Raw genomic sequence first — 57,671 nt, 5'->3', positions numbered from 1 at the left:
GCCCCGGCGGGCACACCGCCCGGCCTGCTTGAGGAGTTCTGGCGCTACGACCGGGCGCTGCTCGCCGCCGACCGGGCCACGCTCGACGCGTTGTTCCCGCCCGGCCCGCACACCCTGAGCGCGGACGGCAGCGGGCCGCTCTCCGGGCACGCGGCGCTCGGCCCGCTGCGTGCGGCCCACGGCCGGGTGCCCACGCGGCGGGTCGTCGAGGTGCAGGTACGTCCGCTCGGCGCGGACGCCGCCCTGGTGACGGCGCGGACCCGGGACGGGGAGGCCGACGGGTCGCAGACGCAGGTGTGGCAGCGCGGCACGGCGGGCCGGTGGCTGGTCGCCTGGCAGGTCACCCTGCCGGCGGCACCGTCCTGCGCCACGGCACCACACTCCCCCACCACGGCACCGCACTCCCCCACCGCGACGCCACACTCCCCCGCCGAGACGCCACCCTCCTCCACCGAGACGCCACCCTCCGCCGGCAAGGCTTCGGCCTCGCCCAGCACGACACCGCACTCCTCCGGCGAGGCGGCGGCCGACTCCGCTCCCTTCGACCGGACGGTCTGGCGGGCCGTCGGCGATCCGCTGGTGGCCGCCCGGGCCCCGGGCCCCCTCGACGGCGTCGGCATCGCGGTCAAGGACCTGTTCGCGGTCGCCGGACAGCCGATCGGGGCCGGGGTCGCGGCCTGGCTCGCCGAGCAGCGGCCGCAGACGGAGACGGCACCCGCGCTGGCGGAACTGCTCGACGCGGGCGCGCACATCGTCGGCATCGCCCGAACGGACGAGTTCGCCTACAGCCTGACGGGGGCCAACGCGCACTACGGGACGCCGCCGAACCCGGCCGCTCCCGATCGTGTCAGCGGCGGTTCGACCGGCGGTCCCGCCGCCGCGGTGGCGCTGGGCCAGGCCGCCGTGGGGCTCGGCACCGACACCGCAGGATCGATCCGGATCCCCGCCTCCTACCAGGGCCTTGTGGGGCTGCGCAGCACACACGGTTCGATCGACAGGGACGGCGTGCTGCCGCTCGCCCGGTCCTTCGACGCCATCGGCTGGCTGACCGAGGACGTGGCCGCCTCCACCGCGATCGCCCGTGTGCTGCTGGGCGGCCCCGACGGGACCGGTCGGCCGGCCGACCGCACCCTGCGGCTGCCGACCGTGGAGGCCATGGCGGCGCCCGAGGTGGTGGAGGCGTTCTCCGCCGTCGTCGAGCGGGCGGCCGCCGCGGGCCTGCTTCCTCCGGTGCACGGCGTCGACCTGCCGCACGCCCAGCTCGAACGCTGGGTCGAGGCGTTCCGCACGGTCCAGGCGTGGGAGGCGTGGCAGGCCCACGGCTGCTGGCTGACCGCACACCCGGACGCGCTGGGACCCGACGTGGCCGGCCGGTTCGCCCAGGCGTCCCGGGTGAGCGAGGACGAGGCGGCGCGCGCCCTGGCCGTGACGGCCGAGGCGGCCGGACGGCTCACCGAGTTGCTGTCCGGCGCCGTGCTCGCCCTCCCCACCGCCCCCGGCCCGGCGCCGTCACGGGCCGCGACCGGGCAGCAGTTCGAGACCGCACGGGCGGCGACCCTCCGGATGACCTGTCTCGCCGGGCTGGCGGGTGCGCCCGCGGTGTCGCTGCCCCTGCTGCGGTCCGCCGACGGCCTGCCGGTCGGGCTGTGTCTGGTCGGCGCTCCGGGCTCCGACCTCGACCTGCTCACCCTCGCCGCCGGCCTGGAGACCTCCCCACGACCGGCCTGACCGCCACCGGCGCTCTCGCTCGGAGCACCCCGGGCCCCGCTCAGCGCCCCGCGTCGTCCAAGGGCATGCCCACGCCGCCGTCATGACGGGCGTTGGCGCGCGCCGAGGAGGGGATCAGGCGTCGGCGAGCAGGGGGTCGTACGGTGTCGAGCGCCGGCGGCCCGACATGAACGACAGGAAGTCCTTGACGAACGCGACCCGGCCGTACGTTCCCTCGCCGCCGTCCGTGTCACGGCGGAACGCGGTACGGAACAGGGCGCGGTACTCGTCGGCGTCGATGCGCCCGTCGCCGTCCTTGTCGGTGACGTCGAAGAGGACCTCGGCGACCCTGATCAGCGCGGGTCCGGCCAGGGAGGGGACGGCCACGGCGTACTCCCGCGCGCTGACGCGTCCGTCGTCGTCCGCGTCGAGGGCCGACTGGAGTTCCCGCCACCACTCGGCGTAGGCGTTGTAGAGCCTGGTCTCCTCGGGCTCGTCCAGGTCGAGACGGCCGGCCAGTTCCCGGGCCATGGCGGCGAGGTCGGGCCAGTCCAGACAGCCGTCGCCGGTCTGGTCCAGCACGGTCCGGAAGAACTCCTCGGCACCACGCTGGACGTCTTCCTCCCCCGCGGGGTCCGGCGGCGGCGTGGTCAGCGGGCTGACGAGCCGGATCAGGGCCCCGGCCCGCCTGACCCGGTCGTGCAGCGCGGTGATCGTCCTCGCCCGTGGGTCGTCGCTGCCGGGCGACAGCGACAGCAGGTCGGCGATGCCCTCGGCCCTGATCCAGCCGCCGGGCAGGAAGCGGGCCAGGCCGGCGGCCAGGTAGGCGCCCTGCATCAGGGTCCGGGCACCGGGGATCTCGGGCAGCCCGGCGCGCCGGCGGAAGGGTTCCGGGAGGGAGGCCACGGTGATCGCTCCGACGACGGGCCCCGCGAGGGTGCGGCCCGCCGCCCACAGCGTGGGCAGACCGTTCAGCAGGGGCGGCGCCGGCAGATGGTCGAAGAGCTTGTAGAGGATGATGCGCATCGCCTCCGTGTTCTCCAGTTCCTCCTCGACCACGCGGTCGAAGTACGGCCAGAACTCGTGGAGGGTGGGCGGCAGATGACCGGCCTTGTCGCCCAAGGTGGCGAGGAACGCCTGGAATTCGGCGTACAGCCGCTCCATGGCCCTCTGTTCGAGGGGCTGTCCGCTCAGCCGGCACATGGTGACGGCGCTGTCGAACAGGGTCGCCACCACCCAGGCGCGCACCCCGGGGTCCAGCGCGTCGTACGGCCGGTGCTGTGCGTCGGTGCCGCTCAGCCGTGCGTGCAATCGATTGAGCCGCGCGGCCTCCCGGTGCCGGGTGTGATCGTCGGCGCCGAACATGCGGTTCAGGCTCACCAGGGTGTTGCGCAGCCGTCGCCAAGGGTGGGCCACGAACGTCGAATTGTCGATCAGGGCCGCGCCGATCTGCGGGTGGGCGGCCTCCAGTACGGTCGCCCGGATCATGGCCAGTGCCCAGCGCGGGTCGTCGCGCATGTCGTGGAACTGCGAGCCGGGGCCGAACCGAGGCCCGGTGACCGGCTCGTCGGCGGGCCGTCGTGGATCGCCGTCGGAGCCCGTGCCGGTGTCGGTGTCGGCGCGCTCGGGGTGGCCGGAATCGGTGTCGGTCACGATCGGGGCTCTCCGTTCGAAGTCGGCATCACACCGCCGAAGCGGCGGTCGCGTTGCTGATAGGTGTGCAGGCACTCCAGGAAGTGCGGGGCGCGGAAGTCGGGCCAGAGCACCGGCGGGAAGATCCACTCGGCGTAGGCGACCTGCCAGAGCATGAAGTTGGAGATGCGCTGTTCCCCGGAGGTCCGGATGACGAGGTCCACGTCGGGTGTGTCGGGGAAGGGCAGATGGGCGGCGAAGTGCTGCTCGGTCACGGCGTCGGCCGGCACTCCGCTGCGGATCAGCGACCGTGCCGCTTCCACGATGTCCCTGCGCCCGCCGTGGTCGAACGCGACGGTCAGCGTCATACGCCGGTTGTTGCCGGTGAGTGTCGTCAGATCGGCGAAGTCCCGGGCCAGGGCGGTGGGGATGCGTGGGTCCGCGACGCCGAGGAACCGGCAGCGGATCCCGCGCGCGTGCAGCAGCGCGGCGTGTTTGCGCACCACGCGACGCACCGTCCGCATGAGGAAGTCGACTTCCGTGCTCGGCCGGCGCCAGTTCTCGGTGGAGAACGCGTACAGGCTGAGCCATTCGACGCCTGCCGACCGCGCCGCCTCGATGACGTCGATCACCGTGGTCTCGGCGGCGCGGTGGCCCGCCGTACGGGGCAGGGAACGCTGCGCCGCCCAGCGGCCGTTCCCGTCCATCACACAGGCGACATGCCGTGGCGTGCGCCGCCGGCCGTCGCCGTCCGCGCGCTGCGGAGCGGGGTCGGATGAGGGGGCGGAACCGCCCATGGTCTGCCGAACCGTCATGCCGACCCCCCAGCCCCCCGTGCCGCCGTTCTCCCCCGCGCGGTGCGCGGCACCCTGCCCCGCGAGCCGCCCGGCTCCCGCAGCAGAGTGTCAGCACCGGACTCCCCGACAGGCCGCGCGCGGCACGGATTCACCCGGGGAACTCCCGTCCGATCCGGCGGTTGCCGCGCCGGATGCCACGGGTGCCGCGGCGGCCCGCCGGCCCGGTCGGCGGATGCTGGACGCCCCGTCTGCCGACCGCGGCCGGGGCCGCCGGGGGCACGGCCGACGGCACGGCGCACCGCTGGAGCGACGGCCGGGCCGAGACGGACGCACCCGGCTCACCCGTGCCTGCTCAGCGCCGTCCCGCCTCACGGAAGAACTCGGTGATGTCCTCGGCGAGGAGCGCGGGTTCCTCGTGGGCGGCGAAGTGGCCGCCGCGTGGCATCCGGGTGTAGCGGACCAGGTGGTAGCCGCGCTCCACCCAGGAGCGCGGCGGCCGGCTGAGATCGTGCGGGAACACGGCGATCGCGGTCGGCACCTCGACGCGCTGCCACGCATACCGGTACTCGAAGTACGGGCGCAGCGACGTGGCGATGGTGCCGGTGTGCCAGTACAGGCTCACCTGGGTGAGCACCTCGTCGTCGGTGAAGCGGGTGGAGAGGTCGCCGCCGCTGTCGCTCCACGCGCGGTACTTCTCCGCGATCCACGCCAGCAGCCCGACCGGTGAGTCGGCCAGCCCGTAGGCGAGTGTCATCGGCCGTGTGGACTGCTGGTGCTGGTAGCCGCCCTCGTCCCGCTCCCAGCGTGCGACCTCGGCGAGATAGCGCCGCTCCTCGGGCGTCTGGTCCTCCTCGGGCACGTCGGGCGGTCCGGCCGCGGCGAGCACGTGGATTCCGGTGAGCGATCGCGGGTAGGCCCGGGCCAGCCGGGTCGTCACACCGGCGCCGAGGTCACCGCCGTGCGCGCCGAACCGCCGGTATCCGAGCACGTCCCGCATCAACGTGTGCCACAGGTCGTGTGTCTGCGCGCCGTCCGTCCGCTGTGCGGAGAAGGCGAAGCCCGGCAGTGAGGGCACCACGACGTCGAACGAGTCGGCGGGGTCGCCGCCGTAGCGGCTCGGATGCGCCAGCCGGTCGGCCAGTTGCGTCAGTTCGAGGAACGTGCTGGGCCAGCCGTGGGTCAGCACGATCGGGAACGGGTCGTCGCCCTCACCGCGGACATGCAGGAAGTGGACCTGGGTGCCGCCGATCGGCACGGTGAAGTGGGGCAGGCGGTTGATCGCCGCCTCCTGCGCGCGCCAGTCGAACCCGTCCGCCCAGTGCGCGGCGAGCCGTCCGATGGTCGTCGGCTCGGCGCCGGCCGACCAGCCCGGCGCCGGGATCGGCGTGGGCCAACGGGTCGTCGCCAGCCGGCGCCTCAGGTCCGCCAGCGACTCCTCTTCCACCCGCACGGTGAACGGGTGGGGTTTCATCGTCTCCATCGCAGCGCCGCCCTCACCTTTCGCCCGGCAACATCGGTCCACCCCAGCAGTGAAACACCAGTGAACGCTAACAACGGTGTCGCTCGCTCGCAACACCGGCTTTGGATTACAGTGGTGTCGTGAACGGGCCGACAGCAGACCTTCCCGACCTCGGCGTCGTGGTCGGGTTCCTGAACACGCGCGACGAGCGGTCGTTCAGCCGGCACGGCGTGGCGCACGGCGGCGGTGAGGCGCTGGACTCGCCGGGCGCGCTCTCCGCCTGGCTGGCGGAGCATGCGCTCGCCGGCCCACGGACCCGGCTGGCCGAGCGCGATCTGGCCGCGGCCCTCGCACTGCGCGCCGCCCTCCGTGCGGCCCTGACGCCCCACGAGGGTCCGGCCGGCTCCGGCGGCTCGGACATCGACGCGGTTCTCGCCGGTTTCCCGCTGCGGCTCACCCTCGCCGCGGACGGCACGCTCGGCCTCGGCCCGGCCACCGACGGCCCTCATCCGGCCCTCGGCCGGCTCGCGGCGACGGTCGCCCTCGCGGTGGCCGACGGCCGGTGGCACCGCGTCCGGCTGTGTGCCGCCCCCGACTGCCGCTGGGCCTTCCACGACACCTCCCGTGGGGGCGCCGGCCGATGGTGTTCCATGGCCGCCTGCGGCAACCGGGTCAAGACCCGCGCCTACCGCGAACGACGACACCACACCGCCCCGGCCGAGTGACCCCGCCCGCCCGGGCGCCCTCCGGGTCATTGGTTACCGTGTCCCTGTATCTGTACCTGTCCTGTCCGTGTTCCGGTCGCCTGCCTGCCAGGGGAAGGATTGCCACGCACGTTGAGATGCGCTGAGCCAGCACCGCTGCGGGCCGCGCGCCGCGGGCCGGGCGCGCCCGCCGGCCTGGCCGCCCGGGGTGACCGCCGTGTTCGGTAGTTCGCCCCTGCGGGTGCCGGTGGGGCACGACGCCTCCCGGTGGAGCACCTTCCACAGCGAGCGGACCCTGGTGGTCGCCGCGCGCACCGTCACGTCGACGGTACGGGTCCTGGAGGCGCTGCCCGCCGTACTGAACGGCGACGAGCGGGTGGCCGTGGTGTTCGCCTACGACCCCACCTCCGCCTTCAACGCCGGGGTCCTCACGCTGCTCCACGAGGCCGGGTGCCGGGTCATGCCCTGGGAGCAGCTGACGGAGATCTCACCGGACCTCATCATCACGGCGAGCGAGAACATCGCCGTGCCGGAGGGCGATTGCCCGGTGCTGGTGCTGCCGCACGGCGTGGGCTTCCAGAAACACGTGCCGGACTCCCGCAGCACCGGGGAGCGGCTGTCCGGCGTCGTGCCCGACGCCCTGCTGGAGGCGGGTCGCGCCTGGCTGGCCGTCTCGCATCCGGACCAGGAGCAGCAGTTGCTCGCGGCGCATCCCAAGACGGCCGGGCGAACGGTGCTCGTGGGTGATCCGTGCCTGGACGAGTTGGTGGTCAGCCGGTCGCGGCGCGCGGTGTACCGGGCGGCCATGGGGCTCACGGCACAGCACCGCCTGGTGCTGGTCACGTCGACATGGGGGCCCACCTCGCTGCTGGGCGGGCAGCCCCGGCTGCCCGCCCAGCTTCTCGCCCAGTTGCCCTGGGACGAGTACCGCGTCGCGGCGGTGGTGCACCCCAATGTGTGGGCCGCGCACGGCGCCTGGCAACTGCGCACCGTACTCGGCGACGCCCTGCCCGCCGGGCTGATGCTGGTGCCCCCGGTGCATGCGTGGCGGTCCGCCCTGGTCGCGGCCGACCTGGTGATCGGCGACCACGGTTCTGTCACCCTGTACGGGGCCGCGGCGGGCCTGCCGGTGCTGCTCGGCGCCTTCGGCCGGGACTCGGTGGCGGGGACCGCCGCCGCGGATCTCGCGGCCCGCGCGCCCCGCCTCGATACGGCGGGCGATCTGCGCGGCCAGATCGAGGACGCGCTGCGCTCCCACTCGTCGCTCAGCTACGCCGAGGTGACACAGCGGGCCTTCGCCGCGCGCGGGCAGGCCCTTGCCCGGTTGCGCAGGGTCCTCTATCAGCTGCTGCGGCTCACCGAACCCGACGCGGACGCTCCGTCGGTGCGGTCCGTGCCGGTGGCCGATCGTCCGGGCGCCGAGGTCACCTCCTGGCTGGTGACCACCGCGCTGACGGCCGACGACGGGGAGCCGGTGGTCGGGGTACGCCGCTTTCCGGCGGCGGTGGACACCCGGCCGGAGCCCGCCGAGACGCCGACCCGCTTCACGCATCTGGCGTGTGCGGACGACGAGCGTGACGGGCGGCTCGCGGAAAGCGCCTCGGTGGTGGTGCGGCGGCGCCCCGCCGACCGCGCCGTCCAGGCGGTGCGCTGGATCGGGGAGACCCTGGCGCGGCTGCCGGGAAGCCTGCTGGCCGCGGTGCCCGTGCGCGGGGGCGGTGCCCTGGTCGGGCTGCGGGACGGCCGGATGGTGGAGGCCGTGGTGACGGGCCCGCCTCTGGACGCCGGGCTGCCCGCCGCGGTCGTCTACACCTGTCTGCGCGCCGGCGTGGACGTGGACGGCACGGTGGTGACGATGCGCGTCGGCGACCGGGGGCGGGAGGAGGACGTCGCACTGCGGCTGCGCCCCGTCCGCCCCGGGTGAACCACGGACCGCTGCCACCCCGGTGCCTCCCGCACCACCCGCGCCGACCCGGTATCGGTCCCCACGCCCCGGTGCCTCCCGCACCGCCCACACCGACCCGGCACCAGTCCCCGCGCCCTCGGTGCGTCCCGCACCGCCCACACCGACCCGGTATGGGTCCCCGCGCCCTTGGTGCCTCGCCTATCACCCGTGTCGGCCCGGTACCGATGCCCGCGCCTTGATGCCTCCCGCACCGCCCGCGCCGTCGCGGTTCCGGTCCCCTCGGCCCGCCGTCCTCGGTCGGCTCAGCTCTCGGCGTCGAGGGCGTTCAGCCTGCGCCGCAGTTCGTCCGCCTCGGGGCTGCCGTTCGCGGTGTGAATGGCGAGGGCGCGGGTGAGCCACCGGCGTACTTCGGTGGTGCGTCCCAGCGGCTGGACGAGGTCGGCGAGCCGGCCGAGGGCCTGGGCCTCGTAGTGGCCTGCCCGCTGTCGGCGCAGTTCGTCGGCCGCCTCGCTCAGGGCGGCGACGGCCGCTTCGGTGTCACCCAGGTGGGCGCGGACCGTACCGATGGCGGCCGTCACCCGGGCGGCCATCCGGGGATCGGGTTCGCTGCCCGACAGCAGGTCCTCGCGCGCCTTGAGCAGGGTCGCCAGGGCCTGGACATGGTCGCCTCGGGTGTCCTGCGCGCAGCCCAGGAAGTAGGCCGCGATGGCGGCGCCGCGGGGTTCCGCGGCGCGGATGTTGAGGTCCAGGGAGCGCCGGTACGCCTCGACCGCCCGGTCCGGTTCGGCCACGTCCAGATACCGGCCGAGGAACTCCTGGACCGAGGCCCGGAGCACGAGGTTGCCGGTCACCTCGGCACGGGCGACGGCGGCTTCCAGTTCGGTGTGCGCAGCGGCGTACTCGCCGAGGTCCATCAGCGGCCGGGACAGCAGGCTGCGCAGCCGTGCCTCGGCGGCCGCGGCCTGCTCCACCTGCGCCGCCGTGGTGGCACAGGCCCCGGCCGCGGTGGCCGCGGCGACGCCGAGTTCCAGTGATTCCTTCCAGGCGCCCAGGTAGCGGCGGTGCAGGAACAGCACGGTGAACGCCTCGGCCAGCGGCCACACGAGATCGTGCAGCCGGTGCCGGGCGGCCTCCCGCAGCACCGCGAGGATCATGGTGCGCTCGGCGTCCAGCCACTCCAGGGGATCGGGTCCGCCGGGCGCGGTGAACGGGTCGACGGCCTGCTCCAGCAGCGGCGACAGCGATGCGATGCGCAGCCGGTCGCGTTTCACGGCCCGGTCGGCGAACGCGGTCACGGCCAGGTAGTGGGTGGCCACCCGTCGCATCACCGCGGTGTGCTCGGCGGGGGTCTCCTGCTGTGCGGCCTGCTCCCGGGCGTGCAGGCGGACCAGGTCAGGCATCCGGTGGCGGCCGTCGGGCGTGGTCTCCACCAGGTGGGCGGCGGCGAGCACGCGCACCAGCCGCTGGGCGCCCGCCAGATCGGTGCCGGCGGCGGCCGCGGCGACGGCGGCGTCGACGGGACCGGCGGGCAGCAGGCCAAGCAGCCGGTACAGCCGCGCCGCGTCGGGTGCCAGCAAGCGGTACGACGGCCCGAGTGCCGCGGACATGGAAAGCTCCTCCCCCTCCAGGGACAGCCCGGCGAGCCGGCCGGTCTCGTCGTCCAGTTCCGCAGCCAGCGAGCCGATGGTCGTGCCGTCGTCGCCCAACAGGCGGGCGGCGACGATCCGCAGGGCCACCGGCAGGCCGGAACACAGCTGGACCAGGCGCGCGGCGGCCTCCGGGTCGTCGTCGACGGCGGGCCGGCCGCACAGGTCCGCCAGGAGCGCCAGCCCGCCGTGAGTGTCGAGCGGCCGCACGTCGATCATCCGGGCGCCGTCCAGGGCGAGTTCGCCCAGGCGACGGTGGCTGGTAACCAGCACCGCGCTGCCGGGCCCCTTGGGGATGAACGGACGGACCTGCGCCGGCTGGTCGACTCCGTCAAGGACCACGAGCAGGCGTTGTCCCGCGGAGCGGGAGCGCAGCAGGTTGGTACGTTCCGCCAGCGACGCGGGCATGAACTCGTCGGTGACGTGCAGTCCGCGCAGCACCATGGCCATGGCCTCGGAGACATCCCCGCCCGGCGTGCCGGAAGCCGTCGCCTCGCCCTTCAGCGGTGCGAAGTCCACGTAGAGCTGGCCGTCGGGGAAGCGTGCGTGTTCCTTGTGCGCCCACCAGCGGGCCAGCGCGGACTTCCCGATGCCGGACAGGCCGTGCACCACGCCGAGCGCCACGGGCTGCCGCGGTCCGTCCCCCAGGACGCCCAACGCCTCGTCGAGACGGGCGAGTTCGGCCGTACGGTTGATGAACCGGGCGGTCACCGCGGGCACTTGATCGGGTTTGACCCGTCCGCCGTTTCCGGCGGGCTCCTGGACGTGGAAGGTGACGCCGCCGTAGATGGCGGAGCCCTGGAAGGCGGGGCCGTGATGGGTGCCGGCGAAGAGCGGGCCGATCACGGTGCCGGGCGGCGCCAGCTCCGCCAGCAGCCGCAGCAGTTCCTCGCCGCGGTCGGGATCGGTGGTCAGGATGTCGAGGATGCGGGCCTGCCAGTCGCCGCGCAGCCGGTCCTCGGCCTCGTCGTCGTGGGCGGAGCGCGCCGTCGCCAGCGCCTGCTCGGTCCGCCGCAGTTCCGCTTCGGCGGAGTCGGTCGCGCCGCGTCGGCCCAGGAGCCGGGCCAGCCGCGTCTTCGCCTGCTCCCACGACTCCGACACCATCAGCCCTACCAGGGTCGTCGCCCCCGATGCCGCGAGCGCCGCCAACTCGGCTTCCACCACTCCCCCTTCATCGTGCGGCGCCGCAACGGGCCCGTCGGGCATCCACCGTAAGGAGATCTTGCACCGTTGGACAGCCCGGCACGCACAAAGCGCCACGCCCGCCATGCGGGCCCGCGGGGCGGAAGCGGACAGGTTGTGGCCGGTTCTTTGGGCACAATGGGTGGCATGCAGAAGACCTCGGCGCGGTTGCTGTCGCTGCTCTCGCTGCTCCAGGCCCGCCGGGACTGGCCTGGGCAGCTGCTGGCCGAGCGGCTGGAGGTCAGTCCGCGCACCGTGCGCCGGGACATCGACCGGCTGCGGGAGCTGGGCTACCCGATCGTGGCCGCCAAGGGGCCGGACGGTGGCTACCGGCTCGGGGCGGGCAGCCGGCTGCCGCCGCTGCTGTTCGACGACGACCAGGCCGTCGCCCTTGCGGTCGCGCTGCGGACCGCCGCCGCGACCGGCGCCGGGATCGAGGAGGCCGCGGCGCGGGCGCTCAACACCGTCCGGCAGGTCATGCCGGCCCGGTTGCGCCACCGCGTCGACGCCCTGGAGGTCACCGCCGTGGAGCGTGCGGGCGCCCGGCCGCATCCGCAGGTCGATCCGCAGGTGCTGGTGGCGCTCAGCGCCGCCGTCCGGGACCGCGAAGTGCTGCGCTTCGACTACTCCCCGGTCTTCGCGCCGGGAGCCGACGGCACAGGGCGGGCGGTGGCGCCGCCGCGTCGGGCGGAGCCGCACCACCTGGTGACCTGGGGTGCCCGCTGGTATCTGGTCGCCTGGGACCTGGACCGGGACGACTGGCGCACGTTCCGTGTCGACCGGATGGCACCGCGCACGCCCACCGGGCCCCGCTTCACCCCGCGGGAGGTTCCCGGCGGGGATGTGGCCGCGTTCGTCGCCGGCCGGTTCCAGGGCTTTGACGGTTCCGGCGGCTGGCCGTGCCGCGGCGAGGTGATCCTGGACCTGCCCGCGTCCGTGGTGTCCGCCTACAGCCGCGACGGCATCGTCGAGGAACTGGGCCCCCACCGCTGCCGGCTCCTGCTGGGCGCCTGGTCATGGGTGGGACTGGCCACCGCCATCGGCAGATTCGACGCGGACATTCAGGTCATCGGACCACCCGAACTACGCGACGCCTTCACCCTCCTGGCCCACCGCTACACCAACGCCACGACGCACTGACAAACCCCGCCCACAACAACAGCCCCGGAAGGGGCGCGGGGAACTGCGCGCTCAGCCACAAACAACCCGCACCCACCCACCCACAACACCCCCCACCCCCAAATCCCACCCCACCACACCAGCCCCCGAAGGGGCGCGGGGAACTGCGCGCCCAGCCACAAACCACCCGCACCCACATCACACCCCCGCCGACCAAACCCCGCAGACCGTCTACCCCAGCCCGATACGAACCGGCCCCCCAGCAGCAGACACACCGCTGAGCACCCCGTAGGGCACGCGGAAGACCCGGCCGGGCGCGGCCGGCCAGGTGAGGGTGCGGCGGGCGAGGACCCGCCCGTCCTGGCGGACGGTCACCCGCGGGAAGCGGACGAGTTCGTCGGTCCACAGCAGCAGCCGGCCCCGCGCGGGCGCCGGATCGCCGGGCCTGAGGATCTGGGGCGCGACCCAGCGGAACGGGGCGTCGGCGACCAGCCGGACCCCGTCGGCCGGACGGGGGCGGCCGTTCAGATGGCCTATGACCTGCTCGGCGACGTGCCGGCCGTCGAGGGCTGCGACATCGGCGGTGTCGACGGGATGCAGCACGTTGCCGGCGGCGAACACGCCGGGGCGGCTGGTGCGCAGCGCGGTGTCGGTGAGCGGGCCGAGGGTGCCCTCGTCGAGGGCGATGCCGGCGGTGCGGGCGAGTTCGTGGTCGGGGATCCAGTCACCGGTGAAGACGACGGTGTCGCAGGCGACGGTGCGCCGCCTGCCGGTGTCGAGGTGTTCCAGTTCGACGGCCTCGCAGCGGCCCTTGCCGATGATGCGGGTGACGCGGCTGCGGGTGGCGACGGGGACCCGCAGCAGGCTGCGGCCGGCCGCGTTGAAGGCGGCGTAGGACTCGGCCTTCGGGTACTGGCTGATCATCAGGGCGGGGGTGCAGCCCGCTTCGCGCAGGGTGACGGCCGCGGACCAGCTGACGAGTTCGCCGCCGACGATGACGGCCCGTTCGCCGACGGGCTGGTGGTGGAGGTGGACGAGGTTCTGCAGCTGGCCGGTGGTGTAGACGCCGTGCGGGCGGTCGCCGGGGACCCGCCGGGCGGTGCGCGGGCGCTCGCGGGCGCCGGTGGCCAGCACGACGGACCGCGGGCGGATCCGGTAGCGGCCGTCGGGGCTGGTGACGTCCACGGTGTGGTCGTCGGCCCAGCCGGTGACCATGGTGCGGGTGCGGATCTCCGCGCCGGCCCGGGTCGCCTGCCGGACGAGGTGGCGGGCGTAGGCGGGACCGGTCATCACGCGGCGCAGGTCGCGCAGCCCGTAGCCGGTGTGGTCGCTGTGCCGGGGGATGCCGCCGGCGGCCGGTTCCCGGTCGACGACGAGGACGTGGCCGGCGGCCAGGTCGGCGAGCGCGGTGGCGGCGGTCAGTCCGGCGGGTCCGCCGCCGATGACGAGGACGTCGGGTGTGATCAGGTGCGGCTCGGTCATCGGGGGTCCTTGTGCTGGCCGGCGCGGCCGTCGTGGGTGTGGTGCTGTGCGTGCAGCGCGGCGACGGCCGCGCCGCAGAAGAAGCCCTGGCAGCGGCCGTTCATGGCGCGGGTGCGCCGGCGCAGTCCCTCCAGGCTGCGGGCGGGCAGGGTGGCGTGGCAGGCGTCGCGGATCTCGCCTTCGGTGACCCGTTCGCAGAAGCAGACGATGGTGCCGTAGGCGGGGTCGCGGGCGATGAGGTCGGCGTCCTGGTAGGGGCGTGGGGATGCCTCGCCGATGTTCGGCATCCGCGGCGGGTCGGGCAGGTCGCCGCGGGTGCGCAGGGTCAGCCCGGCCGTTTCGAGGAGGGTGCGGGCGTGTTCGGCGATGGCGATGCCGGCGGTCAGGCCGGTGGAGCGGATGCCGCCGACGAGGAGGTAGCGCTGTTCGGGTGTGGCCTCGATGAGGTAGTCGGGGTGGTCGATCGCGGCGCGCAGGCCGGCGTAGCTCGCGGTGACCTCCTCGGCCAGCAGCCGTGGCATGAGGCGTTCGCCCTTGCTGAGCAGGAAGTCGAAGCCGTCTTCGGAGGTGGCGGTGTCGGTGCGGTCGGTGCGGTCTTCGGCGGTGGGGCCGAGCATGACGTTGCCGTAGATGGTCGGGGAGATCAGGACGCCCTTGCCGCGGGAGGTGGGCACCGGCAGGACGATCTTGTCGACCATGGGCCGGGTGAGCTTGTCGAAGACGAACAGTTCGCCGCGGCGGGGTGTGACGGTGAAGCGGTCGTGGCCGAAGAGCCGGTCGATGTGGTCGGCGCCGAGTCCGGCGGCGTTGACGACCCAGCGGGCCTGCACGTCGCCGGCCGCGGTGTGCAGGACGGTCGTCCGGTCGTCCTGGTCGACACCGGTCACGGCGTGGTCGAGCAGGATGGTGGTGCCGCGCTGCCGGGCGTCGGTGGCCAGGGCGAGGTTGGTGGTCCAGGTGCAGATGATGGATTCGTCGGGGACGGTCAGTCCGCCGAGCACGCCCTCGCCGAGGTCGGGAAGGGCGCGGTAGACCTCGTCGGCGTCGACGATGCGGCAGTGCTCGTAGCCGTTGGCCTCGGCCTTCTCCTTCAGCGCGGGCAGCGCGGCCAGTTCCTCGTCGTTCCAGGCCACCAGGACGGCGCCGGTGTGTTCGACGGGGATGCCGGTGGCCTTGGCGTAGGCGCTGAGCAGGTGGTAGCCGCGGGCCACCAGCCGGGATTCGAGTGTGCCGGGTTTCGCGTCGAAACCGGTGTGCAGGATCGCGGTGTTGGCCTTGCTGGTTCCGTCGCCCACGTCGTCGCGGGCTTCGAGCAGTGCGACGGAGACGTCGCAGCCGGACAGTTCGCGTGCGATCGCCGCGCCGACGATTCCTCCGCCGATCACCGCGACGTCGAAGACGCCGTCGTGGGGACGGTGGGGGGTGGCGGTCATGAGTGGTCTCCCTTGGCGGCGCCGGCCGTCGCGGCCTGCGCCCATGTGGTACGGAACTCCTCGGCCCGGTCGGCGGACCAGCGGGGTTCGTAGACGGTGGTCGGCCGCCAGTCGCCGACGGCCTCCTTGAGGGTGAGCGCGGGGTCGAGGGCGCAGCGGGCGAGGGCCGCGGCGCCCAGTGGGGTGGCGTGCGCGTGGGGGTAGATGTCGACGGGCATCTGGGCGATGTCGGCCTGGGCCTGCATCAGGGCGGCCGAGTTGGTCAGTCCGCCGTCCGCGCGCAGCCGGGTCAGGGGCCGGCCCAGGTCGTCCGCGACCAGCGCGCCCAGCGCGGCGACCTGGGCGGCGATCCCCTGGAGCACGGCGAGGACGAGGTGTTCGCGGCGGGTGGCCAGGGTCATGCCGGTGAAGGACGCGGTGGCCTGCGGCGCCCACCAGGGGGCGGCGAGACCGGCGAAGGCGGGCACGCACAGGACGCCGTCGGTGTCGGCCGCGACCAGCGAGTCCAGGTCGGTGGCCGCGTCGACCAGGCCGAGGTCCTGCAGCCAGCGCACCGCGGAGGCGACGGTGTAGACCTGTCCGTCCACGCAGTACGGGGTCTGTCCGGCCGCCTGCCAGGCCACCGACGTGGTCAGGCCCGCGCTGGAACGCACCGGGTTCAGGCCGGTGTTGGCGAGCAGGAACGCGCCGGTGCCGTAGGTGCACTTGGCGGTGCCCGGCTCCAGGCAGCCCTCCGCGACCAGGGCGGCCTGCTGGTCGACGATCAGTCCGGCGACCGGCACCTCGGGGCCGAAGGCACCGGTGGTGCCGACGATCTCGTCGCAGGCGGCGATGCGTGGCAGCCGCTCCGCGCCGAGCCCGAACAGGTCGGCGAGCCGTGGGTCCCAGGCGGCGGTGTCCAGGTCGAGCAGGAGCGAGCGGCTGGCGGTGGTGGCGTCGGTGACGAACTCCCCGGTGAGCCGGTGCACCAGCCAGGTGTCGGTGGTGGTCACCACGCCCTCGCGGGTGAGGTTGCGGCGCAGCCAGGCCATCTTGGGTGCGGAGAAGTACGGGTCGAGGACGAGGCCGGTGCGCCGGGCGATGTCCGTGGCGTGGTCGGCGAGTTCGGCGCAGATGCCTTCGGCGCGCCGGTCCTGCCACACGATCGCCTGGGTCAGGGGCGCTCCGGTGGCCGGGTCCCAGGCGAGGACCGTCTCGCCCTGGTTGGCGAGGGCGACCCCGTCGATGGGCCGGCCGGCCTCCCGCACCGCGCGGCGGCCGGCGTCGAGGACGGAGTCGAGGAGTTCCCCGGGGTCCTGTTCGACGCCGCCGCCCGGCAGGTAGCGGGGGCGGATGGTCTCCTCGGCGATGGCGACGGTGCCGTCCGCGTCGTCGACGACGATGGCCTTCGTACCCGAGGTGCCCTGGTCGATGGCGAGGATCGCGGTCATCGTGCGTCGCCTCCGGCCGTGGTGTGCGCGGGCTTCGGTCCGGTGTCGGCGGTGTCGAGCGCCCGGTCGACGTCGGCCATGTCGGGCATGGTCAGGCCGTCGCGTCCGCGCCGGACGAGCAGACCGGCGAAGTAGAGGGCGCCGATCGCGAAGAGGACCAGTACATAGGTCCAGGGGGCGCGGAAGGAGGCGTCGCGGAAGATCAGCAGCTCGTACACCAGCCAGACGGCGGCGACGACCAGGACCGGGATCTCCCAGCGGCCCAGGGAGAAGCCCTGGGAGGCGGGCAGCGAGCGCCGCTTGGCCGCGTACATGGCGACGGTGCCGGCGTAGATCAGGGCGGGCAGCAGGGTGCCGGCGGAGAACAGCTGGAACAGCGCGTCGGTGGAGTGGGAGAAGACCGCGAGGATGATCTGTGCGATCAGCATCATGAACACGGAGGCGTTCAGCGGGGTCGCCGTGCGCCGGTCGACCCGCTTCAGCAGCTGCCAGCCGGGGAAGCGCTCGTCGCGTGACATGGCGTACACCAGGCGGGTCCCGCTCAGGGTGATCACCAGGCCGCAGGAGAAGATCGAGACGACGACGAGGACCAGCAGGATCTTGCCGACGACCGAGCCGAGTACGGCGGTGATCACGGTGGCCACCGGGGTCGCCGACGATCCGACCCCGTCGATCCGGCCGGCCGCCGCGGTGACCGCGACGAGGAACAGGAAGCCCAGTACGCCCAGGGAGAGCACGGCCTGGACCATGGCCTTGGGGATGACGCGGGCCGGGTCCTTGGTCTCCTCGGCGAGGTTGGCGGCCGACTCGAATCCGACGATGGTGAAGGCGCCCAGCAGGAAGGCGAGGGCGAAGGGTCCGGCGTGGGTGCCGCCGCCCAGCGCGTAGTAGCCGCTCTCCGGGACGGTTCCGGTGTCGAAGAGGTGGGCGAAGTCCAGCTTGCCGGTGAAGGCGCCCACGGCGAACAGCAGCACCGTCAGGGCGATCATGCCGATGAGTTGCACGGTCACGGCGGTGTTGTTGACCCGGTGGGTGGTGCGCGTGGAGGCGGCGACCAGGACGGCCTGGAGCAGGACCACACCGGCCGTGATGACCCAGGCGTTCTGTGTGGTGCCGACGTAGCGGAACAGCTCCGGCAGGATGGTGGAGGCGATCGTGTAGTCCACGGCGACCAGGACCACGCCCAGGAAGGCGAACGAGATCCAGCCCATGATCCAGCCCCACACCGGGCCCACGATGCGGGACACCCACTGGTAGGAGTAGCCGCTGATCGGGATGCGGGCCGCGAGGGCGCCGAAGACGAGGGCGATGGACAGCTGGCCGATCACGGAGATCGGCCAGGCCCAGATGCCCCGCGGGCCGGAGGTGGCGAGCACCGAGCCGTAGGTGGTGAAGATGCCGGTGGCGATGGACACGAAGCCGAAGGCCACCGAGAAGGAGGCGTACCAGCCGAGCTCTCGTGCCATGTGCTGCTGGGGCGGACCGCCGCCGGGGCCGTCTGTTCCCGGTCCCGTGGGACCTGTGTCTGTGTGTGCCATGACTCGTTTCCCTGCTCAAGAGTGCCCCGCGGTGGATGCGAGAGCCAGTGGACGTGGCGAACCGAACAGCGTCGGTCTGCGGGCGGGCCCCTTGTGCGGGGTCTGCTGGGGCCTGTCTGCTGTGGGTGCGGCGGGCCGCGACGGTGCGCGCGGCCGTGGCCGTGGCGGTCGCCTCCCCCGGCCGGCGCGACATCGACCGATGATGACCGTTCCTGTGGGTTATTGACCGCGAGGTACTGGAAGTGTGGACCTTTGCCCGTCCGACGTCAAGGGTTGGAACCCCGCGTAACCGCAATGACGTGGAAGTGTCCACGGAGATGCGGACGCGGGGGCTGGCGGCCGGGCCCGTAGAATGCAGTCACAGGTCCACAGAAACGGTCATAGCTCCAGGGAGGTGGGTCGTGCTCGCCGCCGAGCGCCACCGCAGAATCGTCGCCGAGATCGCCCGGCTCAAGTTCGTCACCACCGACGACCTGACCACGCTGCTGGGTGTCTCACACGAAACGGTCCGCAGGGACCTCGCGCTGCTGGAGCGGCGCGGGGAACTCGCCCGGGTGCACGGCGGCGCGACCAGCCCCCAGGCGCCCGTCGGCGAGGAGGCGTCCTTCACCGAGCGCAGCGGGACCCTGGCCGCGGAGAAGGAGGCCATCGGCCGGGCGGCGGCGGCGCTCATCGAGCCGAACCAGATCGTCGTGATCGACGTCGGCACCACCGCGCTGGAAGTGGCCCGCGCCCTGCCCGCCGACCACACCGGGGTCATCGCCACCCCCTCCCTGCTGGTGGCCGCGGAGGTCAGCACCCGCCCCCGGGTCGAGGTCCTGGTCAGCGGGGGCCGGCTGCGCCCCGGCGACCTCGCCTGCTCCAACGCCCAGGCCGTGGAGTTCTTCGGCAACCTGCGGGTGGACGCCGCCTTCCTGGGATCCGGTGGCCTCGCACCCTACGGGCTCACCGACTTCCACCTGGACGAGGTCGCCACCAAGCGGGCCATGCTCGCGGGCGCCTCGCACCGCTATGTGCTGGCCGACGCGAGCAAGTTCGGCCGCACCGCCGCGCACCGCGTGTGCGGACTCGGCGACTTCGACACCCTCATCACGGACGAGCCGTGCCCACCCGAACTACGCACCGCCCTGACCCACGCAGAAACCACGGTCATAGTGGTCCCAAAGCCCGCGTGACCACCCCGCCCACATCACCGCCCCAAAGCCTGCGCGACCACCCCCCGCCCACATCACCGCCCCGAAGACCGCGTGGCCCCCTGCCACAACAGCGCCCCGAAGGCTGTCTGGCCCCCTGCCGCAACAGCGCCCCGAAGGGGCGCGGGGAACCGCGCGCCCAGCCCCCACCCACCCGCACAACCCCCACAACCGCACGCACCCCTGCCGCACACCCCACCACCGCACACTTCACAACGCACCCAGCGGCAACGCACCCACACCCGCCAAAGCCAGCGCAGCGCTCACGTGTTGAGCCAGACCACGACCCCCGTAACCCCGCTCAACACGGCCGCCGCGCCCGCCCTGATCGCGGCGGCACAGCGCGCGGCCGTGAAGGAGTCCGCGTCGTACGTCGATGACATGCCCAGGCCCTCGCCCCTGAAGGACGCGCCGGACCAGTCGACCGCGGTGACGTTGTGGGTGGGTTCGGCCAGTTCGGCGCCCACGACGAGGAACTGCTGCGAGAGGTGGTGGGGGGTCACGGTGGCAAGCGGGTCGATCAGCTCGTTCCCGGCGCTGACGATGAGGTCCGCGCCCATCTCCAGTGACTCGGTGATGCTCGGCAACAGGTCGGCCGGGTGCTCGACGGCCACCGTGCGCAGGTCGACGTGTTCGTCCTCGGCCCAGCCTCTGACCGCCGCCACCAGGGTCCTGGTCGGGCGGTCGTCCCCGGCGGTCAGCAGGACCACGCGATAGCCCTTCGGCGGATGGACGCCGTTCCAGGAACCGGGCCGCGGGGTGATGGTCGCCTCGGGAGTGGGCGGTGCGGACGGATCGGTGAACCCCGCGCCGAGCGTGCCGACGGCGGTCGGGCTCGGGTGCGGACGCGACCAGTCGTCGCCGGAGCTGCATCCGGTGGCCAGGGCGACGGCCGCGGCCAGGGCGGCGGCGGCTCCGAACGGCGTGCGCAAGGCGATCGTCCTCCAGGTGGTGACTGCTGGTGCCTGCACATCCTCATATGCCGACGCTCGCCCGTCCTGTCCGAAAAGGGCTTGCCGAAGGGTTGTTCTTCCATGATTCGCCGCGGGGGCAGCACATGTTCACCCACGACGTGGAGCGTGCACGGGCAACCTGAAGGAGACACATGTCACGACACGTCCGCCGCGCCGTCATCGGGGTCATCGCGGCGGTGACGGCCCTGCTGGGCACCGTATCGCCCGCGCAGGCCCACGGGTTCACCTCCACCGTGTACGTCCAGGTCACCGCCGCGGACCAGGGCCGCATCCGGACGACACTGGACCTGGAGTACGACCTCCTCGTCGTCTCCGCCGCCGACGCGGAGGGGGACGACCCCCTCTTCCGGTCGGGGACCGCCGCGTTCGAGGCCGGCGACGCCAAGGGGCAGGCCGCGGCGCTCGACGCACACGCCCGGTCGGCGGTCGGCTATGTCACCCGGCGTTTCTCGGTCGGCGCGGACGGCCGGACCTGCGCACCCTCGCGGCAGGGCGCGTTCACGATGGGCCGGCAGGAAGGGGTGCCCTACGCGCGTATGACGCTCGACTGGGCCTGCCCCGCCGGGGCCGGCGATCCCGTGGTGCGCAGCGAGCTGTTCCCCGACGGCGAGGGCTATGTCCGCGACACCAAGACGATCATCACCTACGACCTCGGGGGCCGTTCGGGCAGCGCCGCGCTCGACGCCGCGCATCCGTCCTTCTCACTGGGCCAGTCCTGGTACGAACGGTTCTGGGAGTTCTTCCGCCTCGGCGCGGAACACCTGCTCGGCGGCATCGACCACATCCTGTTCCTGCTGGCGCTGATCGCCGGATCGCGGCGGCTGCGCGAGATCGTGCTGGCGGCCACGAGCTTCACCCTGGCGCACTCGGTGACGTTCCTGCTCGCCGCGCTCGGCGCGGTCGATGTGCCGGGACGGATCGTGGAACCCGTCATCGCGCTGTCCATCGCGGTGGTGGCCGGCTGGTACCTGTGGCGGATGTGGCGGCACGGGGGCCGCGCCGCCGAGGTCGAGTCCCTTGAGGGCGGGCGTCTGGGCCTGGACCGCGCGGGCTGGGTCCGGCTCGGCCTCGTGTTCTGCTTCGGTCTCGTGCACGGTCTCGGTTTCGCGGGCGCGCTCGGCATCCACGAGGCGTGGTCGTGGACCCTGCTGTGGTCCCTGCTGGTGTTCAACGTCGGTATCGAAGCGGTTCAGTTGGGGATCATCGCCGTGGTGTTCCCGCTGCTGGCGCTGGTGCGCGGCCGGGCTCCGGTGGCCGGGCTCCGGCTGACCGGAGCGCTCTCGGCGGGTGTGGCCGCGACGGGCCTGGTGTGGTTCGTACAGCGGGTGGCGGGCGTCTGAGACAGCGGGTGCCGGGCGGGTGGCGACGGGCCGGGCGAAGAGCCGCCCGTCTTTGGGAAGTTCAGCAGTTCCCAAGATCGCATTTATGACCGGTTTACCAAACGGAGAGACGTTCTTCGCGTCCATTCATGCACTCCGTGCACCAAAGGAACGAAATTGAAGAGATTGAGACCCTCCACGCAGGCTTCCGGGCCTGCGCGGCGCCGCGTGGCCACCGGGACCGCGGCGGCATTCCTGGGTGTGGCCGTCGCCCTCGGCAACGGTCTGGCGTCCCCCGCCAGTGCCGCCGACGGCACCACGCTCAGCGGGATCATCCTCGGTGTGGGCGCCAACGAGTCGCAGCGCACCGTGACGTGGTACTCCTCTGACGACACCGCTCAGAAGGTGCAGCTCGTCCCGACCGCGCAGCTCGCGAACGGTGAGTTCCCGGCCGGCGCCGCCGTCTTCGACGCCATCGGCGGCGCGAACATCGCCACCAGCGGCGGCTACAACCGGCACGCCACGATCACCGGTCTCAAGGAGCACACGGCGTACTCCTACCGGGTCGGCAGCGAGGGCAACTGGTCCACGACGTACTCGTTCAAGACGCAGGACTTCGAGGGCGACTACGACTTCCTGTTCTACGGCGACCCGCAGATCGGCTCGTCCGGCAACACCGCGAAGGACCAGGCCGGCTGGCAGGACACCCTGGACGTCTCGCTCGGCGCCAACCCCGACGCCGAACTGCTCGTCTCGGGCGGCGACCAGGTGGAGACCGCCAACACCGAGTCCCAGTGGAACGCCTTCCTCGCGCCCGACAAGCTGCGCCAGTACCCGTGGGCGGCCACCATCGGCAACCACGACGTCGGCGGCAAGGCCTACGAGCAGCACCTGTACACGCCGAACACCGACCGCACGGCCCCGTACTACTCCAACGGGAACCCGGCGTCCAACACGTCCGGCGGCGACTACTGGTTCATCTACAAGGACACGCTGTTCATCGACCTGAACAGCAACAGCTACGCCACCTCGCAGGGCGGCGGCGGTGACGCGGCACACATCAACTACGTCACCGACGTCATCAACAAGCACGGCTCCGAGGCCAAGTGGAAGGTGCTCGTCTACCACCACGCGATCTACTCGCCGGCCTCGCACGCCAAGGACAACGACAACAAGGTGCGCCGGACGGACTTCCCGACTGCGTTCTCCAAGCTCGGCGTCGACCTGGTGCTGCAGGGCCACGACCACAGCTACTCCCGTAGCTACCTGATCAAGAACGGTCAGAAGGCGAACCCGGACGAGCAGCCCGGTGCGGCCGATGTGTACGCCGGTCCCGGCGGTGTCCTGTACGTGACGTCGAACTCGGCGTCCGGCTCGAAGTACTACGACATCACCAAGCCGGACAGCAGCGGCACCAGCGGTGCCGGCAACGGCGCCGACCCGCTCAACCCGGACAGCTACTGGTACAACTCGGTGCAGAACCAGGAGCACGTCCGCAGCTACGTCAAGGTCGGCGTGCGCAAGGACAAGCTCGTCGTCGAGAACCTGCGCAGCGGCACCTGCCAGGCGCCCAACGCCGCGGTGGAGCTGGGGCAGGTCTCCTGCACCAACACCCCCGAGGGCAAGCCGGTGGGCTCGGTCGTCGACAAGGTCACCGTGCACCCGTACCACGGCAACGGCCAGGACCTCCAGGTCGACGTGCCCGACGCGCCCCCCGGTGAGTTCGGCTGGACCATCGACGGCTACAACGGCCTGGTGGACCTCGGCACCGCGAAGGACCACGACGGCGACTACTTCCAGGCGGGCGGCCGGATCAACCCGATCCTGGTGGCGGACAGCCGCCGCTCGCTCGCCCCGTGGTCGATCTCGGCCAACGTGAGCGACTTCAAGGACGGCGACAAGTCGTTCTCCGGTGCCTACCTCGGCTGGACGCCGAACGTCCTCCAGGACGGCGCCGGCGCCAAGGCCAGCGGACCGGTGGCCTCCGGCTACGACGACCACGGTCAGGGTCTGTCCGTCTCGCGCGGCCTCGCCTGGGCCGAGCAGGGCCACGCCAAGGGCAAGGCCAAGCTGGGCGCCGACCTGGACCTGAAGATCCCGGGCAGCGTCAACAAGGGCACCTACCGTGCCACCCTCACGATCACTGCGCTGAGCAGCTGACCGTACCCGTTCCAACCGTGGGGGCGGGCGCCGTCCGCTGCCCGCCCCCACCCCCAGACCGCCCGAGGACCCCAGATGCACGCGCCCACCCCGCGCCGGAAGACCACCGTCGCCGCCCTCCGTACCGCCGTCCTGGCCCTGCTCGCGGCCCTCGCGATCGCGGGCCCGTTCACCGCCCCCGCCCAGGCCGCCGGCGGCGATGTCACCTGGACGGTGCGCACGGCCCCGAACAGTTACGGGTCCGACCGGTCCAGCTTCGGCTACGGCGTCAACCCGGGCGGCCGGATCGAGGACGCCATGGTCGTCGCCAACCGCGGCAAGGACCCGCTCACCCTGGCCGTCTACGCCGCCGACGGCTTCACCACCGACGCGGGGCAGCTCGACCTGCTCACCAAGGACAAGAAGTCCGTCGGCGTCGGCGCCTGGGTGCACGCCGACCGCGACAGCGTCGTGGTACGGCCCGGCAGGACCGTCCGCGTCCCCTTCATCGTGTCCGTACCGGACAACGCCACGCCCGGCGACTACGTGGGCGGGATCCTGACCTCCCTGAAGCAGTCCGACGACGCCGCGGGCATCAACGTGGACCGCCGCCTGGGAATCCGGGTCAAGCTGCGCGTCAGCGGCGAACTCAAGCCGCGCCTGGAGATCGAGGACCTCAAGGTCCGCTACGACGGCACCCTCAACCCGTTCGGCCAGGGCGACGCCACTGTCAGCTACACGATCCACAACACCGGGAACGCGATTCTCTCGGCCCGCCAGACGGCCTCGCTGTCCGGGCCGTTCGGCTGGCTGCGCGCCGACGCGGGCGCCGTCGCCGCGCCTCCCGAGCTGCTGCCGGGCGAGAGCTGGAAGGTGAAGGTGCCCGTGCACGGTGTGACCCCCGCGGTCCGGCTGACCGCGACCGCCACCCTCACGCCGCTGCTCACCGACGCGTCGGGCTCCACCACCGCGCTCAAGAAGGTCGAGGCCACCGCGGGCGGCTGGGCCGTCCCCTGGACGCTGCTGCTGATCGTCGTCGTGCTCGCCGCGGCCGTCGCCGCCTGGCTGGTGCTCGCGCGCCGTGCCCGCGCCCGGCGCAAGCAGCGCGACGAGGCCCGGGTGCGGGACGCCGTCGAGCAGGCGCTGCGCGAGCAGGAGACCTCGGCCCCCTGAACCGGCACGCCGGGTGCGGCGACGACGGTGTGAGCGGCGTCAGCGTTCCACGGTCGGGTCCCAGGCCGGCCGCATCGCCTTGGCGAACTCGTCGATGACCGTGTTGCAGAACGCGGGCAGATCCTTCGGGCTACGGCTGGAGATGAGCTGCCCGTCCACGACGACCTCCTCGTCGAGGACATCGGCGCCCGCGTTGCGCAGGTCGGTGCGGATGCTCGGCCACGAGGTGACGCGCCGGCCGCGCAGCACGTCCGCCTCGGCGAGCGTCCACGGGCCGTGGCAGATCGTGGCGACCGGCTTGCCGCTCTCCATGAACGCCTTGACGAAGGCCACGGCGGCCGGGTCCATGCGCAGCTGATCGGGGTTCATGGTGCCGCCCGGCAGGACCAGCGCGTCGTAGTCGCCGACGGAGGCGTCGGCGACCTTCCGGTCGACCGTGAACGTGCCCGCGGCGTCGATGTCCATCTGACGTGCGCTGATCTCGCCGTCGTGCAGGGAGAGCAGTTCCGTGTCGGCCCCGACGCCGTGCAGGGCGCCGCGCGGCTGTTCCAGTTCGACGCGCTCGACCCCGTCGGTGGCGAGGAAGGCGACCTTGTGGCCGCGGAGTTCATCGGTCATGTTCGGCTCCTTGCGACGGCCCTGCGGGGCTTTGGCGGGGGGTGTGGCGCGGGTGTGCCATACGGTGTGCGGGGTATCCGCTGGCGCGCGAAACATGCACGGTGTGCGGGGAAAACATGGGGGCTGTGGGTGGAGGGTGCGCCGTGGGGTTGCGGTGAGTGGGTATGTGCCGGTGCGTTGTGGCTGGGCGCGCCGTTCCCCGCGCCCCTGGGTGGGTGCGGTCAGTGGGTTTGTGCGGGTGTGTGGGGGTTGAGCGCGCCGTTCCCCGCGCCCCTGGGTGGGTGCGGTCAGTGGGTATGTGCGGGTGCGTTGTGGTTGAGCGCGCCGTTCCCCGCGCCCCTGGGTGGGTGCGGTGAGAGGGCATGTGCCGGTGCGTGGGGGTTGAGCGCGCCGTTCCCCGCGCCCCTGGGTGGGTGCGGTCAGTGGGTTTGTGCGGGTGCGTTGTGGCTGGGCGCGCCGTTCCCCGCGCCCCCCGGTGGGCTGGGCCGGGCCCCCGGTTGTCAGGGGGACGGTTTGTACAGGGCCAGTTCTTCTGCGAAGGCCAGTAGGAGGGTGGCGTCTGGGTAGGCGGCCAGGGTGTGTACCCCGTAGGGGACCGGTAGGGGCGGGGCCGCCTCGCGTAGCGTGGCGAGGTCCCAGATGCGTACGGAGCCCTCGTCGCCGCTGACGGCCAGGGCGCGGCCGGCGTGGGAGGTGACCGCGAGGGCCGTAACGCGGCGGTGTCCGCGCAGGGCGTCGCCGATCGGGCAGCCGGTGGCGAGGTCCCAGACGCGCAGCGAACGGTCGTGGCCCGCGCTGGTGACGGCGACGGACCGGCCGTCGACCACGGTCGTCACCGCGCCGTCCACGCCGCGCCGGTGGCCGGCCATGGCCGGGCCGAGCGGGCTGCGGTCCACCAGGTCCCAGCGGCGGACGGTGTGGTCGGCGTGCCCGGTGACCAGGACCGTACGCCCCTCCACCAGGGCGCTCGTGATCACCCGCACACACCGCCCACCCGCCGTGAAGGGCGGACCGTCGGCTTCCCCGGACGCCAGGTCCCACACCCGTACCGTCCCGTCCCGGCCGCCCATGAGGACCCGCACCCCGTCCGGCACCGCGGCCATAGCGAGCGCCCCGGGCCACGCCTCGGGGCAGTCGAGCGGCACCGCGCTCTCCGCGCCCGCCGCGAGATCGCTGATCCGTATCACCTCGTCCTCGCCCGCCGAGAGGACGAGCGTGCGGCCGGCCACGACCGCGGTGGTCACGGCGTGGACCGTGCCACGGTGACGGGTCAGTGTGCGGGCGCCCCGCGGCCCGTCGGCCGCCTCCCAGACGCGTACGGTCCCGTCGAGCAGGCCGGCGACGGCCAGCCGGCGTCCGTCGAGGCAGGCCGGGGCCAGTGCCGTCACCGTCCCGTCGTGGTCGGCCGGCGCCTCCACGGGCCGGCGCCGGGCGGCCGGCTCCCAGCCGCGCACCAGGCCGTCGAAGGCCCGCGCCACGAGGACCGGCCGTCCTGCGTCCGATGCCACGGCCACCTGCTCGACCGGCTGGTGGTGACCGGTGAACGCGTCGGCCTGCTGCCGTCCGGTGACCGGATCCCAGGTCCGGACCGTACGGTCCCGGCCACCGGTGACCACCAGCGTCCGGCCGGCCCACCGGGCCGCCGTCATCGCCTCCACCGGCCCGTCGTGCCCGGCGAGGGGCCCGCCGAGCGGCCGGCCTGTGGTCAGGTCCCACAGCCGGGCGGTGGCGTCCCGGCTCGCGGTGACCGCCAGCACCCGGCCGTCGTCCTCGGTCACCGTGGCCACCGCCGTGACGGGGGCCGTGTGCCCGGTGAGCGGGGCGCCCACGGGGCGTGCGGTCAGCAGGTCGCGGACCAGCACGTCGCGGTCCTCCCGTCCGGCGGTCAGGGCGAGCGGGCGGCCCCGCACCACGGCGGTCGCCACGCAGGCCACCCAGTCGCCGTGGCCGTCCGCCGCCTCGGCGAGTTCCCGGCCGGTGGCCAGGTCCCAGGAGCGCACCAGGCCGTCCCAGCCGCCGGTCACCACGACGGTGCGGCCGTCCGCCTCGGCGCTCGCCGCCGTGGTGATCCGGCCCCGGTCGACGACCAGGGGTGCGCCGGCCGGCTCGCCGGTGCGCAGGTGCCAGGCCCGCACGGTGTCGCCGTACCGGCCGGCGTCGGGCAGACCGTCCGGGCCGCGCCGCTCATGACCCGTGAGGACGAGCGGTGTGCCGGCCGCGTCGAGCACCGCCACCACCCGGGCGCCGTGACCGGCCGCGAACCCGGCCATGCGCGCGCCGGTCAGCACGTCCCGTGCGCGGACGCCGCCGTAGCTGTCGGTGTCCACGGCCACGACACGTCCGTCCAGTTCGCCGAGGACCGGCCGGAGCGCGTCGCGGTCCAGCACGGCGAGCAGCCGTTCGTCCGCCTGCCGGCCGGTGGCCCAGGCCACCTGCCATGTTGCCGGCCGCTGCCCGGGCGGCCGGTCCGCCGCGTCCGCGGGCGCCGCCAGGGCGGTGAAGGCAGCGGCCAGGCCCATGCGGCCGAAGCGGGCCGCCTCAAGGGCCAGCAGCCGGGCGCGTTCGCCGGGGTCCGCGTGCCGCAGCAGGTGCGTCACGGAGCGGTAGACCGCCGCGGTCCGCCGCTTGTGTGCACCCTCGGCGGCCGGGGGCAGTGCGCGCAGCACCTCGTCCGGCTCCGCCCCGGCCCAGAACGCCGGTCCAGCCCATGCTGGTTCGTCCGCCGTCACTGGTAACTCCCTTGTTCTGCCGGGTACTTCCGATGAGTGCCTGACAGTCCATCAGACGGGCAGGCGCCGGTGCCCGCGGCGGGGGCCGCGGCCGGTGTCCGCGTCCAGGGCCAGCACGGTGCCCTTGTCGGTGCCGACGTAGACGATGCCCTCGGCGAGCACCGGGGCCGTCCCTGAGCCGTCCAGTGTGTGCCGCCACCGCACCGCGCCGTCCGCCCGCCCGACCTTGAACAGCTTGCGTCCCGCCTTGGCGGTGACCAGCCAGGCCGAGTCGCCGCTGATCGCGACGGACGAGGCGCCGTAGGCGCTGGGCAGATGCCACACCGGGGCGCCGGAGTCGGCCCGGCAGGCGTAGGCGCCGCCGTGGCTGTCGCCCACGATGACCAGGCCGCCGGAAACGGACGGGGTGCCGTCGATCACGCCGGCGGCCTGGCTGCCCCAGCGGTGTTCACCGGTGGCCGCGTCGTAGGCGTGGAGTTCGGCCCGTCCGGTGCCGACGTAGAGCGTGCCGTCGACGACGCTCGGGGTGCAGCACGTCAACTGCGTGTCGCCGCCGGCCCGGTGCCACAACCGCTCGCCGCTCGCCGCGTCGAACGCGCTCAACGCGCCTTTCGCGCCGTGCACATGGACCCGGCCGTCCGCCACGGCGGGGCCGGACCCCGAGCCGTCGGGCAGCGGGCGCTCCCAGCGGGGCTCACCCGTCGCCGCGTCCAGCGCGCGCAGCCTGCTCGCGTCGCGCAGCAGGTAGGCCGGGTGGTGGACGAGATACAGCAGGCCGCCGTCGACCACCGGCGCGGCCGAGTGCCCGACCTGCCGCTGCCAGCGTTCCCGCCCGTCGTCCGCGCCGATCGCGTGGAGGATGCCGTCCTGGCCGACGACGAACACCTGCCCGTCGGCGGCGGCCGGACTGCGCAGCAGCGGGCTTCGGGCCGCGAAGCGCCAGCGGGGCTCGCCCGTCGCCGCGTCCAGCGCGTAGCAGTGGCCGTCGGCGCAGCCGACCAGGACGGTGCCCGCGCAGACGACGGGTTCGGCGCGGACGGCCCCGGGCAGGGCGACGCTCCATGCCTCGAAGCCGGACGGCGGCCGGCCTTCGGGGAAGACACCGGTGTGCGCCGCGTTCCCGCGGACCATGGCGGAGGCGGCGGAGGTGCGGGTGGCGGCGGACGCGTTCTGCCGCGGCGGTGCGGCGGTCCGTGCGGCGGCGGGCGCAGGTGCGGTGTCGGGGGCGTCGTCCTCGGGGCGCGGGTCGAGGAGGTCGGCGAGGCGGATCAGTGACCGCAGGTGTTCCAGCGGGGCGATGTCGTCGTCCGTGAGCGGGTGCGGCGCGGGCGGCAGTACGTGGCACAGGTGGTCGCCGTCCACCCGCCACTCCAGCCAGGCCCGATCGTCCGCGAACTCCCGTACGGCGGGCGTCAGCAGCCGCTCGGCGGCCTCGGCGTCCGCCGTCTCCACGACGTGGGTCCGGTCGTAGGCCGGGTCGCCGATCTCGTACAGCCGGCGGTCGGGGCGGTCCCGGACCACTTGTTTCAGCAGCGGGACCACGGTGTCGACGCCCAGTCCGTGCCGGGAGACGGCGGTCAGCGGCAGGGCCGTGAACAGTTCCACCAGGCATACGGTCAGCACGCTGTGCCGTGGCAGCCGCGACCACAGGGGCGTGCGTTCACTGCGTACGCAGTCGAAGACGGTGACCCGCCGGCCGTCCAGCGTGCCGCCGACCGCGAACCGGGCCGCCCACTGTCCCGAGGCGGCACCGGTGACGGCCCCGCGCCAGCGCTCCAGCAGTTCGGGACGGTCGTCCTCGTACGTCCATCCCTGCCGCTCGGCCAACTGCCGCCTGCCCTCGCCCCGTCGGCGCAGATCCGCCCGCCCTGCCATGACCACCCCACCGTCTCGGAAATCCACCGTGTATCACGAGGTGTGTTCAGGTTCCGGTTCCCGGGTCCGCCCGGCTCAAGTGGCCCGCCGGTCCGCGGGTGGGGTAAGGTCGAACACGAGCGCGGCGGTCAACACCGCTCAAGCGCTTGGTGCGTTGGTGGTCCAAGGAAAGACGTCCCGCTTCCTGCGGGGAGATGCAGGTGCAAGGCCTGCCCGGCGCTCTGAACAGGCCCCGTCCCCGGCATGCCGGGGACGGGGCCTGTGGTGTTCCGCCGCGGCGGAGCAGGCGCCGCTTGTGTCCAGGCCGTCGGCCGGGGACATCCGACCGGGCCACGCGCTACGGCCGTGTGTCCAGGCCGGCGGGGGTCGCGGGCGCCGAGCGCCGGCGGGGGCCGGCTCCCCATCCGGGACGGACCGGTCGCCGTGGCGCCGGTGCGGACGCTCCGCCTCCGCGCCGGGCGGCGGCCCCTCACCCGGACACCCGACCGCCCGGCCGGCTGCCGGGTCCTCGGGACGCTCGCTGGACCACCCGGATGGCGGACATGTGTCCATGGCGGGCGGCGGGCGGGTGCGGTGCCCGGTTGCCGGGTGGGGCGGGTGCGCCTTGAGTGGAGCCAGCGCGCTCGGGGCGACGGGCGCGGCACGCACACGTACCAGCGGCAGACATGTACCAGCGGCACGCACACGTACCAGCCGGGAGCGGCCCGAACCGGAGGCATCATGTCCGACATCCCCCCGCCCATCACGCCCTACCTCGAACCCGCCGCCAGGGAACTGGCCGAGGCCACCGACGCGCACCCCCGCATCCACGAGGTGCCGCCGGAGAAGGGGCGGGACATCCTCACCGGGCTGCAGAGCGGCGAGGGGGTCCGGCGGCCGGAGGTCGACGAGGAGTGGGTGACCGTCGACGCCGGCAAGTGGGGGCGGGTGCGCACCAGGATCATCCGGCCCAGCGGGGCCACCGGTACGCTGCCCGTGGTCTTCTACATCCACGGCGCCGGCTGGGTGTTCGGCGACGACCAGACACACGACCGGCTCTTTCGCGAACTCACCGTCGGCGCGAACGCCGCGGGCGTCTTCCCGGTGTACGACCGCGCCCCCGAGGCGAAGTACCCGGCCCAGATCGAGCAGAACTACGCGGTCGGCCGGTGGCTCGCCGAGCACGGGGCCGAGCACGGCCTCGACCCGGACCGGGTGGCCGTGGCCGGCGACTCGGTCGGCGGCTGCATGTCGACCGTGTTCGCGCTGATGAACAAGGAACGCGGCGGCCTCGGCCTCAGGGCGCAGATCCTGCTGTACCCCGTCACCGACGCCGGCTTCGACACGCCCTCCTACCGGCAGTTCGCCGAGGGCTACTACCTCACCCGCGACGCCATGATCTGGTTCTGGGACCAGTACTGCACACCCGCCCAGCGGTCCGAGCCGTATGCCGCGCCCCTGCGGGCGGGCCTCGATCAGCTCAGGGGCCTGCCCGCCGCGCTGGTCGTCACCGATGAGGCGGACGTGCTGCGGGACGAGGGCGAGCAGTACGCCAACCGGCTGCGCGAGGCGGGTGTGGAGGTCACCGCGGTCCGGGTGGGCGGCATGGTCCACGACTTCATGATGCTGGACAGTCTGCGCGACACCCACGCCACGCGTGTCGCCCGCCATCTGGCCGTACAGGCCCTCCACCGGGCCCTGCACGGCAGCTGACCGCGCGCGCCGAGAAGGCGTGACCGGGTGCCGCCGAGGAGGCGTGACCGGGTGCCGCCGAGTGCGCGGCGGCGCCCGGCCCCGCCGGCCACCGGGGCGCGCGGCTCAGGCCGTCAGCCGGGCGAGCACCGAGCGCATCGCGTGCCGGACGGCCGCACGCGACTCCTCGGTCGGGTCAAGGGTCTCGAAGCCGTGCCGGCCGTGCGGCACGTCGACCACCTCGACGTCCGCGCCGCACCGTCCGGCCGCGGTCAGGAACTCCTCGACGGTGGCGGCGATCTCGGGCGTCTCCCGGCCCGCCCGGGTGAGCACGAGGGGCAGGGCGCCCGCGTCCCTCACCGCGGCGGCCGGGCGGAACCGTTCGCCGGACAGCCCCCAGTTGGGCAGCGGCGCCAGGACGGGGTAGCTGGCCGCCACGCAGCGCAGCCACGCCGGGGGCGTCCGCAGCCAGTCCGCCAAAAGCAGTCCGCCGCCGGAGAAGAACCACAGCGCGACCCGGTCCGCGGCCACCCGCGGATCGGCCCGTACCCGTGCCACCGCGGCGGCCACGTCCGCGGCGGCGCGCGCGTAGTCGGTCACGTCGTGCAGCCGGTGGTCGACGGTCGCGCCCACCACGCCCTGTCCGGCCGCGTACCGGGCGTATCCGACGAAGCTCGGCCAGTCCCGCGGCGTCGGACGGGCCCCCGCGGGCAGCGGGCCGCCGTGCACGAACACCACGGCCGGCCGCGGGCCGGGGGCGTCCGGCAGATGGAGGTCGACGTTCTCCCGGCGCTCACGCGGGCGTTCGGGCACGTCCAGCAGGAACGGCCGCAGGTGCGCGGGCGGTTGTGCGGAGCCGGCCGGCTCCAGACGGTGCCCCTCGCCGGCCGCGGCCCGCAGCAGGACCTCGGCCAGTTCGGCGGGGCAGGACAGCATCGGCCAGTGCCCGGTGGCCAGTTCGAAGAAGGTCACCCGCTCGTCGACCAGGGCCGCCAGTGCGGGATCGCCGAAGTCGACCAGTTTCTGCACCAGTTCGATGCCCGTGCCGTTGCCGGTGCACAGCACGCCGGTGGTGGGCAGCGAGGCGGCGGCGCCGGTCAGCCGCAGCGGCTGGAGCAGGGTGTGCAGCGGCTGCGGCACGGCGCGGGCCGTGAGCCGGTCGAGCGCCGCGTCGGGGATGCCCGCGGTGCTGCCCCAGCGCCGCCAGTCACCACGGGACGGTGGGTCCAGCACGTCGCCGGCGCCCGCGGTCGCGGCGCGTGCAGCGAGCCGTGCCCGCAGTTCCTGGTCGGGTACGGCGGCCAGGGCCGGCGTACCGTCCTGGGGCAGCGCCCCGTCCACGCACACGATCCTGGCGATGCGCTCCGCTCGCCGGTCGGCGGCGCCCAGCGCCGGATGGATGCCGTAGCCGTGGCCGACCAGGACGATCCCGCCGTCCGCCGGCCGGTCCACCGCGTCGATTACGGCGACCACGTCCGCGACATGGGTGTCCAGATCGACACGGCCTCCCGCCGTGTCGTCGGCCGCGCCCGGCCCGGTGAGGGCGACCGCGTGCGCCTCGGCGCCCGCCGCGGCCAGCCGCGCGGCCGTCTCCTCCCACACGTGTGCGCCGGTGAACACGTCCGGCACCATGATGAACACGGTCATGGCTCTCTCCTCAGCACGCGGTCGTCGCGGGCCGGCCCCGTGATCCGGCCCGCGCTCGCCGGTACCGTAGGAACTCCCCCGGAGGGAGATTCAACTGTCCATGTCGTACGACGGCCTGTGGAGCATCGGCGAACTCGCCGAGCAGGCGGGCGTCACCGTCAAGACCGTCCGTTTCTACTCCGACCGCGGCCTGCTGCCGGAGACCTCGCGCAGCGCCGGAGGACACCGCCGTTACGGCCCGGACGCGCTGGACCGGCTGCGGCTGATCCGTGCCCTGCGCGCCCTCGACCTGCCGCTCCCCCAGGTCCGCCGCATCCTCGACCAGGAACATCTCGATCCGGCACACGAGGACAACGACGGGGGCAGCGCGCTCGAAGGGGCCGTCGCGGAGCGGCTGCGCGCCCTCGGCTCCCAGCTCGCGGCGCTGCGCTGGCGCGAGGCGGCGCTGCGGCTGGTGCAGGAGTCGCCGCCCGGTCTGCGGGCCGAGCGGCTGCGGCTGATCGGTGCGCTGGCCGTGCCGCCGAGCACCGCTGCCATGGCCCGGTTCTGGCGCGCCTGGCTGCCGGCCCGGATGCCGGCCCGGGCGGTGGCCGCGTTCCTGGACGTGGCGGTCCCGCCCCCGCCCGACGACCCCACCCCGGAGCAGACGCTGGCCTTCGCCCGGCTGCACGCCCTGACGAGCGGCCCGTGCACCGGCGCCGGACCGACCCAGCCCGCGGCACACCGGGCCGCGGGGGCCGCGGGGTCGGCCGTGCTGTACGCGGGCCTGGCCGAGGCGTACGAACTGGCGGGCGTGCAGCTGCGCCGGGGCCGGCCGCCGCATCCGGGCGAGGCGCTGGACGGTTTCGTGGCCGCCTACACGGACGCGTACGGCACCCGGGACACCCCCGCGTTCCGCCGTCTGCTGGTCGGGCAACTCGCCGCCGATCCGCGGATCGACCGTTACTGGGAGCTGACGGCCGTGGTGCTGACCCCGCCGGGTGGCCAGCCGCCGCCGACCCCCGGCTCCGCACACGACTGGCTGCTCGCGGCGCTGACCACCCAGACCGCCGGCACGCCCCCGGGCCCGCCGACACCCCGCTAGGCGGGACAGCGCCCCGAAGGGGCGCGGGGCTGTATTGGATATGCGGCTCCGCCGCGCGGGCGCGCCCAGCCACAACGCCGCCGCAGACAACCGACGGCCCACCGCAGCACACCCAGCAGAGCGCTCCGCTGAGCGACACACCGCCCCGCAGGGGCGCGGGGAACTCCGCGACCAGCCACAAAGCCCCGCAGACAACCGACGGCCCACCACGGCGCACCCAGCGGAGCGCTTGTCATCTCTCGACGAGATGGCCCTCATCGGGATTCATCGTCGCGCGAGGGGAAGCAATCCGGGCCGCCGATTGCTGCTGCACGCGACGGCACCGACGACGCTGCCAGACCATCCCGCCGTGCCGCCCCCGGCCCGTCCCCGCGAAGAAGGCATCGTGTCCCACCCACCGGATCTGACCGCGCAGCGCCGCACTGCCGATACCTCCGGCTCCGTCGGCGTCCCGGGCTGGCTGGTCGCCCTGCTGGCCGTCGCCACCGGCATGACCGTCGCCAACCTGTACTACGCCCAGCCGCTGCTCTCCCAGCTGCGCGACGTGTTCCAGGTGAGTGAGGCCACCGCCGGCCTGCTGATCACGCTCACCCAGATCGGTTACGTCATCGGCATGATCTTCCTCGTCCCGCTCGGCGACCGGCTGGAGAAGCGCGGCCTGGTGACCGTGCTGCTCGCGGTGACCACCGTCGCCCTGCTGGCGGCGGGCCTCGCGACCGGGTTCCCCATGCTGCTGACCGCCTCCCTGGTCAGCGGCGCTACGTCCGTCGTCGCCCAGATACTGGTGCCGTTCGCCGCGAGCCTGGCCCCGGACCACACGCGCGGCCGGATCGTGGGCCGGGTGATGAGCGGCCTGCTCACCGGCATCCTGCTGTCCCGGACGCTGAGCAGCCTGGTCTCCGACGTGGCCGGCTGGCGCGTCGTCTACCTCGGCTCCGCGGTCCTGATGGCGGTGCTGGCGGTGGCCCTGTGGGTGGCTCTGCCGCAGCAGGCGCCCACCATCTCCGTGCCGTACCACCATGTGCTGCGCTCCACCGCCGCCCTGCTGCGCACCCACCCCGTGCTGCGGCGCCGCGGCCTGTACCAGGCGGCGATGTTCGGTGCCTTCAGCGCCTTCTGGACCACCGTCTCCTACCTCCTGACCGGCCCGCGCTTCCACTACTCCGCCATCGGCGTCGGCATCTTCGCGCTGGTCGGGGCGGCCGGGGCGGCCATCGCGCCGCTCGCCGGGCGCTGGGCGGACCGCGGGCTCGTGCGGCCCATGACCGGCGGCGCGTTCGCCGCCGCCGCGGTGGCCTTCGCCGTCGCGGGGTTCGGGCAGCACAGCATCGTGTTCGTCGCCCTGGCCGCCGTCGTCGTCGACATGGCCGTGCAGACGAGTCTGATCCTCGGCCAGCACACCGTCTACCAGCTCGACGCGCATGCCCGGGCCCGCCTCAACTCGGCCTTCATCGCCGTGTTCTTCCTCGGCGGCGCCCTCGGCTCCCAGCTCGGCTCCTTCGCCTACCGTGCGGCCGGCTGGGGCGCGGTGAGCGCCTTCGGCGCGGCCCTGCCGCTGCTGGCGCTGCTGTACTGGCTCACCGAGCGCCGCGGCACCACCGAGGGTTCGCCACAGACCGCCTGAACCGGCCGGCAGCCGACGTCGACGGTGCGGGCGTCATCGACAGGCCAACGTTTCTTGAGCGCTCGATCCAGATAAGTTACGGTAGGGCGCATGGCACGAACCCGGGAATTCGACACCGAGGCCGCGGTGGCCCGCGCGATGGAACTGTTCTGGACGCGCGGCTACGAGGCGACCTCCGTGCGCGACCTGACGGCCCACCTGGGCATCGGACAGGGCTCGCTGTACGCCGCGTTCGGCGACAAGGACGGCCTGTACCGGGCCGCGCTCGAGCACTACCGGGCCACCCTCGCGGCGGCGGCCCTGCGCAGCCTCGACGAGGGAGCCGACGCCCGGTCGGCGATCCGCACCATGCTGGTCGAGCGGATCCGGATCGCCGTCGACCACGGCGGCCGGGGCTGCCTGCTGGTCAACGCCGCCTGCGAACGCCTGCCGGGCGACCCGGCGACCGGCCGCCTCGTGCGCGACGTGCTGAGCGCAAGCCAGGAAGCGCTCACCGACGCGTTGCGCGCGGCGGCCGAGCGGGGCGAACTCGCGCCGCGGCACGACCCGTACACCCTCGCGGCCTACCTCGTCACCTTCCTCAACGGCCTGCTGGTCTCCTCCAAGATCACTCCGGACGCCCGCACCCTCGAACCCCTCGTGGAGGTCGCGCTGGCGGCCCTCGACTGACACCTCACGCCCACGGCCGACCCGCGGCCGGCCGGTTTCCCGACATCCGCCATCTCTTCATGCCCGCAATCTGGATCGTACGATCCAGATAATTCGGAGGAGCACGATGCCCCCTTCACCGACCCCGGCCGCACCCGCTGTCGGCGGCAGCCGCTGGAACACCTTCCCGGCGGCGAGCAGCATGACCGCCCGCGAGTTCTTCACCGGCGCCGAACCCCTGTTGCAAGGGACCATCGACGCCCTGCCGCGCCCTGACTTCGACGTGCTGCGCGCGCAGATCCACGCGACCCTCGGCCTCGGCACCCGGGAGACCTCGCTGCCGCTGGGCATCGGCCCCGACAGCGCCCGCGCGGCCCGTGAACTGGGCGCGCAGGCCGAGTCCATCGGTCGCGAGCTGGCGTCCTGGACGGCAGACGCCCTGGTACGGCTGCGCGGCCGGCGCACGCCACCGCCCGCGGGCCCACTGGTGGTGCGCAGCCACTGCTACGGCCATCTGCTCACCCGCCCCGCGGCCGAACTGCTGCTGGGCAGCGCCGGCGACTCGGTCGCGATGCAGCTCTACAACGAGTGGCTGCACCAGATCGTCCTGCTGCGCGACGCCCTGCTGCCCTTCGCCGACTGGCACGAGGTACCGCTGCTGGTCACCCCGACCGGGATGCGGCATACCGAGCAGGCCCGCGACCGCTTCCTCACCGAACTCCTGGTCCGTCAGATCCGGCACTCCAGCATCGTGGACTTCGCCCGCCACGTCGTCACCGGCGCCCCGGGGCCCAGCGGCTACGGGTTCGACGCCGACGGCGGCACCGTCCTGCCCGCCGTCGTGGACGGACCGCCCCGCACCGCACCGGGGTACCTGCTGACCTGGCGCCGTGACCCCGCCGCCGCGGGCAGCGCCACCTACGTCGCCGAGCCGCGGGACTACTACGCCGCGCCGCGCACCCCGGCCGAACAGCTGCCGCCCGCCACCGCGGCTCCTGGGCCCCTCACCGCCCGTGTCGTCACCGGTGAGGCCGTCGACGGGACCCGTACCGCCCGGATCGAGGTGACCCACGACGGCGCCACCGCCCGCGTCGACCTCGGCCAGGCCCTGCGCGGCCACCGCTTCGCCCGCCACCGCGCCGCCGCTGACGCCCCGGCCGCCGACGGCATTCCCAGCCCCGGTCCATGGGCCGTGCTGCGGGCGCCCGCACTGGTGTCGGCCGAGGCGAGCGGCGTCACCGTGGACGCCACCGGCCAGGCCGACCTCGTCGTGCTCGCCCTGCTCGGCAGGCTCTACCCGGACCACGTCGTCCTGCGCTCCCCCGGACGCGACGGCGACCCCGGCGGGCCGGGCGGCCTGCTCATCGAAGCGCGCGGCCAGGACCGCGGCGGGCGTCCGGACGGCCCGACGCCGGCCGCCCGCTGATCAACCGAACCGAACGGCTCCGGCCACATACCTGGAAGGACCAGCGAGACCATGATGTTCGACCACCGCCAAGAGCCCGTCCGCACCGGCCGTGCCGCGGTCAACGGCACACAACTGCACTACCGGACCGCCGGGTCCGGCCCGGCGGTCGTGCTGCTGCACGGCGTGCCCAAGACCGGCTACCACTGGCGGCATCTGGTGCCGAAGCTGACGCCGGCGCACACCGTCGTCGTCCCGGACCTGCGCGGCCTCGGCGACTCCGCCCGGCCCGCGGACGGATTCGACTCCGCGACCATGAGCGACGACATCGCCGCGCTGATGGCCGGTCTCGGCCACGAGACCTACGCCGTGATGGGCGAGGACTGGGGAGCGGTGGTCGGCTACCAGCTCGCCGCCCGGCACCGTGACCGCGTCGACGCCCTGGTGTTCGCCGAGGCGCTGCTGCCCGGCTTCGGCTTCGAGGAGCACACCGCCCTCACCCCGGAGAACGTCGCCAGCGGCATGCACCTGTGGCACCTGGGGTTCTACTTCCAGCCGGACGTACCGGAGATGCTGATCGCGGGGCACGAACGCGAGCTCATCACATACATGCTGAAGACGGAACGCAGCCATCCCGACACCGCCACGCCGGACGCGGTCGACGAGTACGTGCGCTGCTATTCCATGCCCGGCGGCATCCGCGCGATGCTCGCCGTGTACCGGGCCATGCTCGTCGACGCCGAACAGAACCGGCAGACGGCGCGGAAGAAACTGGACATCCCGGTCCTGGCGCTGGGCGGCGCGGCGTTCATCGGCGAGCGCAACGAGGCGCAGATGCGGCTCATGGCCCACGACGTCACCGGCCATGTCTTCGCGGCGGGCCACGACCTGGCCGAGGAGGTCCCCGACGAGGTGGCCGACGTGACACTGCCGTTCCTGGCCGCACGGAGGTAACCCGGCGAAGGTAGCCCAGCGGAAGTAGCCGCACGGAGGTCACCCAGCGGAGGTAGCCGGGCAGAGGTAGCCCCACGGAGATAACCCGGTGGAGGTAGCCCGGCGCAGGTAATCGCACGGCGGTAGCCCCGCTGCGGTAACCGGGCGGAGGCAACCCCGCGGGGGTGACCGCTCGGAGGCGGCCGGGCGGGGCCAGTTGGGGCACGGTCACCCGCCGTGGCCGGCCCGGGTGTCGGTCGTCGCCGGTACGCTCCACCCGGTGGGGGTGCCGGGGAAGGGAGTGGGCTGCGGCATGGGGGAACAGGACGGGCGGGACACCGGGCGGGCGGGAGCCGGTCCGTGGGCGCCGCTTGCGCACCGGCCCTTCCGCCGTCTGGCGGCCGGGCGGCTGCTGGTGTACTTCGCCAATGCGATGGCCCCGGTCGCCCTCGCCTTCGCCGTGCTCGACACGACCGGTTCGACGACCGACCTGGGCCTGGTGGTCGGCGCGCGTTCGCTCGCCAACGTGGCGCTGCTGCTGGTCGGCGGGGTGGTCGCCGACCGGGTGCGGCGCACGCTGGTGCTCCAGGGCTCGGCGCTGGCCGCGTCCGCGGTGCAGGCGGCCATCGCCGCGAGCGTGCTGCTGGGGGCGGCGTCGATTCCGCTGCTGATGCTGCTCAGCGTCCTCAACGGCGCGCTGGCCGCCATCTCGTTGCCGGCGTCCGCGGCGCTGACCCCGCAGACCGTGGCGTCCGAGCTGATCCGCCCGGCCAACGCCGTGCTGCGGATGGGCATCAACCTGGGCGCCATCGCCGGTGCTTCGCTGGCCGGCGTGGTGGCGGCCGCACTCGGACCCGGCTGGGGCCTGGCCGGCAACGCGGTCGCGTTCAGCGGCGCGGCCGTGTGTTTCCTGGGCGTGACGGTGCCCGGGGCTGACGGGAAGGCCGCGCCCGGCGAACGGGTCCGTCCCGTGCGCGAACTGCGCGAGGGCTGGCGGGAGTTCACCGCCCGCCGCTGGGTGTGGCTGGTCGTCCTGCAATTCATGGTGGTCAACGCGGTGATCGCGGGTGGCGTGCAGGTGCTCGGCCCGGGCATCGCGGACGACACCTTCGGCCGCGGGCTATGGGGCGCGGTGCTGGCCGCCCAGATGGCGGGGGCGCTGGTCGGCGGGGTCCTCGCCGCCCGGTCCCGGGTCCGCCACGCGCTGCTGCTGGGGGTGGCGCTGACGGCGATGGAGGCGGTGCCGCTGATGATCCTGGCCGAGGCACCGCACGCCCTGCTGCTGGGCGTCGCGATGTTCGCCAGCGGGCTGGCCCTGGAACAGTTCGGGGTGGCGTGGGACGTCTCGTTGCAGGAGAACATCCCGCACGACCGGCTGGCCCGCGTGTACGCGTACGACGCGCTGGGCTCCTTCGTGGCGCTGCCCCTGGGCGAGATGACCGCCGGGCCGCTGGCCCACCGCCTGGGCACCGGCACCACGCTGCTGGCCGGGGCCGCCCTGGTGGCCGCCGTCACGGCGGCGGCCGTGTGCAGCCGGCAGATCCGCACCCTGACGACGGGCCGCACCCCGGCGGCGGCCGGAACACCGCACCTGACCGGAACACCGAAGACACCGCACACACCCGAGACACCGGAGACGCCGGGGACAGCCGAGGCACTGCCGCGGTGACGCGCGCCGCGGGTGTCCCCCGCCGACGGCCCGTCGGGCCCGCGGCCGGGCACCGGGCAGCGGCCTTCTCGTCGGATAAGAAACAGCACGTGCGGTATGCCCAACGGCACGGTGGACGGCGGGGGCGGCCGGCCGGCGGTGTCAGACCTCGCTGGTCACCAGGGCGGCCCGCCGGGCGTGTTCCGCCTCCGCCTCGCGTACGACGCGGGCGCCGCGGTCGGGCGCGGTGTCCAGCCTGATCAGCGCCGCGGGTGTGGCGACGGCCGGCAGCATGTGGTTGTACAGGACGGAGACCCGCTCGCTGAGATCACCCCAGCGGGAGGCGGCCTCGGAGAACGCCTGCGTGCCCAGCCAGGCCCCGAAGAAGCACTCGGCGGTCTGCGCGGGCTCGACGTGCGGCAGCACCTCACCCCGCTCCCGTGCCTCCGTCAGCAGCGCGGTCGACTGCTCGACCCAGGCCGGCCAGGTGCTGCCGAACAGGGTGCGTCCCTGCAGGTCGCCGGAGAGCCGGATGCCCGCCCGCAGGATGACGTCCCGGGGGACCTGGTGCGCCAGCGTCATGCCGGTGTCCACCCACTCCTGCAATTTCAGTTCGCGCGGCACGCGGTGGTCGCGGGTGATCCGCGCCTCGATCACACCGCGCGCCAGCGCGTCCTTGGAGTCGAAGTGGAAGTACAGGGCGCCCTTGGTCACCCCAGCACGTTCCAGGATCTCCGCGATGGTCGCCGCGGCGTAGCCACGCTCGGCGAAGACCGAGGCGGCGGCCTCGACAACAGCACGGCGGGTCCGGACCGCACGCTCCTGCCGTGCCATGGGACCGCTCCTTTGGTGAAAACCAAACCGAACGTGATGCACCTTACCCCAATGAACCGCCACCGCCCCGGCGGTGATCGACGGCGACGGTCCGTCGGTCCTCGGTGCCGCGCCGGCCGCCGGGCGCGGGTCCGGTGCCCGCTCGGCGGATGAGGGAGCGGGCCCGGATCCGTCCGCCCCGCAGGACCGCCCGCCGCGTCGGCGCCCCGGGCGGCGGCCCTCGTGAGCGGGGTCTGCGTGCCGCACGGTCGGCCGACTCACCGCGCACCTCGTGGCGTTGGTCCGGTACCGCCACGGGCGCCGACCGGTGGAAGCGGTAACACAGCGGACACGCAGGGGCGTTGACGCGTTCCCGTGGTGATCATAGGCTTCCCGGCCATCGCCACCGGCCCGGTCGGCGCCCGCGCACCAACTCGCCGCGGGCGTACGGCCGTTCCGTCGCCGCCTTCGCGCGGCGGGCCGGCGGGCGCCGCTCGACCGGTACCACCTGCACCATCCCGTAGCCAGCACTCCGGAGGAGCATGTGAAGAGACGTCGCGCGGCCGCCTGGGCCGCCTCCACACTCGTCACCACCCTCGCGCTGACCGCCGCGCTCATCCACCCCGCCACCGCGGCGCCCGACGCCACGGCGCCCACCGGGACGGCGGTGGCCACCGCGACCGACCCCGTCACCCACGCGGAGAACGACCGCGTCCCGAAGGGCTCCGTCTGGACGCAGCACTACTTCCCGTCCTCCGACCGCTCCGGCACCGAACTGCACGCCGACGTCCTGCTGCCCGAGGGGCTGCGCAAGGGCGCGAAGGTGCCCGTCATCGTGTCGGTCGGCCCGTACTTCGGGCACTCCGGGCAGACCGGCCCCGAGGGCTGGACGCACACCGGCCCCTCCTCCCGGTTCCAGGACTTCATCGAGGGCACCGACCTGTTCGCCCACGGCTACGCCTTCGTCATGGTGGACCTGCGCGGCTTCGGCGGCTCCACCGGCTGCCTCGACTGGGGCGGTCCCGGCGAGCAGGCCGACGTCAAGGCCGCCGTCGACTGGGCCGCGCGCCAGCCGTGGTCCACCGGGGCGGTGGGCATGTACGGCAAGTCCTACGACGCCGTCACCGGCCTGATCGGCAACAACCTGGACCAGAAGGCGCTCAAGGCCGTCGTCGCCCAGGAGCCCGTGTGGGACATGTACCAGTACATCTACTCCAACGGTGTGCCCCGCCCGAACGTGACCGGCACCGCGAACGCCTACAACTCCATCGCCACGATCGCCCCGTTGGCGGACGACGACCCCCGCTACCGGGCCAACGCCCGATGGGAGGACTCCCACCCCGAGTGCCTGACGCAGAACTCGGCCGGATACCGGATCGCCGACCAGTGGGACGAGCACTGGACCTCCCGTGACCTGGCCAAGACGGCCAAGGGCTCCGACACCCCGCTCTTCGTGACCCAGGGCTTCATCGAGAACAACACCAAGCCCGAGGAGATGCAGGAGTACCTCGACAACCACGTGGGTCCGGAGCGCGGCTGGCTCGGTCAGTGGGACCATGTGCGCGGCGGCGACCGGACCGGCGACGGGCGCCTCGCCATGGGCCGCGAGGGCTGGTACGAGGAGACGCTGTCCTTCTACGACCAGTACCTCAAGGGCGTCAAGCCGAAGGTCCGCTACCCGGCCTACGCCGTCGAGGACTCCACCGGCGCCTGGCGGGCGCAGCGCACCTGGCCCGTCGTGGAGCGGTCCGCCACCCTGCCGCTCGGCGGCGGCGCGTACGTGGACGACGGCGGGGCCTCGGCTCGTACGGCCCTGGCCGCGGCCGGCGGTCCGGCGTCGAAGGCGCTCCCCCAGCCGTCGGGCACCTGGGACATGGAGAACGCGCCCGCGATCGAGCCGGCCGGCCCGAAGGCCCTGACCGACGCCACGGCGAGGCTCCAGAGGTCCGGCGCGGTCACATCGAGTTTCTTCGTGTGGTCAGAGCCGGTCCGCAAGGCGGTACGCGTCATCGGCACCCCGCGGATCTCCCTGACCGCCAAGGGCACGGGCAACATCATGCTCAAGCTGTACGACGTCGCCCCGGACGGCACGGCCGTGATGTTCGACGAGCAGGTCTCCCTGCTGGACTCGGGCCGGCTGAGCGTCGACCTCAAGGCGACCGACTGGACCCTCGCGGCCGGGCACGTCCTGGCCGTGGAGATCGGCTCCATCCAGACCGGCTCGTGGCGCGACACTCCCTCGGGCGAGACGATCTCGGTCAGGGGCGCGCAGCTGAGGCTGGCCCTGGACGACCCGGCGGACGACATCGCCACCGGCGGCGACCGGTCCCCGTTCCTGGACACCTATCTGCGCCAGTACACGGTGCAACTGCCCGCGGGACGCCCGACGTTCACGGTGCCCTCCGGCAGCCGCCGCTGACCCGCCGGCCGGTGCCGAGTGCCGCTTCGGATCGCGCCCGGAGCAGCGGCCGGCACCGGCCCCGCGCCCGTCGGCGCGACCGGCCGCTCCCGGGACGCGCGCCCGAGCGTGTCGTGTCAGCCTGGCCACAAGGCGTGGCAGGGCGAGCCGACCGGCGGGAGGAGCTGTGCACTCCGACAGACACGACCGACACAACCGACACGACGGGCACGACGGACGCGGCAGACACGACGGGCACGGCAGCGACCGCGGGCACGGCACGGCCGGCGCGGACGAGCGGACGCCTGCCGCGGCCGGCCCCGACCGCAGACGCTTCCTCGGAGTGTGCGCGGGGATCGGGCTGTCGTCCATGACGGCCGCCGCGTGCACGCCGTCCGCTCCCGCGCCTCGCCCCGCACCCGCCGCGCACCGGTCCGAAGCGGAGCGTGACCGCCCGGGCACACCCGATTGGCGCATCCGGTCCCGGGGCCCCGAGACCGCCATCGCCGGGTACGCGGACCGGTCCAGCGTGACGCCCGGCGAGAAGTGCGGACTGCATGTGTCGACGACCGCCTCGTCCTTCCGTGTCTCGGCCTTCCGCATCGGCTGGTACGGCGGTGCCCAGGCCCGGCTCGTGTGGTCGTCGGGGCGCGTGCCGGGCCGGGCCCGTCCAGGACCCCGCCTCCTGCCCGACACACGCACGGTGCGCGCCGCCTGGCCCCGCACCCTCACCTGCGACACGGCCGACTGGCCGGAGGGCGCGTACCTGCTGCGGCTCGACGCGGACACCGGCCACCAGCGCTACATACCGCTGGTCGTCCGCTCCACCGAGGGCACCGGCCGCACCGTCCTCATGCACGCCCCGGCCACTTGGCAGGCGTACAACCGGTGGGGCGGCTACAGCCTCTACAACGGCTCCTCGGGCGCGTACGCCACCCGCTCCCTGGCCGTCAGCTTCGACCGTCCCTACGACGGCGACGGCGCGGAGAAGTTCCTCGTGTACGAGCGCGCGGCGGTGGTGCTGGCCGAACGGCTCGGCATCCCGCTCGCCTACACCACCGGCACCGATGTGCACCGCGACCCGGCGGTCCTGCACGGCGCGACGGCGGTGATCACGCTGGGCCACGACGAGTACTGGACCCCGCAGCAGCGCGACCATCTCACCCGGGCCCGCGACTCCGGCACCAACATCGCCTTCCTCGGTGCCAACACCTGCTTCCGGCGCGTCCGCCTCGAACAGGGCGACACCGCGGCCGACCGCACCGTGGTCTGCTACAAGTCCTCCGTGCACAGCGACCCGTACTACGCGACCCACCCCGCCCTGGCGACGACCGACTTCCGCCTCGCCCCGGCGGCCGACCCCGAGTCGTCCCTGACCGGAGTGCTGTACGAGGGCTACCCCACGGATGCGCCGTATGTGGTGCACGCCGCCGACCACTGGCTGTACGACGGGACCGGTGTGCGTCCCGGCGACGCGTTCGCGCACCTCGTCGGCGTCGAGTACGACCGGGTCACGCCCGGGCCCTCGGTCCCCGCGCCCCTGGAGATCACGGCCCACTCCCCGCTCGTGTGCAACGGACGCCGCAGCCACAGCGATTCCGCCTACTACACGGCCGCCGGCGGCGCGGGCGTCTTCGCCACGGGCACCATGCGCTGGGTGGAAGGGCTCATGGCGGGCACCCCCGACGGTGGCCGCGACCACGGCATGGACGCCCGCACCCGCGACTTCGTCACCCGTACCACGGAGAACCTGCTGCGCGGCTTCGCCGGGGGCCCGGCCGCACATCACCGGCCGGCGCCGCGAGCGAACACCGAGGACGTGTACCGCGACGCCGGCGTGTGAACCGGCGCGTCGGCCGCACCGCGTGGGACGACGCGCGGGGACGGCTCAGACGCTGAGCGCGATCGCGGCCCCGACGCCCCCGAGGCCGAGGGCGACGGCGGCTTCGCGCCAGCCTCCGTCGCGCCAGGGGAAGTACCGGTCGAGGGCCAGCCGTCCAGGACCGATGGCGGCGACGGCGATGGCGACGACGGCGATGCTGATGTTGTACTCGACGCCGCCGTCCTGGTCCCACAGGCCATGGGCGCCGCTGACGGTCACCATGGCATTGATCATCACGCCGACGACCGCCGCGGCGGCGAGCGGGGTGAGCAGCCCGACGGCCAGACCGAGGCCGCCGACGAGTTCGGAGAGTCCGCCGATCACGGCGAAGACCCGGCCCGGGTGGTATCCGGCGCTGTCGAAGGTCTTGCCGGTGGCCGCGAGGCCCGGCCCGCCGAAGAAGCCGAACAGCTTCTGCGCGCCGTGGCCGGCCAGCAGCACTCCGAAGGTCAGTCTGATCAGCAGCAGTCCCCAGTCACCGGCGCACGGCCGGGACGCCGCAGGGGTACGCACCGCCGGTTCCGTGGAGTTCTGCGTCAACTGGGTACCGCGCTTCACCATCGCACCTGTGTTCCGCTCGGGTCGCCGGTACGGCTTCTGCTCCCCGCCCGAAGGCACACACACGCCCATGCGGCGGGACGCAATGCCTCTCCACACTCATGCTCCCGCAACACCCGCGACCCCGCACCTCGACGGCCCGGCCCTGCCCGCGAGGCAGGGACGCGGGGGCCCTGCGGCGGCGCCGTCGCGGTGATCGTCTACCCGGCCGCTGACCGGAATTCCCCCGTACGTCAGCGGGAGTTGAGCAACGAACCGTACGTTCCGCTCATGTCGAACCGATCGCTCAGCACCTTCTCGGCGGCGTTGCTCAGCTCCGCCGCACTCGTCCTCGGGGTCGTCGTCACCCCGGCGGGCGCCGACCCGACCGCGTCCGGCGCCACCGCACCGCAGAACCGGACCGTGGTGGCCGAGGACTTCTCCGGCACCGCCCTGCCCACGGGGTTCACCGCCGTGGAGGGCACCTGGCAGGTCAAGGACGGCCGACTGTACGGTACTTCGGCCAACGCGAACCAGCAGAGCCGCATCACGTTCGGCGAACACCTCAACGACTTCCGCATCGAGGTGACCGCACGGTTCGAGTCCGTGAACGACTCCGCACGGTGGACCGCGATGGGCCTCGACGTCCCCGCCGACGGCGCCGTGCCCTGGCAGATCGCCACCATGCGCAGCGGCACGACCGCCGCCAACGGCCTGGAGTTCGCCCAGCGCACCACCGCCAACGCCTGGAACGTCACCGACACCACCGCCGCGCCGTCGGCCGCCGGCACCGGCCGCGACGTACGGATCGCCGTCGAGGTGCACGGCGCCAAGGCGCGCTGGTACTTCAACGGCACCGAGGCCATGCGCACCAGCAGGCTCGCCCGTTCGGCGGGCGGCGTCGAGGCCCTGGTCGTCAACGGCGCCACGGTCTCCTTCGACGACCTGAAGGTGACCGAACTGCCCGCCGAGAGCCGCCTCCGTCCCGAGGGCTCCCCGCTGACCGTGATCGCGCACCGCGGCGCCTCCTCGGCCGCCCCGGAGAACACCCTGGTCTCCGACGAGATCGCCCGGCGCGGCGGAGCCGAGTACATCGAGAACGACGTCCAGCCGAGCAAGGACGGCGTCCCCTACGTGCTGCACGACGCAACGGTGGACCGCACCACCGACGGCATCGGTTTCATCCGGAGCCTGACGTCCGCTCAACTGGACGCGCTGGACGCCGGTTCGTGGTTCGCGCCGGTCTACAAGGGCACCCGTATCCCCACGCTGGCCGCCCAGTTGACGGATCTGAAGAGCCGCGGCGGCGCCATGCTGCTGGAGATCAAGGGCGCCCACACCCGGGACGAGGTCGCCACCATCGTCAGGACCATCCGTGACCATGGCATGACCGACCGGGTGTTCGTGCAGAGCTTCGAGGTCAGCGCGCTGCGGTACACCCACGAGCTGGCGCCCGAGCTGCCGCTGGGTCTGCTGCGGGACGCCCTGGACCCCGACCCGGTGGCCATCGCCGAGGAGCTGCACCTGTCGGCCTACAACCCGTCGGACGGCGCCCTGTCCAAGAGGCTCGGCGTGGTGCGGGACCTGCACGCGGCCGGCGTCGCGGTGAACGTCTGGACGGTGGACAGCGCGGCCCGCTGGCAGGCGCTGGAGGCCGCCGGAGTGGACGGCATCATCACCAACCGTCCGGCGGAGCTGGCCGGTTGGAACGCCGCCTGGCTGCAGCGCAAGAACGAGACCCCGCACGCGCCGGCCGTGAGCATCACCTCCCCGGCCGCCGCCGCCCGGCTCGACCGCGCGCAGGCCCCGGTCGCCGCGGTGCAGTCCACCGGCGCCGACAAGGTCACCCTCACCCTGGACGGCGGCCCCGTCGCCACCGGCAAGCCCCTCGACCTCGCTGGGCTCGCCGCCGGTGAGCACACCCTGCGCGCCGAGGCCACCGGCCCCGGCGGCACCGCCACGGCCACGTCGGTCTTCACCGTCGAGGCGTCCCGGACCGGACTCGCCCATCTGATCCTGACCTCGGGCGCCAAGGACCAGGTCGTCGCCAAGCTGACCGGCATGCTCGGCCGCGCCGACTACAAGCAGCTCGCCAAGTGGGCCGAGCGGCACGCCGGCCGGTCGGGTCTGTCCGGCGACCGCGCCGCCCTGATCGCGGCCGAGGCGTCCGCCCTGGCCAGGGCCTGACGCGGCAACCGGCCGGCCGCCGTCAGTCGGCGTTCAGGACCGCGAAGCCGGCCTCGCCCTCGTGGAACCGGGCGAACAGTTCCGCGAGGGCGGCAGGACCGACGTGGTCCACGAGCAGCACCGGCTGTTTCACGCCGTCCCGTTCGGGGGGTACGAAGTCGGTGACGAGCGTGCGGCGCAGCAGGGTGACCCGGTCGTCGCCCGCCGGGTCGGTGGCGAGGGCGGCCAGGTGTTCGTGCAGGGTGTCGGTGCGGTCGGCCAGATCGGCGGCGAGCACCTGCCGGGAGGCCCGGAGGCTGACCGACAGCCGGTCGCCGTCGCGTTCGTAGCGTGCCGACAGGTCGAACGGCAGCAGATAGAACACGCCCTCCTCGCCCTCGTGCCCCCGGTTCAGGAGCACACAGACCATGCGCTCCCCGGGGTCCTCGGACGTCACGTCGACACCGAGGAGCACACCGGTCTCCTCCGGGCCGAACGGCGGAACGTCCGTGATCCATATGCGGGGTGAGTCTGGTGAGTCGTTCATGCCGGGCATCCAAGCACACGCCGGTGACAGGGCTCCGGTGACAGCACGGCGGGGCGGCACCCCGCCGGCCGGCTCGGTCGTGGCCGCCGGCGGGGTGCCGCCCCGGGTCCGGTCGGGTCAGCCCCTGCCCGTGCGCGGCAGGACCTGGATCGTGTCACCGACGGCGCGCTCGCCGCTCGCGTCGGACGTGGTGTTGACGAGGGCGCCGTCGACCGCCATCGCCGTGGAGCCGCCGCCGTCGAGGTTGAGGGCCTGCACGGCGCCGAGGGAGCGCATGAAGCCGGCGGCCTCGGCGAGCGTGAAGCCCTCGCTGACGCCGGGCTGACGGCCGTCCACGGTCACCAGCAGGAGCCGTCCGTGACGGTCGACGCCGGCCAGGGTGCGGGGCTGGCGCACGTTCGACCAGGCGAACCCGAAGGAGAGGTCCAGCGGGTCCAGGGTGCCCTCGGTGGCGGCGTCGATGTGCACCCGGCCGTCCTCGACCAGGGTGGGCGCCGCGCTGACGATGCTGTCGTCGGGCCCGAGCCTGACCTGGCGCCCCGAGGCGTCCCGGACGACCTCGCGCAGCGACAGGCGCCGGCCGACGTCGGCATGCTCGGCGAGCCAGGCTGCCGCCGCCCCGGTGCCCTGGAGGACGGAGCCTTCCGAGGGCACGGCGCCGCCCCGGTCGCCCCGGGAGACGACGACACCGCGCTTGTCCAGGACCACCTGGACGCCCGCGCCGGTGGGCAGGGGGGCGTGGAAGGACGGGGTGAACTTCACCAGGTCGTCCGCGAGCGTGCAGGTGGTGTCGTGCCGGGGCCGCTCGGTGGGCACGGCGCCGGGACGGCCGCAGTTGCGCAGCTTGCCCGGGACCCGGTTGATGCCCTCGACCGCGTGGGTGGCGGCGCCGGCGCGCACGGTGACGGTGGTGGACAGGTCGGCGACGCGCGGGCGCCGTCCGCCGTCGCCGAGGATCAGTGCCGCGCGTGAGCCGACGGCCATCGACTCCAGTCTGCCGTGCACGGCGGACAGCCCGGCCATCGTGCCCTGGACGCCGTCCGCGTCCGAGGTGATGAAGAACCCGCCGTTGACGCCGAGCAGGGAGCCGAGCCGGGCGGCCACCGCGGAGGTCTTCTCGCGGTCGGCGACGTCACCGCCGTCGCTGACCTCGATCGTGCCCCGCAGCCGGTCCGGGTCGACGACGGCGACGTGGATGCGTTCCGCGTCGGCGCTCTGCCGTCCGTCGTATCCCGTCCACTCGACCGAGGTGCGGAAACCGGCCGCCGTCACCGAGGAGTTGAGCCTGCCCGCCTCGGCCTGGGTAGCGTACCCGCCGATCCTGACCTGCCAGCCCATCGTGCCGCGCGGGGTGTCGGAGTACGGGCCCCACACCACCCGTTCCAGCCGCGGTTCGAATCCGGCCGCCCGCAGGCGCCCGGCGGTGGCGTCGGCCCAGTCTCGGTCCCCGAGCGGAGCCCAGGTGGCGGCGCCGGTGAGCCGGTTGACGGCCGGTGCCTGGACGGTGACGGTCCACACGCCGGCGGCGTCGGGGTTGCGCAGCACGCCGCTGCGGACCTGGACACCGGGGGCCACCTGCTGTGTGGTCCAGGTGATCGTGCTGGTGGCCGGGGCGGCGGCCCGCGCGCTCGCGGCGGCCGGCGGGACGAACGCGATCAGGGCCAGCGCGGTCCCGAGCGCGATGCCTCGTCCGACTCCCTGCTTTCCGCGGCGCGCCCCGTGTCTCGGCGTCTCGGCTGTGACGGACATGCCTCTCCTGACGTACGGCTCCTGCGGTGCCGGACGGCATGCCGTCACCGCGCTCGCCACCATCCCAGTACCGCGGGGGGACGGTGGCGTGAGGCGTCGGGAACCTGCCGGGGAATCCTCGGTGACATCCATGCCCGGTCATCGCTCGGCGGGAGGACGACCCACGGGCGGCACAGCCGATATGACGGCCCGTCATATGGCGCCGGGCGCCGCCCCCGTCGGACCGGGGGTGCCCGCCGGTGACGGCCACCGGTGCGGGCCAGGCTTCAATCGGTGCCGGCCGGGCGTCAGTCGGTGCCTACCGGGCGTCAGTCGGTGCCGTCGTGCACGAGGCGGAAGGCGAGCACCGTGGCGTCGTCCGCCGTGTGCGGCCCGGTCAGTGCCCCGACCAGTTCCCGTACGAAGGTGTCCAGCGCCTCGTCGCCCGGCGGGATGCCGTCGCCCGCGCACGCCTCGGCCACCGCGAGCAGCCGGGAGCAGTCCCGGTCGAGGTCGGAGCCGCGGCGCTCGATCAGACCGTCCGAGTACAGCAGCACCACGTCGCCGGGCCGAAGGAAGGTCTCGGCCGCCGCGTAGACCTCCCCGGGCAGCACACCGAGGGGCAGGCCGGGACCGCCCGGCGGAGGATCGAGCAGGCAGGCGCGCCGGCCGCGCACCAGGACCGGCAGCGGATGCCCCGCGCACGTCCAGCGCAGCAGTCCGAGGTCGGGGAGGTACAGGGCGATGACCGCGGTGGCGGTGGACTCCGCCCCGTCGTCGCAGGCGACCGCGTTCAGCCAGCCGGTCAGCCGTTCGACCAGTTCGCCGGTGTAGGCGAGGCCGCCCAGCGCGTAGCGCAGTTTCGCCATCAGGGTGACGGCGGCGAGGCCATGACCGCGGGCGTCACCGAGCGCGATCAGCACCTTCCCGTTCGGCAGGATGCGGGTCTTGTACCAGTCGCCGCCCACCCGCGCCGCGCGTGCCTCGGGGCGGTAGACGGCGGCCGCCTCGATCCCGTGCCGGGCCAGTTCCGCCGGGAAGCCCGGCAGTACGGCCTCCCGCAGGCGTTCGGCCACCTCGGCGACCGCGTCCGCCCGCTCCCGCTGGGTGCGGGCCTCCCGGCTCGCCTGCGCGGCCAGGGCCCGGCTGGTGCGGTCGTCGGTCACGTCGTGCAGCACCGCGCGTACGGCCCACACCGGGCCATGCGCCAGGCGTACCGGCTCCGCGACGAAGCGGACGATCCGCTCGCCGGGACCGTACAGGGGCAGATCGCAGTCCGCGACCTGCGAGCACAGCAGGATGTCGTGGACGGACCGGTACAGCGCCTCCAGGCCGTCCGGTGTCACCATGCGGCCCAGTTCGACGAGGCCGGGAAGCGGCTGCCCGGCGGGCAGGCCCAGGACCCCGGGCAGCCCCGACGACGCGTCCGCGCTGCCGTCGCCGAGATTCCACTCGGCCCATCCGACCCGCACCAGGCGCTGGGCCTCCTGCGCCGTCAGGGACTCGTGCCCGCGCTCCCAGGTGAGCAGCAGCAGATCCGCGCAGGGGATCACCCGTACCTCGCTGCTCACCCGGATCACCAGGGAGTCGGGTCCGGGCAGCGGCCACTCGGCGGGCTCGGGGCCCTGCACCCGTCCGCTGCGGTGGGCCTCGGTGAGCAGGCGCGGCACGGCCGTGTCGGTGAGGGTGGGGAAGCGCTCGAACAGCGGCACCGGCCCGGTCCACGACGGAAGGGTCCCGGGCGGCAGCCGGCGGGCCATGTCCGCGCGTGCGGCCTGGTTCTGCCCCACGTAGTAGAACTCCGGCGGCCCGCCCCGCTCGCCGGGCAGCGGCAGGACGAGCGTGGTGGGCATGGGCAGGGCGTCCAGCAGTTCCCGGACCGGTGAGTCGACGCCGGGGGTGGGCCGCGGCAGCCCGCGGGAGCACAGCCGCGGGGTGGCACCGGGTACGGAGTGCGGGGTGGCACCGGGAGTGGAGTACGCCTCCACGTAGCGTGCGATCCTGAACCGCTGCTCGGTCAGCAGCAGTTCCAGCGCCTGGAGTCTGCGGCGGCTCGGCATGTCTGCGGTGGCCGCCGAGCCGAGCGGCACATCGGCCCCCGCCGGATTGTCCGCCATGCGCTCGCACGCCTCCTTCTCCCGGGGCCGAGCCGCGGCCGGGTGCGTCCGGCGCGCCGCGGTGTGCGGCACCGGCGCGTCCCCTTCAGTCCCATGCTCCGCGCCCCGTGACGGGCAAGCCACTCGACGCCCGCGCCCCGGTGCCCGCGCGGGGCCGCGCGGTGGGGCGTGGCGACCGCAGGACCAGCGGTTTCCGGCCCCGCCCCGCTACTCCCGTGCCGCCCGCAACTCCACCGCGGCCCGGGGACCCGCCAGACGCACCGGGTCCGCCGGCCTGCGCGCCGCCTGGCGCGTCGCCGCAGCGCGCGCCTTTCCGACCACCCCCGCCGGGTCGGCGTCCCGCTGCAGGGAGAGCAGGGTCAGATGCCACCAGTCGGTGAGGCGGTCGGTGACCGTGTGCGGGCCCTCCAGGGCCTCGGTCAGGGTGCACAGGCCGAAGAAGGCCCGCACCAGGGTGCGTGCGGTGGCGGCGGGGCGTACGTCGTGCGCGAGGTGGCCGGCGGCCCGGGCCTGGGCGAGCAGGCGCGTGGCGGCGGCGGTCCACAGGGCGAAGGGGTCGGGCAGCGGGGCGTCGATGGTGTCGCGCTCGGCCCACAGGCGTGCGCCCGCGCGCGTCAGGGTGTCCTCGGCGAGGGCCCGGGCGATCTCGTAGCTGAGGGCGACGAGGCGTTCCAGGGGCGGTACGGCGCGGTCCGTGTACCGCGCGGCGAGGCCCGGCCAGGTGGCGAACCGGTCCTTGACGACGGCGAGGGCGATCCCCTCCTTGCTGGCGTAGTGGAAATAGACGGAGCCGCTGGTCCGCCCGGACCTGGCACTTATGTCGTTGACGCTGGTACCGGCATATCCCTGTTCGGCGAAGAGGCAGGCCGCTGCCTCCAGGAGTGATCTGCGGGTTGCCCTGGCCCGTTCCTGCAACGTGCTGTCCACTTCCGCTCAACATTGCCCTGACGACGCAGAATGTAGTGCGCCCGCGCACGCCGGGGGCAATTCTCGCCTGCCCTGCGCGGTAAATGCTCAATTCTTTCGAAGGTGAACGCTTGCGGGTGATTTCGGGCCCGATTCGGCGCGGCTCCTGGCGGCGACACGACTTTTTACGGCTCGTCCGCGCCTATTCCGCATTGCCTCCCGCATATGCCTCAACTCGGCAGCATTTATGCAGCGTTGACGGAACCCGGGAACGGCGGACGAGCGCCGGGCATGCGATCCCGCTTACACCTTCTCTCCGGCCGCTGTCGAGCACTCGAAGTAGTGATTGCGTCTCGCTCCGAGCCGAAAATAGCGTAGCGACCGCGATGTTTCCCCTTTGCGACGGAATGACCTGAGTCCGGGCCGTTTCATCCGTACGACGACACCGATGGAGGCGCCCGCTCCGCGCGCGTCCGGCACGGGGAACCGCAGCACTCGCCCGCACCGCGGTCCGCCACGAGCGGGGCCGCCCCCTCCCGCAGGAGCCACCGTGACCACCCAGGCACCTTCCCTTCTCGACTGGTCCCCCGAAGCGGTCGTCTTCGACTGCGACGGCACCCTGATGAACACCGAACGCCACTGGCAGGACGCCCGGATGAGGGCCTTGCGCGCCTTCGGCCTGCGGCCGTCGCCCGGGTTCGCGGAGCGGGCCAAGGGTGTGCACTACACCGACTGCGGCCGTCTGATGGCCGAGGAGGCGCACAAGCCCGAACTGACCGCCGAGCTGACGCAGGCGCTGCTGGCCAACTTCCTGGAACTCGTCGCCAGCGATCCCGTGACCATGCCGGGTGCCGCCGAGTTCGTGCGGTCGCTGTCCGGCCGGCTGCCGCTCGCGGTGGCCAGCAACTGCCCCTTGGAGGTCGTGGAGGAATGCCTCTCCCGGGCGCGGCTGCGCCGCCACTTCCGGCACATCGTCGTACCGTCCGGCATGCCTCCGGACACGCCCGGCGCCGAACCGGCGGCCGGTACGCCGGGGGTGGTGCGGCCCAAGCCCTGGCCCGACGTGTACGCGACCGCGGCACAGCTGTGCGGCGCCCGGCCGCACGACGCGCTGGCGGTCGAGGACTCCCTGACGGGGATCGAGTCCGCGTGGCGGGCCGGGCTGCGGGTGCTCGGGGTGGGACCCCGGCCGAGCGAAGCGGACGCCCAGCGGGCCGACCTGTGGGTGCCGGCCCTGCACTCGCCGCTGCTGCGGGCCTGGGTCCGCGACCGGGTACCGCGCCCCGCCGGTCCCGCACCCCGGGTGGGCAACCAGCGGGGACCCGAGAAACGGGACACCGACTGAAACCGCCCAACCGCCGGATCAGGCCCCCACGGGGCGCCTGCCGACCGAGATACCAGCCGCCACCACCCGGCCGGGAACCCGGCCCCCCGCGACACCCGCCCTACGAGATGCCACCTGACGCCGCCCGGCCGGGAACCCGCCCTGCGCGTGCCGCCCGCCGTAATGGGATACCAGCTGACGCCGCCCGACCATCGGGTCCCGCCCCCACCCGGCGCCCGCCGCACGGGATACCGACGGACGCCACCCGACCAGGGACCCCGCCCCCACGCGACACCCGCCGAACGAGATACCGGCTGACGCCCGCCCGACCGGGGTCCGGCCTGCGCGCGGGACCCGCCGTACGAGATGCCAACTGACCCCGCCCGGCCGGGACCCGGCACCCGTCGTGCGGGATGCCGGCTGGAGGCGCGCAGCCGTCGGGGCCGGCGCCTGTCGTGCCCGGTTCCCGCGGCCCGCCGGTGAGGTCGCGTTCGGCGTGTGGCATGGCGTGCATTCCGGTCGTCTGCCCGGCGTGTCGGCGCTAGCCGCGCATCCGGGTGACGGCCCGGCCGTCCCAAGGGCCTCAGGGTCGCCCACCGCACCCCGGGGCGCACCCGGGCAGCCGTCTTTCACCCGAACGGCTCAGGGTTCGTCCGCACTGAGTGCGCGGTCACCCATCCGGACGCAGGCTGAAACCGTTCGTGCCACGGACACGCCACAGGCTGATCACTACTCCTCTGGGAGGTCACGTGATCCTGCTCGCCCTGCTCATCCCCGTAGCACTGCTGCTCCTGATCTTCGCCATGCAGGCCCTGGAAGACCTCCTCTTCCCCCCGCCCCCCGACCCTCCCGACCCCGAGCCTCCCGGACAGCCGCCGGAGGACTACGTTCCCGAGTGGTCGGCCTCGGCCTGAGGGGCCGGGCCGACCATGTGTCACGGCCGGGGCGCCCCTCCCCGAGCGGCCCTGCCGCGGCAGGCCGTGACACTTGTACGATCATTGCCGTTCTGTTCGTCCGGGCCGCGGGGCAGCGCGGCGCAGCGACGGGGAGGTCCGGTGGGGCGGTCCGACGGTGGCGGGTGCTGCGCACCGGCGAGCGGGGGGCGCGGCCGGCCCGCCCCTGAGGACGGCGCGGTGCACGAGAGGCGGCCGGGCACGGGGGCGGTCCGCGAGGCCGACGGCACCGTGGCGCTGCCCGGTGGCTCGTTCCTGATGGGGACCGAGGACGCCGAGGGGTTCCCCGCCGACGGTGAGGGACCCGTGCGTACGGTCAGGCTCTCGCCGTTCCGGATCGACACCTGCGCGGTGTCCAACGAGCGCTTCGCCCGGTTCGTCGACGAGACCGGTTACCGCACCGAAGCCGAACGGTTCGGCTGGTCCTATGTGTTCGCCGGATTCCTGCCCGCGGCCCTGCGCCGCGGCGCGCCCCGGCCGCCGCGGACCCCCTGGTGGTGCGGTGTGGAGGGGGCCCACTGGCGGGCGCCCGAGGGACCCGGCAGCGATGTGGCCGACCGGGGCGGCCATCCCGTCGTGCACGTCTCCTGGCACGACGCGGTCGCCTACTGCCGCTGGGCCGGAGCCCGGCTGCCCACCGAGGCCGAGTGGGAGTACGCGGCAGCTACGACACGATCTGCGTGGCGAAGACGAACGCCGACCGCACCCGCATCGAGGGCGAGGTCACCGAGGTCGCCCAGGGCCGGCGCATGGAGGGCGGCTTCGTCGTCCGCCGCGAGGGCTACTACTACCTCTTCTACTCCGACGCCGGCTGCTGCGACGGCGCCTTCAGCGGCTACCAGGTGAAGGTGGGCCGCGCCATCCGTCCGACCGGCCCGTTCACCGACGACCGGGGCATGGACCTGATGGCGCCCACCAGCAAGGGCGGCATCGTGGTGAGCGCGAACGGCAACGGCTGGATCGGCCCGGGCCACAACGCGCTGCAGACCGACCTGTCGGGGCAGGACTGGCTGGTGTACCACGCCATCCCGGTCGCCGACCCCGACCTCGCCCCGGTGCCCGGCGTCGACCGCACCCTCAGCAGGCGTCCGATGCTCGTGGACCGGCTGGACTGGATCGACGGCTGGCCGGTGGTCCGGGCCGGGGCCGGGCCGTCCACCGGCATCACGCGGGCACCCGTGACCGGCTGGGACGTCGGGAGCACGTTCAACGACGGCTCGCTCGCCCGGTGGCGGGCGCAGGGTTCCGGTACCGGCGGCTGGGCCACCGCGACCGAGGAGGATCCGGGCACGTTCGTGACCCACACCGGCAGCGACACCGACCCCGCCTTCCTGGTGTCGTCCGCGAACGCGCCCGCCCGGTTGCGGGCCGAGGCCGATCTGCGGGTCGCCGCGGCGACCGGCGCCGCCGGTCTGGTCCTCGCCTACCAGGACGCCGGCGACCACGTGGCCGCCTGGCTCGACCGGGACCGGGGCGCCCTGGTCACCGACGTCCGTGTCGACGGGATCAGCACCGGCGAGCAGGTGACGGCGCTGCCGGCCGGCTTCCCGTGGTCCGCCTGGCACAACGTCAGCGCCGAACTGCG

The 57,671-nt window shown here is 73.8% G+C and carries 41 protein-coding genes and 1 pseudogene (2 of these 42 cut by a window edge); 23 read left to right on the top strand and 19 right to left on the bottom strand.

The genetic code is table 11. The features are described from left to right. On the top strand, positions 1-1,728 hold the 3' portion of the coding sequence (locus tag ACIRFL_RS21800; protein ID WP_404030697.1) for an amidase. 36 nt of this gene lie to the left of the window's left edge; the window shows 1,728 of its 1,764 coding nt (coding positions 37-1,764); the start codon falls outside the window, past its left edge; its stop codon occupies positions 1,726-1,728. Between the two features lie 114 nt (positions 1,729-1,842). On the opposite strand, the gene ACIRFL_RS21795 is transcribed toward ACIRFL_RS21800, so the two are convergent. The 3 genes from ACIRFL_RS21795 to ACIRFL_RS21785 form a co-directional block, all read right to left on the bottom strand. After that, positions 1,843-3,225: an oxygenase MpaB family protein gene (locus tag ACIRFL_RS21795; RefSeq protein WP_404030742.1), complete on the bottom strand. Its 1,383-nt coding sequence runs from the start codon at positions 3,223-3,225 to the stop codon at positions 1,843-1,845. A gap of 131 nt (positions 3,226-3,356) precedes the next feature. Beyond that, the gene (gene uppS, locus ACIRFL_RS21790) at positions 3,357-4,136 is read right to left on the bottom strand and encodes a polyprenyl diphosphate synthase (RefSeq protein ID WP_404030739.1); all 780 of its coding nucleotides are present in this window, start codon (positions 4,134-4,136) and stop codon (positions 3,357-3,359) included. Between the two features lie 352 nt (positions 4,137-4,488). Beyond that, positions 4,489-5,616, bottom strand: coding sequence for an epoxide hydrolase family protein (locus ACIRFL_RS21785; protein WP_404030695.1), 1,128 nt, complete (start codon positions 5,614-5,616; stop codon positions 4,489-4,491). 119 nt (positions 5,617-5,735) lie between these two features. Between ACIRFL_RS21785 and ACIRFL_RS21780 the strand changes: the two genes are divergently transcribed. Together ACIRFL_RS21780 and ACIRFL_RS21775 are read left to right on the top strand one after the other, a co-directional pair. Continuing rightward, entirely contained in the window at positions 5,736-6,320 is a 585-nt protein-coding gene (locus tag ACIRFL_RS21780; protein WP_404030692.1) for a CGNR zinc finger domain-containing protein, read from the top strand. Between the two features lie 196 nt (positions 6,321-6,516). Continuing rightward, a complete protein-coding gene (locus ACIRFL_RS21775) occupies positions 6,517-8,223 on the top strand; it encodes a hypothetical protein (RefSeq protein ID WP_404030689.1) in 1,707 nt (568 codons plus the stop codon). A 284-nt stretch (positions 8,224-8,507) separates the two neighbouring features. Here ACIRFL_RS21775 and ACIRFL_RS21770 read toward each other — a convergent pair whose 3' ends face one another. After that, on the bottom strand, positions 8,508-11,012 hold the full coding sequence (locus ACIRFL_RS21770) for a hypothetical protein (protein ID WP_404030686.1): 2,505 nt from the start codon (positions 11,010-11,012) through the stop codon (positions 8,508-8,510). A 168-nt stretch (positions 11,013-11,180) separates the two neighbouring features. On the opposite strand from ACIRFL_RS21770, the gene ACIRFL_RS21765 reads away from it, so the two are divergent. After that, entirely contained in the window at positions 11,181-12,173 is a 993-nt protein-coding gene (locus tag ACIRFL_RS21765; RefSeq protein ID WP_404030683.1) for a helix-turn-helix transcriptional regulator, read from the top strand. A 210-nt stretch (positions 12,174-12,383) separates the two neighbouring features. Here ACIRFL_RS21765 and ACIRFL_RS21760 read toward each other — a convergent pair whose 3' ends face one another. Genes ACIRFL_RS21760 through ACIRFL_RS21745 form a run of 4 tightly spaced genes read right to left on the bottom strand, consistent with a single transcriptional unit; the run spans position 12,384 to position 17,963 of the window. Further along, positions 12,384-13,634 carry an NAD(P)/FAD-dependent oxidoreductase gene (locus ACIRFL_RS21760; RefSeq protein WP_404030680.1) on the bottom strand — a complete coding sequence of 417 codons (1,251 nt, stop codon included), beginning with the start codon at positions 13,632-13,634 and terminating at the stop codon, positions 12,384-12,386. Next, a complete protein-coding gene (locus ACIRFL_RS21755; protein WP_404030677.1) occupies positions 13,631-15,067 on the bottom strand; it encodes an NAD(P)/FAD-dependent oxidoreductase in 1,437 nt (478 codons plus the stop codon). The genes ACIRFL_RS21760 and ACIRFL_RS21755 overlap by 4 nt, the downstream gene beginning before the upstream one ends. Next, complete coding sequence (locus ACIRFL_RS21750; protein WP_404030673.1) at positions 15,064-16,497, bottom strand: FGGY family carbohydrate kinase; 1,434 nt, start codon at positions 16,495-16,497, stop codon at positions 15,064-15,066. The genes ACIRFL_RS21755 and ACIRFL_RS21750 overlap by 4 nt, the downstream gene beginning before the upstream one ends. Then, the gene (locus ACIRFL_RS21745) at positions 16,494-17,963 is read right to left on the bottom strand and encodes an APC family permease (protein WP_404030670.1); all 1,470 of its coding nucleotides are present in this window, start codon (positions 17,961-17,963) and stop codon (positions 16,494-16,496) included. Before ACIRFL_RS21745 ends, ACIRFL_RS21750 begins: the two co-directional genes overlap by 4 nt. A 473-nt stretch (positions 17,964-18,436) precedes the next feature. Between ACIRFL_RS21745 and ACIRFL_RS21740 the strand changes: the two genes are divergently transcribed. Continuing rightward, a complete protein-coding gene (locus ACIRFL_RS21740) occupies positions 18,437-19,210 on the top strand; it encodes a DeoR/GlpR family DNA-binding transcription regulator (protein WP_404030667.1) in 774 nt (257 codons plus the stop codon). Positions 19,211-19,491: 281 nt separating this feature from the next. On the opposite strand, the gene ACIRFL_RS21735 is transcribed toward ACIRFL_RS21740, so the two are convergent. Then, positions 19,492-20,160, bottom strand: coding sequence for a hypothetical protein (locus ACIRFL_RS21735; RefSeq protein ID WP_404030665.1), 669 nt, complete (start codon positions 20,158-20,160; stop codon positions 19,492-19,494). 173 nt (positions 20,161-20,333) lie between these two features. Between ACIRFL_RS21735 and ACIRFL_RS21730 the strand changes: the two genes are divergently transcribed. The 3 genes from ACIRFL_RS21730 to ACIRFL_RS21720 all read left to right on the top strand — a co-directional run bounded on the left by ACIRFL_RS21730 (position 20,334) and on the right by ACIRFL_RS21720 (position 24,833). Beyond that, on the top strand, positions 20,334-21,542 hold the full coding sequence (locus ACIRFL_RS21730; RefSeq protein WP_404030662.1) for a HupE/UreJ family protein: 1,209 nt from the start codon (positions 20,334-20,336) through the stop codon (positions 21,540-21,542). A 207-nt stretch (positions 21,543-21,749) separates the two neighbouring features. Beyond that, a complete protein-coding gene (locus ACIRFL_RS21725; RefSeq protein ID WP_404030660.1) occupies positions 21,750-23,681 on the top strand; it encodes a fibronectin type III domain-containing protein in 1,932 nt (643 codons plus the stop codon). 75 nt (positions 23,682-23,756) lie between these two features. Then, the gene (locus ACIRFL_RS21720; protein ID WP_404030656.1) at positions 23,757-24,833 is read left to right on the top strand and encodes a WxL protein peptidoglycan domain-containing protein; all 1,077 of its coding nucleotides are present in this window, start codon (positions 23,757-23,759) and stop codon (positions 24,831-24,833) included. Positions 24,834-24,872: 39 nt separating this feature from the next. On the opposite strand, the gene ACIRFL_RS21715 is transcribed toward ACIRFL_RS21720, so the two are convergent. The 3 genes from ACIRFL_RS21715 to ACIRFL_RS21705 all read right to left on the bottom strand — a co-directional run bounded on the left by ACIRFL_RS21715 (position 24,873) and on the right by ACIRFL_RS21705 (position 30,055). Further along, positions 24,873-25,451, bottom strand: a complete 579-nt coding sequence (locus tag ACIRFL_RS21715) for a type 1 glutamine amidotransferase domain-containing protein (protein WP_404030653.1) — start codon at positions 25,449-25,451, stop codon at positions 24,873-24,875. 500 nt (positions 25,452-25,951) lie between these two features. Further along, positions 25,952-28,180, bottom strand: a complete 2,229-nt coding sequence (locus ACIRFL_RS21710; RefSeq protein WP_404030650.1) for a WD40 repeat domain-containing protein — start codon at positions 28,178-28,180, stop codon at positions 25,952-25,954. Between the two features lie 51 nt (positions 28,181-28,231). Then, the gene (locus ACIRFL_RS21705; RefSeq protein WP_404030647.1) at positions 28,232-30,055 is read right to left on the bottom strand and encodes a PQQ-binding-like beta-propeller repeat protein; all 1,824 of its coding nucleotides are present in this window, start codon (positions 30,053-30,055) and stop codon (positions 28,232-28,234) included. Between the two features lie 720 nt (positions 30,056-30,775). On the opposite strand from ACIRFL_RS21705, the gene ACIRFL_RS21700 reads away from it, so the two are divergent. Then, complete coding sequence (locus ACIRFL_RS21700; RefSeq protein ID WP_404030644.1) at positions 30,776-31,747, top strand: alpha/beta hydrolase; 972 nt, start codon at positions 30,776-30,778, stop codon at positions 31,745-31,747. 105 nt (positions 31,748-31,852) lie between these two features. On the opposite strand, the gene ACIRFL_RS21695 is transcribed toward ACIRFL_RS21700, so the two are convergent. After that, entirely contained in the window at positions 31,853-33,373 is a 1,521-nt protein-coding gene (locus ACIRFL_RS21695) for an alpha/beta hydrolase (protein ID WP_404030641.1), read from the bottom strand. Between the two features lie 94 nt (positions 33,374-33,467). On the opposite strand from ACIRFL_RS21695, the gene ACIRFL_RS21690 reads away from it, so the two are divergent. The 6 genes from ACIRFL_RS21690 (at position 33,468) to ACIRFL_RS21665 (ending at position 40,736) form a co-directional block, all read left to right on the top strand. Further along, positions 33,468-34,457 carry a MerR family transcriptional regulator gene (locus ACIRFL_RS21690; protein WP_404030736.1) on the top strand — a complete coding sequence of 330 codons (990 nt, stop codon included), beginning with the start codon at positions 33,468-33,470 and terminating at the stop codon, positions 34,455-34,457. A gap of 385 nt (positions 34,458-34,842) precedes the next feature. Next, positions 34,843-36,081 carry an MFS transporter gene (locus ACIRFL_RS21685; RefSeq protein WP_404030638.1) on the top strand — a complete coding sequence of 413 codons (1,239 nt, stop codon included), beginning with the start codon at positions 34,843-34,845 and terminating at the stop codon, positions 36,079-36,081. A 90-nt stretch (positions 36,082-36,171) separates the two neighbouring features. After that, the gene (locus tag ACIRFL_RS21680; protein WP_404030636.1) at positions 36,172-36,750 is read left to right on the top strand and encodes a TetR/AcrR family transcriptional regulator; all 579 of its coding nucleotides are present in this window, start codon (positions 36,172-36,174) and stop codon (positions 36,748-36,750) included. A gap of 106 nt (positions 36,751-36,856) precedes the next feature. Beyond that, on the top strand, positions 36,857-38,155 hold the full coding sequence (locus ACIRFL_RS21675; protein ID WP_404030633.1) for a hypothetical protein: 1,299 nt from the start codon (positions 36,857-36,859) through the stop codon (positions 38,153-38,155). A gap of 51 nt (positions 38,156-38,206) precedes the next feature. Further along, positions 38,207-39,088: an alpha/beta fold hydrolase gene (locus tag ACIRFL_RS21670; RefSeq protein WP_404030630.1), complete on the top strand. Its 882-nt coding sequence runs from the start codon at positions 38,207-38,209 to the stop codon at positions 39,086-39,088. A 292-nt stretch (positions 39,089-39,380) separates the two neighbouring features. After that, positions 39,381-40,736, top strand: a complete 1,356-nt coding sequence (locus ACIRFL_RS21665; RefSeq protein WP_404030628.1) for an MFS transporter — start codon at positions 39,381-39,383, stop codon at positions 40,734-40,736. A 141-nt stretch (positions 40,737-40,877) separates the two neighbouring features. Here the strand turns inward: ACIRFL_RS21665 and ACIRFL_RS21660 are convergent, their stop codons facing one another. Further along, on the bottom strand, positions 40,878-41,549 hold the full coding sequence (locus ACIRFL_RS21660) for a ScbR family autoregulator-binding transcription factor (protein ID WP_404030625.1): 672 nt from the start codon (positions 41,547-41,549) through the stop codon (positions 40,878-40,880). A gap of 523 nt (positions 41,550-42,072) precedes the next feature. On the opposite strand from ACIRFL_RS21660, the gene ACIRFL_RS21655 reads away from it, so the two are divergent. Together ACIRFL_RS21655 and ACIRFL_RS21650 are read left to right on the top strand one after the other, a co-directional pair. Continuing rightward, complete coding sequence (locus ACIRFL_RS21655) at positions 42,073-43,947, top strand: CocE/NonD family hydrolase (protein WP_404030623.1); 1,875 nt, start codon at positions 42,073-42,075, stop codon at positions 43,945-43,947. 349 nt (positions 43,948-44,296) lie between these two features. Further along, a complete protein-coding gene (locus ACIRFL_RS21650; RefSeq protein WP_404030733.1) occupies positions 44,297-45,769 on the top strand; it encodes a N,N-dimethylformamidase beta subunit family domain-containing protein in 1,473 nt (490 codons plus the stop codon). Positions 45,770-45,814: 45 nt separating this feature from the next. Here the strand turns inward: ACIRFL_RS21650 and ACIRFL_RS21645 are convergent, their stop codons facing one another. Further along, positions 45,815-46,369, bottom strand: a complete 555-nt coding sequence (locus ACIRFL_RS21645) for a DoxX family protein (protein WP_404030620.1) — start codon at positions 46,367-46,369, stop codon at positions 45,815-45,817. A 267-nt stretch (positions 46,370-46,636) separates the two neighbouring features. Between ACIRFL_RS21645 and ACIRFL_RS21640 the strand changes: the two genes are divergently transcribed. Then, positions 46,637-48,532 (top strand): glycerophosphodiester phosphodiesterase, encoded by a 1,896-nt coding sequence (locus tag ACIRFL_RS21640; RefSeq protein ID WP_404030618.1) that lies wholly within the window; start codon positions 46,637-46,639, stop codon positions 48,530-48,532. Between the two features lie 22 nt (positions 48,533-48,554). Here the strand turns inward: ACIRFL_RS21640 and ACIRFL_RS21635 are convergent, their stop codons facing one another. The 4 genes from ACIRFL_RS21635 to ACIRFL_RS21620 form a co-directional block, all read right to left on the bottom strand. Further along, positions 48,555-49,058 (bottom strand): hypothetical protein, encoded by a 504-nt coding sequence (locus ACIRFL_RS21635; RefSeq protein ID WP_404030615.1) that lies wholly within the window; start codon positions 49,056-49,058, stop codon positions 48,555-48,557. A 117-nt stretch (positions 49,059-49,175) separates the two neighbouring features. Continuing rightward, entirely contained in the window at positions 49,176-50,807 is a 1,632-nt protein-coding gene (locus tag ACIRFL_RS21630; RefSeq protein WP_404030612.1) for a phosphodiester glycosidase family protein, read from the bottom strand. A gap of 308 nt (positions 50,808-51,115) precedes the next feature. Continuing rightward, positions 51,116-52,903 (bottom strand): PP2C family protein-serine/threonine phosphatase, encoded by a 1,788-nt coding sequence (locus ACIRFL_RS21625; protein WP_404030609.1) that lies wholly within the window; start codon positions 52,901-52,903, stop codon positions 51,116-51,118. A 207-nt stretch (positions 52,904-53,110) separates the two neighbouring features. Further along, a complete protein-coding gene (locus tag ACIRFL_RS21620; protein WP_404030606.1) occupies positions 53,111-53,830 on the bottom strand; it encodes a ScbR family autoregulator-binding transcription factor in 720 nt (239 codons plus the stop codon). Between the two features lie 529 nt (positions 53,831-54,359). Here ACIRFL_RS21620 and ACIRFL_RS21615 point away from each other — a divergent pair. From ACIRFL_RS21615 to ACIRFL_RS21595, 5 genes and pseudogenes are all read left to right on the top strand, one after another. Next, positions 54,360-55,154, top strand: coding sequence for an HAD family hydrolase (locus ACIRFL_RS21615; RefSeq protein ID WP_404030604.1), 795 nt, complete (start codon positions 54,360-54,362; stop codon positions 55,152-55,154). 728 nt (positions 55,155-55,882) lie between these two features. Beyond that, positions 55,883-56,047, top strand: coding sequence for a hypothetical protein (locus ACIRFL_RS21610; RefSeq protein ID WP_404030601.1), 165 nt, complete (start codon positions 55,883-55,885; stop codon positions 56,045-56,047). A gap of 15 nt (positions 56,048-56,062) precedes the next feature. Further along, positions 56,063-56,932, top strand: a complete 870-nt coding sequence (locus tag ACIRFL_RS21605) for an SUMF1/EgtB/PvdO family nonheme iron enzyme (protein WP_404030598.1) — start codon at positions 56,063-56,065, stop codon at positions 56,930-56,932. Further along, positions 56,815-57,156 (top strand): annotated as a pseudogene (locus tag ACIRFL_RS21600) (family 43 glycosylhydrolase); the annotation flags it as partial. The gene ACIRFL_RS21605 and the pseudogene ACIRFL_RS21600, both read left to right, overlap by 118 nt. 21 nt (positions 57,157-57,177) lie before the next feature. After that, positions 57,178-57,671, top strand: partial view of a hypothetical protein gene (locus tag ACIRFL_RS21595; protein ID WP_404030731.1) — the start only. Its footprint extends 838 nt past the window's final position; the window shows 494 of its 1,332 coding nt (coding positions 1-494); the start codon lies at positions 57,178-57,180; its stop codon lies beyond the right edge, outside the window.

Origin of the sequence: Streptomyces sp. NPDC102462 (assembly GCF_044765425.1) — a bacterium.
GTDB lineage: Bacteria > Actinomycetota > Actinomycetes > Streptomycetales > Streptomycetaceae > Streptomyces.
The sequence above is the reverse complement of the archived record's forward strand: the minus strand, read 5'-3'. Positions and strand labels throughout refer to the sequence as shown.

Bases quoted from the DNA above. Each gene is read 5' to 3' on its own strand.
- ACIRFL_RS21625 (WP_404030609.1), bottom strand. From the start codon at position 52,903: ATGGCGGACAATCCGGCGGGGGCCGATGTGCCGCTCGGCTCGGCGGCC.
- ACIRFL_RS21730 (WP_404030662.1), top strand. From the start codon at position 20,334: ATGTCACGACACGTCCGCCGCGCCGTCATCGGGGTCATCGCGGCGGTG.
- ACIRFL_RS21785 (WP_404030695.1), bottom strand. From the start codon at position 5,616: ATGGAGACGATGAAACCCCACCCGTTCACCGTGCGGGTGGAAGAGGAG.
- ACIRFL_RS21670 (WP_404030630.1), top strand. From the start codon at position 38,207: ATGATGTTCGACCACCGCCAAGAGCCCGTCCGCACCGGCCGTGCCGCG.
- ACIRFL_RS21605 (WP_404030598.1), top strand. From the start codon at position 56,063: ATGTGTCACGGCCGGGGCGCCCCTCCCCGAGCGGCCCTGCCGCGGCAG.
- ACIRFL_RS21715 (WP_404030653.1), bottom strand. From the start codon at position 25,451: ATGACCGATGAACTCCGCGGCCACAAGGTCGCCTTCCTCGCCACCGAC.
- ACIRFL_RS21640 (WP_404030618.1), top strand. From the start codon at position 46,637: ATGTCGAACCGATCGCTCAGCACCTTCTCGGCGGCGTTGCTCAGCTCC.
- ACIRFL_RS21630 (WP_404030612.1), bottom strand. From the start codon at position 50,807: ATGTCCGTCACAGCCGAGACGCCGAGACACGGGGCGCGCCGCGGAAAG.
- ACIRFL_RS21760 (WP_404030680.1), bottom strand. From the start codon at position 13,634: ATGACCGAGCCGCACCTGATCACACCCGACGTCCTCGTCATCGGCGGC.
- ACIRFL_RS21755 (WP_404030677.1), bottom strand. From the start codon at position 15,067: ATGACCGCCACCCCCCACCGTCCCCACGACGGCGTCTTCGACGTCGCG.
- ACIRFL_RS21675 (WP_404030633.1), top strand. From the start codon at position 36,857: ATGCCCCCTTCACCGACCCCGGCCGCACCCGCTGTCGGCGGCAGCCGC.
- ACIRFL_RS21680 (WP_404030636.1), top strand. From the start codon at position 36,172: ATGGCACGAACCCGGGAATTCGACACCGAGGCCGCGGTGGCCCGCGCG.
- ACIRFL_RS21665 (WP_404030628.1), top strand. From the start codon at position 39,381: ATGGGGGAACAGGACGGGCGGGACACCGGGCGGGCGGGAGCCGGTCCG.
- ACIRFL_RS21635 (WP_404030615.1), bottom strand. From the start codon at position 49,058: ATGAACGACTCACCAGACTCACCCCGCATATGGATCACGGACGTTCCG.
- ACIRFL_RS21660 (WP_404030625.1), bottom strand. From the start codon at position 41,549: ATGGCACGGCAGGAGCGTGCGGTCCGGACCCGCCGTGCTGTTGTCGAG.
- ACIRFL_RS21700 (WP_404030644.1), top strand. From the start codon at position 30,776: ATGTCCGACATCCCCCCGCCCATCACGCCCTACCTCGAACCCGCCGCC.
- ACIRFL_RS21645 (WP_404030620.1), bottom strand. From the start codon at position 46,369: ATGGTGAAGCGCGGTACCCAGTTGACGCAGAACTCCACGGAACCGGCG.
- ACIRFL_RS21745 (WP_404030670.1), bottom strand. From the start codon at position 17,963: ATGGCACGAGAGCTCGGCTGGTACGCCTCCTTCTCGGTGGCCTTCGGC.
- ACIRFL_RS21650 (WP_404030733.1), top strand. From the start codon at position 44,297: ATGACGGCCGCCGCGTGCACGCCGTCCGCTCCCGCGCCTCGCCCCGCA.
- ACIRFL_RS21795 (WP_404030742.1), bottom strand. From the start codon at position 3,225: ATGCGCGACGACCCGCGCTGGGCACTGGCCATGATCCGGGCGACCGTA.
- ACIRFL_RS21695 (WP_404030641.1), bottom strand. From the start codon at position 33,373: ATGACCGTGTTCATCATGGTGCCGGACGTGTTCACCGGCGCACACGTG.
- uppS (WP_404030739.1), bottom strand. From the start codon at position 4,136: ATGGGCGGTTCCGCCCCCTCATCCGACCCCGCTCCGCAGCGCGCGGAC.
- ACIRFL_RS21720 (WP_404030656.1), top strand. From the start codon at position 23,757: ATGCACGCGCCCACCCCGCGCCGGAAGACCACCGTCGCCGCCCTCCGT.
- ACIRFL_RS21765 (WP_404030683.1), top strand. From the start codon at position 11,181: ATGCAGAAGACCTCGGCGCGGTTGCTGTCGCTGCTCTCGCTGCTCCAG.
- ACIRFL_RS21705 (WP_404030647.1), bottom strand. From the start codon at position 30,055: ATGGCAGGGCGGGCGGATCTGCGCCGACGGGGCGAGGGCAGGCGGCAG.
- ACIRFL_RS21750 (WP_404030673.1), bottom strand. From the start codon at position 16,497: ATGACCGCGATCCTCGCCATCGACCAGGGCACCTCGGGTACGAAGGCC.